This is a genomic window from Flagellimonas olearia, from assembly GCF_009184425.1.
Taxonomy (GTDB): Bacteria; Bacteroidota; Bacteroidia; order Flavobacteriales; family Flavobacteriaceae; genus Flagellimonas; species Flagellimonas olearia.
Window position 1 is genome coordinate 748115 of sequence record NZ_WELG01000002.1, and the last position, 57071, is coordinate 805185.

The window sequence follows — 57071 nt, forward strand, 5'->3', positions numbered from 1 at the left end:
TATGGAGATAGTTCTGTCCTGGATGGAAGGTGGATTGTTCGCTTCCTTTTTCGGTCCATCGTCTTTGCTGCAGGAATGCAGGGCAAAAGCGATAATACTTACAATAAGTAGTAATTTCAATTTCATAATTTGGGATGTTAAAAGATTAGGCTTCAAGATGTGCATAATCTTCAGATGATATTGGGGCGATCTAACCAATGGCATAACCCGGTTGACGGATGGCACATATAAATTGACGGGGTCGTGCCTTTCAAGAAAACACTGGGGACACACACTTATGTTTCAGGATGGCAACAAATTGTGCTATATTTACATTTGAGTAATTTTTATGAACCCTATTTAGGAGAGCATTCGATGTTTTCTTAAATCAACATACAAAATATGGCGTGTAGCAGTTGTTCAACCGGCAAGGATGGACAGCCGCGTGGTTGCAAGAACAACGGGACTTGCGGCACTGATGGTTGTAACAAGCTAACGGTCTTCGATTGGCTTTCCAATATGTCGTTGCCCAACGGTCAAAAACCTTTTGATTGCGTTGAGGTACGTTTCAAGAACAGTAGAAAAGAATTTTATAGGAATGCGGACAATCTTCCGTTATCCATAGGGGATGTGGTGGCCACCCAGGCCAAATCCGGTCATGATGTGGGTATGGTGACCCTCACCGGAGAATTGGTGCGCATCCAAATGAAGCGCAAAAAGGTCTCGGCAGACGACAAAACCCTTCCCAAAATTTACAGAAAGGCCACCCAACGAGACATTGATATTTGGCAAAAATGCCGTAATCGCGAAGAGGAAATCAAAAAACGATCCCGTGAAATTGCCATTTCCTTACGGCTTGAGATGAAGTTGAGCGATGTAGAGTTCCAAGGCGATGGATCAAAGGCCACCTTCTATTACACGGCGGAAGACCGAGTGGATTTTAGGCAGCTTATTAAAGATATGGCCAAAGCCTTTGGTATTCGTATAGAGATGCGTCAGATAGGGTATAGGCAGGAAGCACAGCGCTTGGGCGGCGTAGGTTCCTGCGGACGGGAATTGTGTTGCTCTACATGGTTAACAGACTTCAGGTCGGTAAGTACGGCATCGGCCAGATACCAGCAATTGGCCTTGAATCCCCAAAAGCTGGCGGGTCAATGTGGTAAGCTGAAATGCTGTCTGAACTATGAGTTGGACATGTATTTGGAGGCATTGAAAAACTTTCCGCCCCAAGACAGCAAATTGCTGACCAAAAAGGGAATTGCCTTTTGCCAGAAAGCGGATATTTTTAAAGAAACCTTATGGTTTTCCTATAAAGATGACCCCGCCACGTGGCATACCTTGAGCAAGGACCAGGTGTTGGAAATCCTGGAACTGAACAAGAAGAACGAGAAAGTGGATAGCTTGGAAGAATACGCCCAAGATAATATCGATGAGGAAAAGGCGACCTTTGAAAATGTGGTGGGACAAGACAGTTTAACGCGATTTGACAGGCCTAAAAAGAGAAGGAATAAGAAGCGTCGAAAAAAACCTAACCCAAAAGCATCCTCCAATGCGTAATCTTTTAGCCCTGTTGGCGTTGGTGCTGATGGCCACATCCTGTAACGATCAATTGGTCTTTTCGGAATATGAGGCCATAAAAAATGGACAATGGGAGATGAGTGGCCCTGTGGCATTTGAATTTTCCGGGTTGGATTCCACCACTACGCATAATGTGTTCATCAACATTAGAAATGATGACTCCTTTCCATTCAGCAACCTTTTTTTGATTGCCGAACTGGAGTCTCCGGGAGGCAATACCATCAAGGATACATTGGAATACAAAATGGCCGAACCCACAGGGGAATGGTTGGGCACCGGTTTGGGAAGTGTCAAGGAAAGTAAACTTTGGTTTCAGGAAAACATCGTTTTTCCCGATTCAGGCGTATATAAAGTGAACATTTTCCATGCCATGCGCAGAAATGGGGATGTAGAGGGCCTCCATGTGTTGGAGGGCATTACGGATGTTGGTTTGGAAATAGAAAAAAGCACCCAATAACAATGGCAAAAGCAAAACAAAAGGAGCAAAAGGGCTTCTTTACCTACATTAAATGGTTTTGGATTCTTTTTGGGTCCGGCGTTCTCTTCGCTATATTGATTTTTCTCTTGGCCTCTTGGGGTGTATTTGGGGAGATGCCCACCTTCGAGCGATTGGAAAACCCAGAAACCAATTTGGCTACAGAGTTTATTTCTTCCGATGGTGAAACTTTGGGAAAATTGTATTTGGATGATAACCGTACGCCGGTTTCATTTGACAAACTACCTCAAAACTTGGTCAATGCCTTAGTGGCCACAGAAGATGCTAGATACTATGATCATTCTGGTATCGATGCAAGAGGGTTTATCAGAGCTTTGGCCTATTTAGGTAAAAAAGGGGGAGCGAGTACTATTTCACAACAGTTGGCCAGACAATTGTTTATTGGGGTTAGGGACAAGGAAAGTACTACGAATGCCATTTTGCAAAAAATTCAGGAATGGGTAATCGCTACCCGTCTGGAGCGAAATTATACCAAGGAAGAAATCATAGCAATGTACTTGAACATTTATGATTTTGGTTATGCAGCTGATGGTATCCGTTCCGCTTCAAGAATATATTTTGGAAAAGAACCGCATGAACTTCGTACCGAAGAATCCGCTGTATTAGTGGGGATGTTGAAAAATTCATCTTTATATAATCCTATCCGGAGGGAAGAATTAGTGTTCAACCGAAGAAATACAGTGCTTGGTCAAATGGCCAAATATGATTACATCACTGAAGAGGAAAAAGATTCCTTGCAGGCTTTGAAGATGAAAATCAACTTTAATCCAGAATCGCATAGAGAAGGCTTGGCAACCTATTTTAGGATGTACATGCAACGCTGGTTGGGTAATTGGGTGGAGAGCCACCCAAAACCAGATGGGGAGAAATACAATATTTACCTAGATGGACTCAAGGTATATACCACTATTGATTCCCGGATGCAAAAAAATGCAGAGGAAGCGGTCGAGGCCCATATGAAAAACCTACAGGCCGAATTCTTCCATCAAAACACACCGGATAGAAATCCAACGGCACCGTTCTTGGACATTAGCAAAGGTGCTATTGATACCATTATGCGTAGCGCCATGAAAACCTCCCCGAGATGGCGACATTTAAAGCGGGAAGGACTGTCCGAAAAGGAGATTGAAGCTACTTTCCATGAAAAAGCGGAAATGACCGTGTTTGATTGGAACAGTGACTCCTATGAAAAGGACACCATCATGACCCCCATGGATTCCATTCGCTACTACAAGACCTTCCTGAGAACGGCCATGATGTCCATGGAGCCCCAAACGGGCCATGTAAAAGCATGGGTTGGGGGTGTGGACTACAAACACTTTCAGTATGACAACGTGTATCAGGGAGCAAGACAAGCGGGATCTACCTTTAAACCTTTCGTGTATGCAGCGGCCATAGATCAGTTGCGGTATTCGCCTTGCGACTCGTTGCCCGATAACCAATACTGTATTGAGCCATTGAAACATGGCAATATGGAGGCATGGTGCCCCAAAAACTCAGACGGAAAATATTCCGGGAAGAACCTAACCTTAAAAAGTGCTTTGGCCAACTCTGTAAACACCATTACCGCCCAGTTGATTGATAAGGTAGGACCGGGATCGGTTGTGGCCATTGCCAAGAACATGGGCATTACCCGTGATATTCCTGAAGTCCCTTCCATCGCTTTGGGAACCCAGGACATCAATGTCTATGAAATGGTGGGGGCCTATGGCACTTTTGCCAACCAAGGCGTATATGTAAAACCGGTCATGGTGACCCGGATAGAGGATAAGAATGGTACGGTCCTTTATGAGTACACTCCGGAGACCAAGGATGTGCTGAGCAAAGATGTGGCCTATGCCATGGTAAACCTTATGGAGGGGGTTACCCTATACGGTTCAGGAGGAAGGTTACGGCATACTTATGGGAAGAATCAGACCGTGTATAAAGAAATTATCACGGGATACCCTTATGAACTTACTAATCCCATTGCGGGTAAAACAGGAACTACCCAAAACCAAAGTGATGGTTGGTTCATGGGCATGGTACCCAATTTAGTGACCGGCGTATGGGTAGGTGGAGACAACAGGAGCATCCACTTTTCCAGATTGCTTTATGGTCAAGGAGCCGCCATGGCACTCCCTATTTGGGCAATCTATATGAAAAAGAATTACGAAAATGAGGAATTGGGGGTCTCTAAAGAAGCCTTTGAGAAACCCGAAAATCTGTCAATCAATGTGGATTGTACCAAAGTTTTGGAAGACCTTCAAGATGAGTTGGATACGGAGGACGACCTGGAGGATATCGATTTCTAACCTTGAAGAACATAAAAAAAGCGTTGGCCCCAAGCAGAATGTCTTGGGGCTTTTTTATTAAAATCGTATTTTCAAGCATCAGAAAATATAATATTCATGATCAATAAAACGGTTTCCAATGTCCATAAGGCCCTTGATGGGGTAGCTGATGGGATGACCTTTATGCTGGGGGGCTTTGGCCTTTGCGGAATTCCCGAAAATGCCATTGCCGAGCTTGTACGATTAGGCATCAAGGACATTACCTGTATCTCCAACAATGCCGGGGTGGACGATTTTGGCCTTGGACTTCTTTTGCAGCAGCGCCAGATCAGGAAAATGATATCCTCTTATGTGGGTGAGAATGATGAATTTGAACGCCAAATGCTGAGTGGGGAATTGGAAGTTGAATTGACTCCTCAGGGTACTTTAGCCGAAAAATGTAGGGCGGCCCAAGCAGGTTTCCCGGCCATTTATACCCCGGCAGGATATGGCACGGAAGTCGCTGAAGGAAAGGAAACCCGTGAATTTGATGGGAAGATGTACGTCCTGGAACCTGCCTTTAAGGCGGATTTTTCGTTTGTAAAAGCATGGAAAGGCGATGAGGCCGGAAATCTCATATTCAAAGGTACGGCCCGAAACTTTAATCCTTGCATGTGCGGGGCGGCCAAGATTACCGTGGCGGAGGTTGAGGAGTTGCTTCCGGGCGGAAGTCTGGACCCCAACGAGATCCATATCCCAGGGATTTTTGTACAACGGATTTTCCAAGGGGAAAAATACGAGAAACGAATTGAGCAAAGAACAGTTCGTAAAATGAAATCAATGTAATAATGAATTAATGGTAAAAAGGGAAAATGTAATCGTTACCAAATCCGTTGATTTTGCCCTTAGGATAATTGATTTTTGTGAAACCCTAGAAAAACAACGGAAATTTGTTGTTGCCAATCAATTGCTAAAATCAGGAACAAGTATTGGTGCCAATATTCATGAAGCACAAAATGCGGAAAGCAGAGCTGATTTTATTCACAAAGTAAAAATAGCCTTAAAAGAACTTGAAGAAGTGAAGTATTGGTTAACCCTTTGTGAAAAGGCAGAAAACTATCCTTTTAAACCAAGTTTAAAGGATAATGCGGACGAGTTGGGAATAATAATGTATAAGATTGTAAGTACAAGCAAACGAAATCTTAAAAATTAATTCATTACTACATTAAAAACATTAGAGCATTATTTATATGTTGGACAAAAACGGAATAGCAAAACGTATTGCAAAGGAAGTCAAGGATGGATACTATGTGAATCTGGGCATAGGCATACCCACCTTGGTGGCCAATTTTGTGCGGGACGATATCAGTGTGGAATTCCAGAGCGAGAACGGGGTATTGGGCATGGGTCCATTTCCGTTTGAGGGAGATGAGGATGCCGATGTCATCAACGCAGGAAAACAAACCATAACCACTTTGCCCGGAGCTTCTTTTTTTGATTCTGCGTTGAGTTTTGGAATGATCAGGGGAAAGCATGTAGACCTGACCATTTTAGGCGCCATGGAAGTGGCCGACAACGGCGATATTGCCAATTGGAAGATTCCCGGTAAAATGGTAAAGGGAATGGGTGGGGCCATGGATTTGGTGGCTTCTGCGGAAAACATCATCGTGGCCATGATGCACACCAACAAGGCGGGTGAATCCAAACTCTTGAAACGCTGTACCCTGCCTTTGACCGGAGTAGGTTGTGTAAAGAAGATCGTGACCAATCTGGCGGTTCTGGAGGTCACCCCGGAAGGCTTTAAACTTCTTGAACGGGCCCCTGGAGTAACCGTTGAGGATATTGTGAAGGCTACGGAAGGAAAATTAATGGTTGGGGAAGAGGTGCCCGAGATGAGCATTTAGCAAATATCATTCGCTTTTTTACAACAAAAAGAAATGGTTACACAACATTAGTTTTATATTGTCATTCATCGATTTTATATTTGGTTATATCGAATTTTTTACCCAAATTGATAACCGAAAAAGCAACACCATGGCAGCCAAATTAAACCACACCACCATGGACGAAAATGTCCAGATTTATCGAAACGATTTTTTTACAGGATTTATGTTACTCATCAAGAAGCTTTTTATGCTTTAGACGTATAATTCCCCCTGAAAAATTTTGGAGCCGACAATTTTGTTAGGCTCTTTTTTTTGCGATAATTTTAAGCAATGACCTCGGCAAATCTATCTTTCAGGCAATGTAGTGTTTCAGATTTGGATACTTTGGTGAAAATCTCAAAGGACACCTTTGTGGCCGCTTTTGAACAGGATAATGACCCCACTGACTTTCGGGAGTACATTAACAAAGCATTTAGCAGGGAAAGATTGGAAAGGGAACTTCAAAATCCCGACTCGCTCTTCCATTTTGTATTTGAAGATAACTCCTTGGTAGGCTACTTTAAAGTGAACTTGGGTACTGCCCAAACCGATGTCCATGATGAAAAGGCCATGGAACTGGAACGGATTTATGTGCTTGGAGTACATCAGGGAAAACAGATAGGAGCCCAAATGCTTCAATACATCATCCAACTGGCTGTGGAACAAAAAATGGAATATCTATGGCTTGGGGTGTGGGAACACAACCCCAAGGCCATACGCTTTTACCAGCGCCATGGTTTCCAAAAGTTTGGGGAGCACCCCTACTATATTGGAACCGATGAACAGACCGATTGGTTACTCCGCTTAGAAGTTTAAAAGCTCCTCCAAGAAAATCACATCGGTTTCAGAGCGAATCTTGTACCCAATTGAGTTTTCAAAAGCAACATAGATCAGTTGTGCAATGGCCGTGGCATTGGCCTTGGTGAGGCTGTTGGTTCTGTAAACTACATCCCTGATGGTAGAAAAGCTCACTTTGCACTTGATGGCAATGTTTGCCAAATCGTCCTTGGAAGCATTTCTGCGCAAAATTTCGGAAAGACGTTCACTGATGGGTTTGCCGTAATCTTCGTCAGTAAAAATGTACTCACTTTTAGGGACATAATTGAAATAATCTGGGGACCCCATAGATAATAGATTAAAGGATTAATAATTATTTTATTGGGGTTAATTCCTATTTTCTATATTTGGCTTGTAACCCAATTACAGAAAAGTAGCGAAATTGCTGCAGCTATAGTGTGTTGCGTAATAATATTACACAATATAGTAAACTTATGGTGATAATCAAGCAATTAAGGCGCAAAAAAAAGATTAGTCAAACGCAATTGGGAGATGAAATTGGGGTTAGCCTTCGTACCATTCAGCTGTACGAGCGGAAAGATGCCAATATTCCCATTAAAAACCTAACCAAGATTGCCCAGTATTTTGAGATGACCATCGCAGAACTGCATCTGCGGGAAATCAATGATTTGGGCGAACCCTATGTCAAGGATAAGCCCTTTACCAAACATGGGAGTGTTTTTTATCCCTTGGAGCATGGAAAATATTTGGTGATGGCTCCGCTGGTCCTATTGGAATGGCACAAAAAGTATATTGAATCTTTGGATATGTTGAATAAAGGGGAGGAGAAAGTGCCTTTTCAATCTGCTTTTATCATAGATTCAGTGGCCAAAGAACCCTACTATATATTTGAGGTTTCGGGTAATTCCATGAACGATTCCAGTATACAGGCCATTCCCAACAAATCCTTTGTCTTGGGGTTGGCCCTTAAAAAGGAAGATCTGGCCAAGAAGGACGAAAGCTTATGGAACAAATCGTACATATTGGTCTGCAAGGACAGGATTATCTGTAAACAACTTACAGGATACAATCCCAAAAAGGGAACGGTCCAATGCCATAATCTGAACACTTCTCCGGAATATCAGGATTTTGAACTTCGGTTGGATGATGTACTTCAGGTTTTTAAGATCGTGAAAAAGCAACTGTAACCTTACGCTACTCAAATTGAATTCAAGATTTTGCATGCTTTGTCCAAAACATCATGGGTCTTGGCGAAGCAAAACCGCAGGAATTTTTGGTCATAATCTGCAGTACAGAATACGGAGACAGGAATACTGGCAAGCTTGTGCTCCTTGATCAAGCGTTCTGCGAAGACCGTATCTTTTTCGTCCGTGATATCGGAATACTCCAATAACTGAAAATACGTGCCGCCGGAAGGAATCATTTTGAATCGAGAGCCTTCAATACCCTTTAGGAAAGCATCCCGCTTTTCCTGATAAAAACTACCAAGGGTTACATAATGTTGAGGATTCTTTACATATTGTGCCAAAGCAACCTGAAGGGCATGGTTGACCGAGAATACATTGAACTGATGCACTTTTTGAAACTCCAGCATTAACGGTTTTGGGGCCACGCAATACCCCATTTTCCAACCCGTGGCATGAAACGTTTTTCCAAAGGAAGAGCAGATGACGGCTCTAGCGGCCAGATCCGGATATTTGGCCACGCTTTCATGGAGTTTACCATCAAAAACGATATGTTCGTAGACCTCATCACTCAACAGGATAATGTTTGTATCCCTTAAAATGTCTTGAAGCTGTACCATGTCGCTTTCAGACCAAATGGTGCCCGTAGGATTGTGCGGGGTATTGATGATGACCATTTTGGTCTTGGGACTTATCGCTGATTTAAAAGCACTCCAATTCATTTTAAAATCATTTCCCTCCAGGGCCACTGGGATACTTTTACCCCCAAAAAGCGTTATGGCCGGTTCGTAACAATCAAAAGCGGGTTCTATGACAATGACCTCATCGTTTTGGCGCACAAAGGCGGCAATCGTCGTAAAAATGGCCTGCGTGGCCCCGGCCGTAATGGTGATTTCAGATTCAGGATGGTAATAATGCCCATAGAGATGTTCAATTTTCTCTGAAATGGCCTCCCGAAGGGAAAGCACGCCCTGCATGGGGGCATATTGATTATGACCTTTTTTGAAAGCCCCGCCCACAAGCTCCAACAGTTCAGGGTCCGGGTTAAAATTGGGAAATCCCTGGGATAGATTAATGGCATTATGCTCTTGGGCCAATTGGCCAATGGTGGTAAAAATGGTGGTGCCTACCTGCGGTAATTTGGAGGATGGTTCAATCATTGGCGTGATGTTCTTTTAATCGGTCAAGCACTTTTTGCAAGCAACTTTCCAAGTCTTTTTTTACTTCGGTCTCCCAAAACCGAAACACGGTATAGCCCATTTTTTCCAAGGCTTCGTTGACCTCCTCGTCCCGTTGGATGTTGCGTTCAATTTTTGCGATCCAAAATTCGCGGTTGGTCTTGATTTTATGCTTGCGCTCCTCCCAGTTATAGCCATGCCAGAACTCTCCATCAATAAAGATGACCGTCCTGTACTTTTTTAAGGCGATATCCGGCTTTCCGATGAGCTTTTTGTAATCGATGCGGTATCGGTATCCTGCTGTCCACAAAGCTTTCCTAAACGCCAGCTCTGGCTTGGTGTTCTTGCCGCGGATTTTGCCCATGATCTTGGAGCGCTTCGGGGTGGTATAAAATCCACTCTCCTCATTGAACCGAGGCACTTTGATACGCTCTGTGGGATACTTTTTGGACATGTTGGAATATACGAAGGTTTCAATCAAAAATAAACTGTTGAAATATCATTCTGAGCAAATGGAAGAATCGATTAGTGGACAACAAAATGGTTTGACACGAATATGTCATGTCGAGCGCAGTCGAGACACAATGCAAATGAGATGCTGAAACGAGTCCAGCATGACACGGGTGCGTCATTTCGAACTGTCAGGTTGAGCGCGGTCCAAATCGAATTGAGAAATCCCAAAAAGCATTAAAGATTTCTCAATCGTCATTTCATTCCTCATTTCGAAATGACATAAGTGGTGTGCTATTTAAACCTTGTCAATAAGGTCTCGACTACGCTCGACCTGACAATATCCAAAGCAACAAAAAGCCCCCACTCTTATGAGTGGGGGCTTTTCTATATACGATTTCTATGACTTACCCCTTTAGGGTGGCCGATAAGTATTCTCGGTTCATTCTGGCAATGTTGGTCAAGGAAATCCCTTTAGGACATTCCACTTCACAAGCTCCGGTGTTGGTACAGTTTCCAAATCCTTCCAAATCCATTTGGCGGACCATGTTCTGAACACGTTCCACAGCCTCCACCCTTCCTTGGGGCAGGAGTGCAAATTGTGAAACCTTGGCAGAGGTGAACAACATGGCACTTGCATTTTTACAAGCTGCCACACAGGCACCACAACCAATACAGGTGGCGGCATCCATGGCCTCGTCCGCATCATGTTTGTTGATGGGAATGCAGTTGGCATCCACGGTGTTTCCAGACGTATTTACAGAAATATATCCTCCAGCTTGTTGGATACGGTCAAAAGCACTACGATCCACGATCAAATCCTTGATCACGGGGAACGCTTTTGCGCGGAATGGTTCAATCACAATGGTATCCCCATCATTGAACTTTCGCATATGCAATTGGCAAGTGGTCACCAAGCGGTCCGGACCGTGGGGTTCCCCGTTGATTTGCAAGGAACAGGTTCCGCAGATACCTTCCCTACAATCATGATCGAACTCTACGGGTTCCTCACCTTTGGAAATCAATTCCTCGTTCAAGATGTCCAGCATTTCCAAGAAAGACATGTCCCCTTCTACACCGTCAAGCGTATAATCCACTATTTTTCCTGCTGAGGACGCGTCTTTTTGACGCCATATTTTTAAATATAATTTCATAGTTTCTTATTTGTAGGATCGTGTCTTCAGTTCAATGTTCTCATACACCAAATCCTCTTTGTGCAATTTGGCATCTTTGGGCTCACCGGCAAATTCCCAAGCGGCCACATATTTAAAGTTCTTGTCGTCACGCAACGCCTCACCTTCCTCGGTTTGGTATTCCTCACGGAAATGTCCACCACAGGATTCGTTTCTGTGCAGGGCATCCTTGGCAAACAGTTCACCCAATTCCAAGAAATCGGCCACTCGTCCGGCTTTTTCCAATTCTTGGTTTTTGGAGTCGATGGTTCCGGGAACCTTTACGTTCTCCCAGAAATCCTTGCGCAAGTCGGAAATCTCCTTGACGGCCTCTTCCAGCTCTTTGGCGTTTCGGGCCATACCACATTTGTTCCACATGATCTTGCCCAACTTTTTGTGATAGTAATCCACGGAATGGATTCCAGAACCGCCCATCAGTTTTTCCATACGGTCACGGACTTGCTTCTCGGCCTCATCGAACGCTGCGGAGTCGGTTGGGATTTTTCCGGTCCTGATATCATGGGACAGATAATCGCCAATGGTATAAGGCAGCACAAAATAGCCATCGGCCAGACCTTGCATCAAGGCCGAAGCCCCCAATCGGTTGGCACCGTGGTCGCTAAAATTGGCCTCCCCTGCTGCGTAGCAACCGGGAATGGTGGTCTGTAGGTTGTAATCTACCCAAAGTCCACCCATGGTATAGTGCACCGCAGGATAGATCATCATTGGGGTCTTGTATGGATTCTCATCCACAATTTTTTCATACATCTGGAAGAGGTTACCATATTTGGCTTCAATGACTTCTTCTCCCAATTTTATGATGGTGGCCTCATCTGGATTTTTAAGTCCAGAGGTCAACGCTTTTTCTTTTCCGTATCGTTTAATGGCTGAAGCAAAATCCAAATACACGGCCTCCCCGGTCTTGTTCACACCAAATCCGGCATCGCAACGCTCCTTGGCAGCTCTTGAAGCCACATCACGGGGCACAAGGTTACCGAATGCGGGATAACGTCGCTCCAAATAGTAATCACGATCTTCTTCCGCAAGTTGCGTAGGCTTCAATTTCCCTTCACGGATGGCCACGGCATCTTCCATTTTCTTGGGCACCCAAATACGACCATCGTTTCGTAGGGATTCGGACATCAAGGTCAATTTGGATTGATGTTCCCCTGAAACCGGGATACAGGTTGGGTGGATCTGCGTAAAACACGGATTGGCAAAGAAAGCTCCTTTGCGGTGCGCTCTCCATGCCGCCATTACGTTACTTCCCATGGCGTTGGTGGATAGGAAAAATACGTTTCCGTACCCTCCAGTGGCCAAAACCACGGCATGGGCACTGTGTCGTTCAATCTCCCCACTTACCAAATCACGGGCGATGATACCACGCGCTTTACCATCCACTAGGACCAAGTCCATCATCTCATGGCGGTTGTATGCTTGAATCTTACCCCGATTGATTTGTCGGTTCATGGCCGAATAGGCTCCTAAAAGCAACTGTTGCCCTGTTTGCCCTTTGGCATAAAAGGTTCTGGACACGAGTACTCCACCGAAGGAACGGTTGTCCAACATACCACCATACTCGCGGGCAAAAGGAACCCCTTGGGCCACACATTGGTCAATAATGTTTCCGGATACCTCGGCCAATCGGTATACGTTGGCTTCACGGGAACGATAATCCCCTCCTTTTATGGTGTCGTAAAAGAGACGGTAGTTACTATCCCCATCTCCTTGATAGTTTTTGGCTGCGTTGATCCCTCCCTGGGCAGCAATGGAGTGTGCCCTACGTGGGGAATCTTGATAGCAGAAGGTCTTAACGTTGTAACCCAACTCGGCCAAGGTAGCGGCAGCCGCACCTCCAGCCAATCCTGTTCCTACCACAATAACATCGATGTTCCTTTTGTTGGCGGGATTGACAAGATTGATGTCGTTCTTATGTTTGGTCCATTTGTCGGCCAAAGGCCCGGATGGAATTTTAGAATCCATTATGCCCATACTTAATGTGTTACTGGGTTAAGGTGGTGATACAGGGCGATGAAAGCAAAGCCCAATGGAATGACCACCGAAAATATTTTTGCAAATGTCTTGATACCTGGAGAGTACTTGTTGTTCAATCCCATACTCTGGAAAGAAGAGGCAAAGCCATGCCACAGGTGAAGACCCAGAAGGAAAAATGAAACAATGTAGATGATGGTCCTCCAGAATGGAGCGAACTTCTCTACGGTTTCATGGTAATAACGCGTTGGGTCCTCTGGGGAAACCTCTATGTATTTGTAGGCCATTTCATGAACCCAAAAATCATAAAAGTGGAGTGCCAAAAAAGCTAAGATCACCAATCCGGAATAGATCATGTTTCTGGACACCCATGGTGCGTTGGCGCTTCCCTTGTACTTCACATAACTGCCACCCCTTGCTTTCTTGTTCTGGATTTCCAAAGCAAAACCCATGACAAAATGGATGATCACCCCCGCAATAAGAACGGGCTGAAGAACAAATTGTACCAATGGATTGTATCCCATGAAATGGGACCAAGCATTAAAGGTTTCAGGGTCTAGGACCGAGGCAATGTTAATGGTAAAATGTTGTGTAAGAAAAACAACCAAAAAAAGACCCGAAAGTGCCATCACAACTTTTCGGGCAATTGAAGATTTTATCAATCCACTCATTAGTGCTGGTTTTGAGACAAATTTACAGCACGGACGAGTTTTTAACAAGCTTTCAATATTGGAAAACAGCTTATTTAGATTGATTTTAAGCTGTTGGGCGCCCCTTGGAAGAAATAGGTTTGGCCAATACATAAAGCTTGATCCTATTTTCAAAACCTTCTTGAGATGTTAAGTTTGGGATTTTTGACCGATATTACCGATAATTACCAACCGAAACCTTATCATGGACATTGCCATTTTATCCGTTAGCCTCAACGTACATTCCACCAGAAGAATAGCACAGGAGGCCCAAAATGCCGGACATTATGTGGAAATGATCGATCATACCCGATGTTCGGTACAGTTGGGCACGGACAAACCCAAGATTTATTTGGATGCGGAGGATATCACCGATGAGTTCGATGCCATTATTCCCCGTATTGGCACCACAGTGACTCGTCACGGTGCCGCCATTGTGAAGCAATTTGAGATGAACGACATCTTTAGCACGGCAAGGTCCTTGGGCATAACCCGGGCCCGCAACAAGGTGCGGACCCTTCAGATCATGTCCAGAAAGGGAATTCCCATTCCTGAAACCGTATTTTCCATCAATCCCTACAACGTTGAGGAGCAAATCAAGTTTTTGGGTGGTGGTCCGGTAATCATAAAATTGCAGGAAGGTACCCAAGGTAAGGGGGTAATGCTGGCCGAGAGCAAAAAATCCGCCAAGTCCATTATAGATACCCTTTACAATATGAATACCAGTATCTTATTGCAGGAATATATTGAGGAGGCCCATGGCGAAGATCTTCGGATCATTGTGGTGGGAAACAAAGTGGTGGCCAGCATGAAGCGAATCAGCAATATCGATGATTTTAGGTCCAATGTACACCGTGGTGCGGAAACCGAAGCGGTCCAGTTGACCCCAAAAGAAAAATATATTGCCCTGAACGCAACAAAATATCTGGGTCTTGGAGTTGCCGGAGTAGACCTTATCCGCTCAAAAAAGGGACCTTTGTTGATAGAGGTAAATGCCTCTCCGGGATTGAAAGGGATAGAGGCTGCCACAAATGTGAACGTGGCCAAGCACATCATTCAATATGTGGAAAAAAATGGACGTAGAAAAAGATAACAAGACCATCACCATAAATGGGGAGAGCGTAGCTCCCGGGGAACAAAAATCCGTTGAGTTGGGCATAGCCCGTTTGCCTACGGGAACACTGATCGATATCCCGGTGCATGTGTTCAATGGAAAGAATGCCGGTCCAACCGTGTTGGTGCAAGCTGGATTGCATGGAGATGAAATCAACGGGGTAGAAACCTTGCGTAGAATGCTTCAGGAAAAAAAGTTCAATGTCAAAAAAGGGGCGGTAATGGTAGTCCCGATTCTCAATATTTTTGGATTTATCCATTTTTCAAGGGATGTACCGGATGGGAAGGATGTAAACCGCAGTTTTCCCGGGCGCAAAACAGGGTCACTGGCCAGCAGGATTGCCCACACCTATGCCTCCCAGCTATTGCCGCAAGTGGATTTTGGAATTGATCTGCATACTGGGGGAAGCCAACGCCATAACCATCCCCAAGCACGCTATACCCAGGAAGACCCTAAAAGTAAGATGCTGGCGGAATCCTTCGGGGCACCATTTCATTTTGCCTCCAAGTTGATAACCGGGTCTTTTCGGAAGACGACTTTTAAAATGGGCATACCTACCATGGTGTATGAAGCGGGTGAAAGTATGCGGTTTGATGAAAATGCCATTGCATTTGCCATGCAGGGGATACAAAACGTAATGAATGGCCTGAACATGTTTGCCAAAAGTGAACTAAAAGAGGAAAGCGCATCGGTCCACTTGGAGTTTACCCGTTGGGTAAGGGCACCAAGGGCCGGGATGTTCATACCACAGATTGCGAATGGACAGTACATTCAGAAAGGGGAGATTTTAGGCTTGGTAACAGATACCTACGCGAAAAAAAACAAAAAAATCAAGGCACCATTTGATGGCTACGTCATCTGTATCAACCATCAAGCTGTGGTCAACCAAGGCGATGCCTTATTTCATCTGGGGCGTTAGGCCTTCCTTCTCCTCTTCAATTTTGGAAAGGCTCCAGGCAATGGCACTTTCCAAATCTTCAAACTGGCGAATTTTTTCCTTGAAGAACAGTCGCTCCAAAACAATACTGGACAGCCCACCCTTGTCATAGCTTACAATGGAATAGTACTTCAACTGGTGTCTGTTTCTATAAAACTTCAACCAATCCGTAGGGACTACCGAATACGGGTTAATGCGATTGGAAATGTAAGCAATGGGTTTATCCCTGCCGATGATTTCGTAGGCAATGTCTATAATTTTTTTGGCCATGGACCAGTTAAAGACCACACCTTCCTTGATTTCGGAAATGACCAACCCATCAAAGAAATAGAAAACCCCAAACTCGCATTCCCGAATCTCACGGATATTCTTAAAAAAGTCAATGTCCTTAACGGTCTTCTGCATGCCAAAAAATACTGGGACCGTAAAATTAATCAATCCCAAGACGTATTCCGACACCGTTTTGTGAACATCTATACTTTTTTAATCCAAAAAAGCTTTCATAGATAGGTCAACCACCATTTTTCCCTATGGGTTGTCTTATAATCATTATACCAACTACAAATGGGATACAAGGCCAAGGTCAGCAAGATCCAAATGAGGTATACTACCCACAGGCTAAACCCATATCCCCTTAGCTGGGGTTGTAAAGTGACCCATAGATCGATAACCATATCGGAAAAACTGAATCCCGTTAAGATGGCAGCAAACACCGCCAAAACATGAATTGCATAAATGTGGAGGATGTAAAAAAACATGGGTACCCGACCAATGACCACCAATTTTTCGGTCCAGTAGTTTTGCCAGTTTTCCACCAAGCCCAAAAAAATGATTGAGGGCCCAAGCGTGATCAATAAATAAAGCAAGGACGGTGGATATTTGGTCACATTGAAAAAAGAAGCTATGGTTAACCCAATACTATCTTGATCTGCCCAAAGGTTAGGGTCACCATAGGTGTTGAAGGCCCTCAGCGCCAAAAATACCAAGACCATCCCAGCACCCATTTGAAACAGTCTTTTAATGCGAAGCTTCGCATCAAAGGAAGGCAAGTAGAGCCCGCCAAAATAATATCCAAGGGGCATTACAAAGATCCAAGGAATCATAGGATATCCCACAAAGAGTTGAAAACTGCCCAAATCCAGTAAATTGAAAACATGCAATAAGGTCCATATCCCTGAAGTCACCGGGTCGGTCGGAGCAACGGAGTCCAATAGGTTATGACCAAAAATGGCAATAAGAGAGAGTGCTATCATAAGCTTTTTGGGAAGATGGATGAATCCGGCCAAACAGACCATGCTTATACCCAACACCCAAATTACTTGAAGAAGGATGGTGGAATAGTCCAGTTTGAACATCCACGCCAGTTTTATAATGGTGAACTCAGCAATCAACAACCAAAGTCCACGCTTCAACAACCATGTGGAGAGGGCTTTTTTAGTGATGCGTTGTCCTACAAAAAAAGCTGAGGTCCCGGCCAAGAAAACAAAGACCGGCGCACAAAAATGGGTAACAAACCGGGTCCAGAACAAAGGGACATTGGTTTGGGACATGTCCGTTGGGTCAAAGAAATAGGCATCGAAATGAAAATAATCGCGCACATGGTCCAATGCCATGATGACCATGACAAGCCCGCGCAGCATGTCAATGGATTTGATTCGGTTTTTTCGGTTGGTCTGCATGATGATGTGTGTTGATGGTTGTTTTTTATCAAAAGGAATAACCTTCTGTACAAGTGCATATTAGCATTACCAAATTACACAAAAGCCATGGATGAAAAGACCCGAAAATTGCTTTATTTCAAGAAAGAAAGGATTTCCTCATCAACTAGGCATCATTTTTCCATGCTCTTTAGCTGAATCCCCAACGCTTTGGTGGAAAGCTGAACTTCCAGCAGGGACAAGAGCAAGGAAATAACCAAAAAGACCAGACTTACCCCAAAGATGACATTGGCCCAAACGTTCAGTTCCACATAGATGAGGAACATGGTCACCGCTGCCAATAGGAAACTGATGATGGCCGTGGCCTGCATGTTTTTGATGATACCCAAACGTTTTCTGAGTTGGTTTATCTGTTGTTTCAAGGGTTGGGCCGAGGTTTCCTCAAATTGTTTGTGCAACTGTCGGATCAGTGCCGCAATGGCCAAATATCGGGCATTGTAGGCCAACATGGTCAGGGAAATGGCCGGAAACAATAGGGCCGGGATGCTTAGGTTGAGCTGCATGGATTTTATTTTAACGGGAAGGTATGAATTTGTCTTCGGGAACACAATTACCTACATTTGGACAAATCATTTTTTGACATGAAATACTTCCCGATAGATCGAAACCTATTCATAAAGAACCGCAAGAAATTTATGGCGCAGATGAAGCCCAAAAGTATTGCGGTGTTCAACTCCAACGACATTTACCCCATTGGGGCGGACAGCACCATGCCCTTTGAGCAAGCCAGGGATATTTTTTACCTAAGCGGAGCGGATCAAGAGGAAACCATTTTGGTACTTTTCCCGGATGCTTTGGACAAAAAAAATAGGGAAATCCTCTTTGTGAGGGAGACCAATGAGCATATTGCGGTTTGGGAAGGGGCCAAGCTGACCAAAGAGCAAGCCACAGCCGTATCTGGAATTGAGACTGTATACTGGCTCACGGATTTTGACAAGGTCTTTTTTGATTTGATGACCGAGGCGGATACCATTTATTTCAACACCAATGAACATTACCGTCAGGCGGTGGAGACCCAGACCCGGGAAGACCGTTTCATCCAAAAATGTAAGCAAGATTTTCCTGCCCATCAATGGGCGAAGAGCAATACTATTTTACAACAGATTCGCGGGGTGAAGGAGCCTGAGGAAATTGCATTGATGCAGACCGCTTGCGACATCACCGAAAAGGGTTTCCGAAGAATCTTGGGATTTGTGAAACCTGGCGTTTGGGAGTATGAAATGGAAGCGGAGTTCCTTCATGAGTTTGTACGGAACCGTTCCAAAGGCTTTGCCTATACACCTATCATTGCATCAGGCGCCAACGCCAATGTGCTCCACTATGTGGAAAACAACCAACAGGTGAAGGATGGGGATATGATCTTGATGGATTTGGCCGCGGAATATGCCAACTACTCCAGTGACCTTACCCGGACCATACCCGCCAACGGAAGATTCACCGACCGTCAAAAAGCAGTGTACAGTGCGGTACTTAGGGTCAAGGACCAAGCCACAAAAATGTTGGTGCCCGGAACTCTTTGGGCCGAATACCATAAAGAGGTGGGTAAGATCATGACCTCGGAATTGTTGGGTCTTGGTCTATTGGACAAGGCCGATGTACAGAACGAAGATCCCAAATGGCCTGCCTACAAGAAATACTTTATGCACGGCACCAGTCACCATATAGGATTGGATACCCATGATTATGGAGCATTGAAAACCCCCATGAAGGCCAATATGGTCTTTACGGTAGAACCTGGGATCTATATTCCAAAAGAGGGCATGGGCATCCGTTTGGAGGACGATGTGGTCATCCAGGAAAAGGGGGAGCCATTCAATTTGATGCGCAACATCCCCATTGAGATTGAAGAGATAGAGGAGTTGATGAACACATAATCTTGTCACATCGAGCGCAGTCGAGATGATTGGATTCTTCACTTTGCCCAGAAAGACAATAACAACTATGAAACTGATTCTGTTTTTACAACAAGCCGATATTGAAAAGAAAATTCAGGAAGCACCGGACAGCGCTTATGAAATAGGCGTGGTCATTGGCAGTTATTTGCCGTTTGTGATCCTTGCCGGGATTGCCTATGCCCTATATTATTACAACAAGAAAAAGAGGGGCTCTGAATAATGTATCCATAGAATACTTTCCGACCTGAGATGAGTTTAAGATAAACATGATACCTTAGAGGTATGAAAGTTTTTATCATCGGAGCAGGGTCTGTGGGCAAGACGTTGGCCGTTTGTCTCCATCATCAGGGAAAGGAAGTAGAGTTGATCCGCGGCCGCGAAGGTCAGGGCAAACCCCATCAACAAAAGATTACCTTGCAGTTGAAGGATGGGTCACAGCTCGAGGCCGACATCCAAAACAGTACCTTGGACCATCACAAAACCTTGGATGGGTTGGTGGTCCTCACGAACAAATCGTTCGGAAACGAGGCACTTGCCGAAAAACTACAATTCAAAGCTAAAAACTCACCTTTGGTGCTTTTACAAAATGGACTGGGCGTGGAACAACTCTTTTTGGAGAAAGGATTTGGCGAACTGTATCGATGCGTTCTTTTCATGACCAGCCAGCACAGTGATACCAATACTGTTAGTTACAAACCCGTTGCGGAATCGCCCATTGGGGTTATCCAGCAAAAGACTTCGAGCTTAGAAACGGTGATCGGCCTATTGGATACGCCCAATTTCAGATTTGTGGCGGAAAAGAACATCCAACGTACCATCTGGAAAAAAGCCATTGCCAACAGTGTTTTTAATTCCATTTGTCCCTTGTTGGAAGTGGACAATGGTATCTTCCACAGGAACAAGGAAGTGCTGGCCATTGCGCAACGGGTGATTACGGAATGCGTGACCATTGCCAACAAAAAAGGGGTGGATTTGGGCACTTCGGAATTGGAAGACCAAGTATTGACCATAAGCCGAATGTCCGACGGCCAGTTTATCTCCACCTTGCAGGACATCAACAACAAAAGGGAAACGGAAATTGACACCCTGAACTTTGAAATTTACCGAATGGCCCAGGCCATGAACCTATCCGATCGGGTAAAGGAAACCCGATTGTTGGGGGAATTGGTAAAACTAAAATCCGAACTGCACCGATAGAGCCTTCGCAGCTTTTATTCTTCTTTTTTGCGGGGTTTTGGAAAACCCGGTCGATCACTCGGCGGGCTTGGGGAACTCCTGTTTAGTTTTACGGGGATTTTTGATAAGATACCAAGTTACAATTCCTGGCACGACCAATGTCTGCCAAAGAAAAAACGATAATTGTTCCCATCCACCTAAATCCACACCTTCGCCATCCGGAACGAATAAGGAATTGCCCAATGGGCCAGCGGAAAAAACAACTATACTGATCACGATCCATCCAAAATGCAATCCCAATGGCGTATACAAGGATTTCGTTTTGGCAAAGGCAAAGGCAAACATCCAACCTCCTGCTCCGGTCAATAGAAAAACATAGGCCATTGGAATGAGACCGCTACCAAACATTTGATAACTGAACCAATGGTATATTCCAAATGCCGATGCACTGATGATGCATGCCCAATTGACTCCTAATCTTTTGATGAGAAGGTATAACAATGCACCTCTAAAAATAAGTTCTTCAAGCAAAGCGGCCTTAAACGCCCACCATATCCCATTGATGCTCTCCCAAATTCCATAATCCGTATTTCTTATATAGCCAATGTCCTTAAAATAGGACTGGCCCAGTAAATTGATAGTACAAAACAACGCCATGAAAATCAAACCAACGGAAAACCCTTTCAAGCGCCTCTTGGTGGGCAATATCCCTAGAACAGTGATGTGTTCTTTTGAAATTAACCAAAGAATCAGCCATGAGAGAAGAGAAACAACTACAATACCTAACAAACCACGCTAATAAAGTATAAGATCTTTCAATATACTCTTATTATTTTAAAATAAGCTAGCGCTATAATGTGTACTAAAGAGAGTTTGAGTTTCTAATCGCATCTGATTTGAGGGAGATTCCACATGAATCATATATTGGATGCTGAACACAAGTGGAAATATGACGCCATTTGATCTTCACCTTTAATTTTCTGCTTGCTTCACAAAACCAATTCTTCTTCTTTTTTGTGGTTTTTTGGAAGTCCCCGTCAATTACTTTATGGGATTGGTGAACCCATACCAGTCATTCGTCAATTGGGCACACAAACTTATCTAGGGAACCCTGAACTTCGAGGCTCTAACGCTCGAGCCGTCCCGCTCTGGGCATAGATAAGTTTAACCTACTTCATGCCTTGGAGGCGTGCACAATTAAAAAAGAATGGCAGATTTTATAAAACTGGCAGTACTGTTCTGTTTGTTTTGTCCGAATCTGTTTGCACAACGCATACAGCCAGATTCCCTAGAACAAAACATCAATTCCGAGTTCAATTACAAAAAACTGATCATCCCCACCGCTCTGATAAGTTATGGGTTCATAGGTCTTGAAAGTGACGGCATCAAACGCTTTAATCTACAAATGAGGAGCGAGATGGATGCACTCCGGGACAGAGGCACCTATATAGATGACTATAGCCAATACGTTCCCATGGTGTCCGTATATGCCTTGAATGCAATGGGAGTCAAGGGGAAGCATAATTTTAAGGATAGGACCATCGCCTTGGGCACCGCATATGTGATCATGGGGGCTACGGTGCAAGGCCTCAAGAGACTAACCGCCATCCAAAGACCGGATGGAACCGCGTATAACGCATTTCCTTCGGGCCATACGGCAACCGCTTTTATGGCCGCGGAATTTTTGAATCAGGAATTCGGTGAAGTGTCCGTTTGGTATGGAATATCGGGATATTTGGTGGCGGCATGTACCGGCTTTCTTCGGATGTACAACAACCGACATTGGTTTACCGATGTGGTCACTGGAGCTGGCATTGGGATTTTGAGCACAAAACTGGCTTATCAAATCACTCCTTTTGTAAAAAAAATGGTGTTTGGGGATAACGATTTTTTTAAAGGCATCAAGATAGATTTCCATGGAGGGGAAACGTTTGGGGTGGTATTATCCGCATCGTTTTAAGAAACGGAATTTTGACCATTCAATTTTTTCTGAAACAGATTGGATATCACAAAAACCACTATAGCGGGAAGTACCCAACCCAATTGATAGTTGATCAAGGGCAACCATTCAGTGTATGGTCCTATTGTAGAACTTAATCCCACACTTCCCAAAAAATCCGGAACACTAAAAATCACGGTGGTGACCACCACCCAACGAAACACCCAAGGTGTGGCAAGTTTTTCCGGGACAACATTCAGTAGAATCAATATAATCGTAATGGGATAAATCAGCATAAGGGCCGGAAGTGCCACGGCGATGATATAATCCACGTTGAGCTGTCCCATGAGAATCCCTAAAAGACACCCGATGACGGCCGTAATCCGATAGGCCAAAACGGAATCGTTGAATTGACCCTTAATAAAATCCGAAGTCCCCGTAACAATGCCAACAGCGGTGGTGAAACAGGCAAGACTCACCAAAAGACTGAGGAACCAATGGGCGGTGCCACCCAAAGTCTGTAGACTGATACCGCTTAAAAGCGCGGTCCTTGAAATGGATGGGTCAAAGGAGTCGCTAAACACGGCCCCGGTAAAAATGAGTCCGGCATAAACCAGGAACAGCCCCAGACCAGCTAAAAATCCGGATTTTCGGATCAGACTTTTTTTGGATTCGAAAGAAGCATCCGTATTCTTTAGATTGATGGAAATGATAATGACGGCTCCGACCACAACGGCCCCTATGGCATCAAAAGTTTGGTAACCTTCCAAAATTCCATGACTGAATGGATGTGTTATCTGGGAGGCACTAAAATTAAAATCGAATGAAAAAGTGGCCACCATAAAAATAAATAGAAGGATGGCCAAGATGCCCGGGGTGAGCAGTTTGCCCACCAAATCCAAAATTTTGGACCGGTTTACCACAAAAACATAAACCAACGCAAAGTAGATAACACTGGTAATCCAACTGGGGGTATCCCACATAGGTTGAACGGCCATTTCATGGGTAACTGCGGCCGTCCTGGGAGAAGGAAGGGCAATGGCAATGGCATAGACCAAATAGCAGTAGACCCAACTGAATACGGGAGATACTTTTTTGGCAAAATCGAACATGGTGCCCTGCAAGCGGGCATGGGCCAAAATACCCAATAGGGGAATGATGACTGCGGAAAGACAAAACCCCAAGGTGACCAACCACCATAGATTCCCTGAACGGAATCCCAATTGAGGGGGTAGGATAAGGTTGCCCGCACCAAAAAAGAGGGAGAAAAGGGCAAAGGTGGTAATCGTTAACGATTTTTTGTTCATAAAGTGTTGATAATATTTTCTTAATGTATTATATTTCGAAAACGCAATTCAACGGAATAAACTGACTTTTTGCCGATTAACGTGTATTTCATCGAAAAAAACGATTTGGCGTAATATCCGTAAAATAAAAAGTTATCAACATTCGTTCAAAAAGAAAACCGTTCAACTAAAAACCAACGTATAACAAAAAATTACAGTTAACTAATTACGGCATTTTTTCGATTCCCCAAATCGCATGTGCTTTCCAAACAACACCGACTATGAAGACTCCCTCCTCACAACATGGCAACAAATTCTCCTCATTCTTCTGCAACCTTTTTGGACACCACTACACGGTTTCCAAAAAAGTGACCCAACACATTAAGGAATACAAATGTATCCATTGCCAAAAACAGGTCACTACCGATGTAAGCGGCAAACTTTCGGCCCTTACGCCCCAAATGCAGGAAATCAACAGCACATTGGAAGATATGTATAGAAAAAGAAGAAGTAGGGTGGTGCACCAAGTGGCATAACCCTTTTTTCTTTTAAGGAAAACATTGCTTATCCCGGAAACTTAAGTAAGTACCTACGGCTATCGGTTGCGTGCCCCAAGACCATGAAGTGGATACCCTTGATTTTCGGGATTTTTTGTACTATCCATTGAAGGAGTTCCAGCCTTGGGCCGTCAATGGAATTTTAGTTTTGGCACGGGTCACCAAATGGGCCCCTTCGCTCTTTTGGGTCATATGCCCGATCACGGTCAGGTTGGGATTGGCCTTGATCTTTGGATAATCCCCTTGGTCCACGGTGAACAATAGCTCATAATCTTCACCACCTCCCAAAGCAATCATGGTGCTGTCCATTTTAAATTCTTCAGCAGTTGAAATAACGGTAGGGTCCAATGGAATTTGGTCTTCAAAAAGGTTACAGCCCACCTCGCCCCTTTTGCATAAATGCAGAATCTCCGATGAAAGTCCATCACTGATGTCGATCATGGAAGTTGGTTTCACCTCCAATTTTTTAAGCAGCTCCACCACGTCTTTTCTGGCTTCAGGTTTTAGTTGTCGCTCCACGATGTAGGAGTAGGGCTCCAGATCGGGTTGACTGTTGGGATTCACTTTGAACACTTCTTTTTCACGTTCCAACACTTGCAGTCCCAAATAGGCTCCTCCCAAATCGCCACTCACCACTAATAAATCATTGGCCTTGCTTCCCTTTCGGTAAACAATATCCTTTTCATCGGCTACACCCAAGGCAGTGACACTAATGATCATACCCTTGTTGGAAGAGGTGGTATCCCCACCCACAAGGTCCACATCGTATATTTTACAGGCTGTGGCGACACCTTCATAGAATTCCTCAAGTGCTTCCAAAGGAAACCGATTGGAAACCGCAATGGAAACAGTCACCTGGGTGGCCATGGCATTCATAGCATAGATATCGGACAGGTTTACTATCACCGATTTGTACCCCAAATGTTTCAAGGGCATATAGCTTAAATCAAAATGGACGCCCTCTACCAACATATCGGTGGAAACCACAGTTTTTTTATCTGCAAAATCCAGAACAGCGGCATCATCACCAATACCCATTAATGATGAAGGCTGGTTCAGTTTAAAATTTTGGGTAAGGTGGTCAATGAGGCCAAACTCTCCCATTTCCTCCAAGGATGTGCGCTGCGGATTCTTATCTTCTATCATGGGGCAAAAGTAAACAGGATAATTATAAATTGTATCTTTAGTAGAGACTTAAAATTGCTATGTTATGGCCAGTAAAGCTATTTTACCGCTTTTGGCGATTTTATTTTTTATGGGGTGCTCCAGCGACAATGGAACCGGAATTCCCAACAATGATCAAAATGGAGGAAACGGGGGCGATGGTCCAAATGTTGGAACCGGAGTAGTGACCCGCGGTTTTTCGGCTTGTGAAGGAGGTATGGCCGATGTGTACCCTTGCCAAGGATACGACCTACTTTTTCAGATGGATTTAGATGCTTTTGCCGCCGCCAAGGGCAACGATATTTGGGGTTGGACCGATACGACCACGGGAAATGAATATGCCTTGGTGGGTCTGGACAATGGTACGGCATTTGTGGACATCACCGATTCGGAAAATCCAATGTATTTGGGAAAACTGTTGACCGCTACCGTGGCAAGTTCTTGGCGGGACTTAAAGGTATATGGCGATTTTGTTTTTACCGTTTCCGAAGCAAGTAATCACGGCATGCAGGTTTTTGATTTGAAAAGATTGCGAGACGTGACTGAACCTCCGGTTGAATTTACCGCTGATGCCCGATACACAGGAATTGGAAATGCCCACAATGTGGTAATCAATGAAACCATGGGATTTGCCTACCCCGTGGGAACCGCCCGAAATGATGCCTTTAACGGTGGCGTACATTTCATTGACATACAGAATCCCTTAAACCCTAATGGTGTGGGAGGCTACGGAGCCAATGGGTACACTCATGACGCCCAGGTGGTTACCTATAATGGGCCGGATATGGATTATGCGGGACGCGAAATCTTTATCGGGGCCAATGAAAGTCAAATTGCCCTAGTGGACATTACGGATAAATCCAACCCTGTTGAAATAGGGACCTTGACCTACCCCAACATCGGATATACCCATCAAGGTTGGTTTACTGAGGACCAGCGCTACTTTATTTTGGGAGACGAGTTGGATGAGGTGGATTTTGGTTTTGATTCCAGAACCCTTGTTTTTGATTTTTCCGATTTGGACAATCCTGTCTTGCATACCACCTATTTGGGCCCGACCGGCGCTATTGATCATAATGGATATGTGTTGGGCGATGAGTTTTTCTTGGCCAATTATACAGCAGGAATGCGGGTGTTGGATATTACTTCCATTGCTTCCGGAACCATTACCGAAAAAGCATTCTTTGACACCTATCCTTCCAATAACACTGCTGGGTTCAATGGGGTATGGAGTGTTTATCCCTTTTTTGAAAGCGGTAAGATTCTTATCAACGACATCAATTCTGGATTGTTTGTAGTTCAAAAATCAAATTAGGCCATGAAGAAAGCCATCCCAATTTTTCTTGTACTGTGTTTTTGGTCTTGCTTGGAGGATGATTACACCATGGACCAAAACATGGAACCTCCTTTCTTGGGAGAAGTGCAATGGATAAAAAGTTTTGGAGGCTCTGGGGAAGATACCGGGCGTTCCATCATCCAGACCATGGATGGAGGATATGCCATTTTGGGATACAGCAATAGCACGGATGGGGATTTGGAAGGCAAGAGCTTGGCGGTAAATGATTATTGGCTGTTGAAATTGGACGCTGAAGGCAACCTTCAATGGAGTAAGACCTATGGAGGTAGCAAGGATGACCTTGGCCAGGCGGTGATCCAGACCACCGATGGAGGATATGCCATTGTGGGCTATGCCATGAGTGATGATGGCGATGGGAGCAATAACGAAGGCTTTCATGACAACTGGATCTTGCGATTGGATGCCAATGGCTCTATTTTATGGGAACAAAGTTTTGGTTTTTCAGGGCATGATCATTGCTATGATGTGGTCCAGACCGATGACGGCGGTTTCTTTTTTGCTGGATTTTTGGATGTGACCCAATCCAATGGCGAGGGCAACTTCGGAAAAGGGAGCAACTACCTTACCCGTCATGGAGTGGGTGAGTTTTGGGGAACAAAAATAGATGCGGATGGCAATCTACAATGGCGACGCTATTTCGGGGGAACCAATAACGATAGGGCCCACGGGGTGGTGCAGGCCAATGATGGTGGATTTGTCATGGCCGGTTTTTCGGAAAGTGATGATTTTGATATCTCAAACACCAAGGGCAGCTATGATTTTTGGGTGATAAAAGTGGATGCGAATGGAACCTTGCTCTGGGAAAAATCCTTTGGGGGGACAGGGATAGAGGTGTCCAACGATATTGTCAAAACTCCAGATGGGGCATATGCCATAGTGGGACATACCTTTAGCACGGATACCGATGTTTCCCGCAACAATGGAGGTTCCGATGTCTGGCTCATCAAAATAGATGATAATGGGAATTTGCTTTGGGAAAAGACCTTTGGGGGAACCGAATTTGATGACGCCAATGGTTTGGCAGTCACAAAAGAGGGCGGTTTTGTGATTGCTGGAAATTCAAAAAGCACCGATGGCGATGCTACCGAAAACCAAGGGGAAAATGATGTTTGGATCATTAAGAGCGATGCGCAAGGAAATCTCATCTATCAAAAAACCTTTGGCGGGTCCAATTTGGACTTTGGTTTTAGCGTAGTGGAAAGCACTGATGGAGGGTTGGTCTTGGTCGGCGATGCGGCTAGTACCGACTTTTCTGGAATTGATTCCAAAGGCATGACCGATCTTGTGGTCATCAAAATAAAATAAGCCTTTTGGTTCCATAGAAAACCCCTATGGGCATATTCGTTATTATAATGTTAGGATGTATGGTAAAACCCTACAGATACAGTATATTTGTAGGCTATTTAGAACAAATCCAGTTAAGATGATCAAAGTTTCGGAAACAGCCAAGCAGAAAGTCGTGACGCTCATGACCGAGGAAGGTTTTGATGCCAATACCGACTTTGTGCGCGTAGGCGTAAAAAGTGGAGGGTGCAGCGGTTTGTCCTATGAATTGAAGTTTGACAAAACCGCTTCGGACACCGATAAAGTTTTTGAGGATAATGCCGTGCGCATCATTGTGGACAAAAAGAGTTTTTTGTACCTGGTGGGCACCACCTTGGAATATTCAGGAGGACTGAACGGGAAAGGCTTTGTCTTTAACAATCCCAATGCCCAGCGCACTTGCGGTTGTGGGGAAAGTTTTTCTTTATAATTGAATTGATAATTGGCCATTGCCAATTGACTTATTGACAGAACATGGCGTATACAGAGGAAGAATTAAAAAAAGAGCTGGAAACCAAGGAATATGAGTATGGTTTCTACACAGATATAGAATCGGACACCCTGCCCAAGGGCCTGAACGAGGAAATCGTCATTGCCATTTCCAAAAAGAAGGAAGAGCCGGATTGGATGACGGAATGGCGCTTGGAAGCTTTCAAGGCCTGGAAGGAAATGGAAGAGCCGGAATGGGCCAACGTGACCTATAAAAAACCCGATTTTCAGGATATTTCCTATTATTCGGCACCCAATAAAAAACCCAAGTACAACAGCTTGGATGAGGTTGATCCAGAGTTGTTGGACACCTTCAAGAAGTTGGGAATCTCGGTGGACGAGCAAAAAAAATTGGCTGGTGTTGCTGTGGATATCGTTATGGACTCCGTTTCTGTGGCCACAACCTTCAAGAAAACCTTGGCCGAAAAGGGAATTATCTTTTGTTCCATTTCCGAAGCCATCCAGGAACACCCTGAGTTGGTAAAGAAATACATCGGAACAGTCGTTCCCAAGAAGGACAACTTTTATGCGGCCTTGAACTCAGCGGTATTTTCCGATGGGTCTTTCTGCTACATTCCGAAAGGGGTGAGATGCCCCATGGAACTCTCTACCTATTTCCGAATCAACCAGGCCGGTACAGGTCAGTTTGAGCGTACCTTGGTCATTGCCGATGAGGGGAGTTATGTGAGTTATTTGGAAGGTTGTACCGCACCTTCACGGGATGAGAATCAATTGCACGCAGCCGTGGTAGAGCTGATAGCAATGGATGATGCCGAAATAAAATATTCAACCGTTCAAAACTGGTTTCCCGGGGACAAGGAAGGCAAAGGTGGGGTTTTCAACTTTGTGACCAAGCGTGGACTTTGCGAAAAGAACGCCAAAATTTCTTGGACGCAGGTGGAGACAGGATCTGCTGTTACCTGGAAGTATCCTTCCTGTGTGTTGAAGGGAGATAACTCCATCGGGGAATTCTATTCCATTGCCGTGACCAATAACTTTCAACAAGCGGATACCGGTACCAAGATGATCCACTTGGGCAAGAATACCAAGAGTACCATTATTTCCAAAGGAATTTCTGCAGGACAGTCCCAAAACAGCTACCGCGGATTGGTGCAGGTGAACAGCCGGGCAGAAAATGCCAGAAACTTTTCGCAGTGTGATTCCCTTTTGATGGGCAATCGATGTGGGGCACATACCTTCCCGTACATTGAGGCCAAGAACAAGACAGCTCAAATAGAACACGAGGCCACGACCAGTAAAATTGGCGAGGACCAGATTTTCTATTGCAACCAACGGGGTATCGACACCGAAAAAGCCATTGCTCTGATCGTGAACGGATTCAGCAAAGAGGTGTTGAACAAACTGCCCATGGAATTTGCCGTGGAAGCCCAGAAATTGTTGGAAATCAGTCTGGAAGGATCGGTAGGATAATCAAACAACACAATGAATATGAAAAAGCTACTTGTACTACTATTGGTTGTTGGCGTATTTTCATGCAAGCAGGCCAAAAAGGAAGCTGCAGAATCGGAACCAGCGGTGACCGAGGCAGCAAAGCCCGAAGTGAAGCTCTATGCTTTTAGCGGGGGTACTGTAAATGCCAATATGTTGGAGCTCTTTTCACAGGATACCACCTACACGGGGCAGTCCAAGGAATTTGCCGATGCTTTTTACGTCATCGTTCACCCCAAAGGCACTTTGATGTGGGATGCAGGCCTTCCCGAAAGCTTGGTGGGTCTTCCAGAGCCCTTTACATCACCTGATGGGGCATTTACCGTTTCCCGAAAAGATTCTGTGGCCAACCAATTGGCCAGGATCGACATGACCGTTGCTGATATTGATTTTATTGCATTGTCCCATACCCACTTTGATCATATTGGCCATGCCAACGTATTTGCAGGGTCCACGTGGTTGGTGCAGGAAAAGGAATACGACTTTGTGACAAGCGAGGACAATCAAAAGAATAATCCAGACATCTATAATTCTATTAAAGAGCTTACCAAAGTGAAGAAGATCAATGGGGATTACGATGTGTTCGGGGATGGAAGTGTGGTAATGAAATTTATGCCGGGCCATACCCCTGGCCATCAAGTGTTGTACTTGGATATGGTGGAGCACGGACCGTTGATGCTTTCTGGGGACATGTACCATTTTTACGAGAACCGGGAGTTCCGTAGAGTACCCATTTTCAATTATGATGTGGCCCTCACCAAGAAAAGTATGGGAGAGTTTGAAGCTTTTGCCGAAGAAAAAGGGGCAAAAGTATATTTACAACACTCCAAGGAAGATTTTGAAAAACTGCCCAAGGCACCCAACTATTTACAATAATATTTGAAGAAGAACAGAATGCTAGAGATCAAGAATTTACACGCAAGCATAGAGGATAAAAAAATCCTGAAGGGGATCAACCTTGAGGTGAATGCAGGAGAGGTACATGCCATTATGGGACCCAACGGTTCCGGGAAGAGTACCTTGGCCTCCGTAATTGCCGGAAAGGAAGAATTTGACATCAAGAAAGGGACCATTTCCCTGGACGGTGAGGATTTGGAAGAACTGGCCCCCGAAGAAAGGGCGCACAAAGGCATATTCCTGTCATTTCAATACCCTGTTGAGATTCCCGGGGTAACGGTGACCAACTTTATAAAAACGGCCATCAATGAGTCCAGAAAGGCTAGGGGGTTGGAAGACATGCCAGCCAACCAGATGCTTAAATTGATCCGGGAAAAATCGGAACTACTGGAAATTGACCGAAAGTTTTTGTCCCGTTCCTTGAACGAAGGATTTTCCGGTGGTGAAAAGAAAAGAAACGAGATTTTCCAAATGGCCATGATGGAACCCAAGTTGGCCATTTTGGATGAGACCGATTCCGGATTGGATATCGATGCCCTTCGAATTGTGGCCAATGGGGTCAATAAATTGAAGAACAAAGACAACGCCATCATTGTGATCACACACTATCAGCGTTTGTTGGACTACATTGTTCCCGACTTCGTCCATGTACTTCACGATGGTAAAATCGTAAAATCCGGTACCAAGGAATTGGCCTTGGAGTTGGAAGAAAAAGGGTACGACTGGATCAAACAGGAAGCTACGGTATAGGAACTTATGTCATTCCCATGAAAATGGGAATCCATTCTGAGAAAAGACCTTAATTAATGAGATTCCTGCCTGCTCAGGAATGACAATGAAAAGATAAAATGGATTTAAAAGATAAATTACTTTCCTCTTTCTTGGCTTTTGAGAACAGTGTGGACTTGGAGAATCCGGTTCATGACTTACGTTCCGAAGCGATCAAGAACTTTGAGGAAAAAGGATTTCCCTCCAAAAAGGAAGAAGCTTGGAAATATACCTCCCTGAATAGTTTGCAGAAGGTGGACTTCAGTATTTTTCCAAAGGAGGAAAGCACCTTGGAATATAAGGACATCAAAAAGTATTTCCTTCACGAGATAGACACCTATAAGATTGTCTTCGTGGACGGGGTCTATAGCTCCTATCTTTCGGAGACGACCCATGATGGGGTGGACGTCTGTTTGATGAGCTCTGCATTCACCAAGCCCATGTTCAGACAGGTAATAGATGTGTATTTTAACAAAGTGGCCTCCAAGGACGAGTCCCTGACCACCTTGAACACAGCCTTTTGTAAAGAAGGGGCCTATATCTACATCCCAAAGAACAAAATGCCCAAGAAGCCCATCCAAATATTGCATTTGGCCACGGGGAACGAAGCGGCTTTGATGTTACAGCCCAGAAACTTGGTCGTTGTTGAGGAAAATGCGGAGGTACAGATCATTGAACGGCACCAAAGTTTAACGGAGAATGAGGTCTTTACCAATTCCGTTACCGAGATTTTTGCGGCCAAAGATGCCAATGTGGACTATTACAAAGTGCAGAACGATGCCAATACGGCCTCGTTGGTGGACAATACCTATATTTCCCAAAAGGACAATAGCGTGGTGCGGGTGCACACTTTTTCCTTTGGCGGGAAGTTGATCAGGAACAACCTGAACTTCTATCAAAATGGGGAACGAATCGATTCCACATTGAAAGGAGTTACCATTTTGGGCGAAAAGCAGCATGTGGACCATCACACCTTGGTGCACCATGCCCAGCCCAACTGCGAGAGCCATCAGGATTACAAAGGAATCTTTGGGGAGAAATCCACAGGAGTCTTCAACGGGAAGATCATTGTAGACAAGATTGCCCAGAAAACGAATGCCTTTCAGCAGAACAACAATATTTTGATCAGCGACAAGGCCACCATCAACACCAAGCCCCAGTTGGAGATTTTTGCGGACGATGTAAAATGCTCCCACGGGTGTACCATTGGTCAGTTGGATGAGGAAGCACTGTTCTATCTGCGTTCCAGGGGGATTCCCAAGAAAGAGGCCACGGCCTTGCTGATGTACGCTTTTGCCAACAACGTTTTGGAAAGTGTGCGTATTCCAGAGGTGAAGACCAGAATCAACAAGATCATCGCCAATAAATTGGGGGTTCGTGTTGGATTTGAGCTGTAACCCATAACAATCTTTAGGCAATTTTCATGATAGAGACCTCTTTGGACATAGCGGCCATCCGAAAAGATTTTCCCATTTTAAACCGGGAAGTCAATGGACAACCTTTGGTGTATCTGGACAATGCGGCCACATCGCAGACCCCTCAACAGGTGATTGATGTGATTGTGGACTATTACCATAACTACAATGCCAATATCCATCGTGGAGTACACAGTCTTTCGCAAGAGGCCACGGATGCTTATGAGATTGCCCGGAACAAGATTCAGAAACATTTTAACATAGCCCACTCTTATGAGGTGATTTTCACTTCAGGGACCACCCACGCCATTAACTTGGTGGCTACCGGGTTCACCTCCTTTTTGAAGAAAGGGGATGAGGTATTGGTATCGGCCATGGAACACCATTCCAATATTGTGCCATGGCAAATGCTCTGTGAGCGTACCGGAGCCCAATTGAAGGTGATACCCATGAACTTGGACGGGGAATTGGTCATGGAAGAATACCATGCACTTCTCTCGGGGAAAACCAAATTGGTGTTCTGCAACCATGTATCCAATGCGTTGGGGACCATCAACCCCATTAAAGAGATTATTGATGCAGCCCACAAGGTAGGTGCAGCAGTCTTGATCGATGGGGCACAGGCTGCAGCGCACATCAAACCCGACCTGCAGGCCTTGGATGTTGATTTTTACACCGTTTCCGCCCATAAAATGTGTGGACCTACCGGTGTAGGGATGCTCTATGGTAAGGAGGAATGGCTCAAGAAACTACCGCCCTATCAAGGAGGTGGGGAGATGATCGCGGAAGTCACTTTTGAAAAGACTACTTATGCTGATTTGCCCCATAAGTTTGAAGCGGGAACACCCAATATTTGTGGAGGAATTGCCTTTGGGGCAGCGCTGGATTATATGAACCACCTTGGTTTTGATGCGATTGCCCAGTATGAGGACGATCTCATCCAATATGCCACGGAACAGTTGCTTTCCATTGAAGGGCTTAAAATTTACGGGACGGCAGCCCACAAGACCTCGGTGATTTCCTTCAACATTGAAGGGATACACCCTTATGACATCGGCACCATTTTGGACAAGTTGGGCATTGCCGTTAGAACAGGGCACCATTGCGCACAGCCCATCATGGATTTTTACAAAATACCGGGAACGGTACGGGCCAGTTTCAGCTTCTACAATACCCAAGATGAGGTGGATAAGTTGGTTGCAGGAGTGAAGAGGGCCAAGGGGATGCTGCAATAGTCCGGTAGTTATCTTTATCTTAAATCCTTGATAAGCCACGGACCGAGTTGTATTTTTGAATAAAACCAAAGCATGACCATACAAGAAATACAGGAAGAGATCATAGACGAGTTCTCCATGTTCGATGACTGGATGCAGCGCTATGAATACATGATCGAATTGGGAAAATCCCTTCCTCTTATCGATGAACAATATAAAGTGGATGATAACCTTATCAAAGGGTGTCAGAGTAAGGTTTGGGTACATGCCGAACTGGATGGTGACAAATTGGTCTTCACTGCAGACAGTGATGCCATCATCACCAAGGGAATCATTGCCATCTTGATCAGGGCGTTCAGCAACCAAAAACCCCAAGATATCATCGATGCCGATACGGGCTTTATTGATGAAATTGGATTGAAGGAACATTTATCGCCAACGCGAGCCAATGGTTTGGTGAGCATGGTAAAGCAACTGAAACTGTATGCCGTTGCGTATCAAACACAATTAAAATAGCAGAAAATGAGCGAAGAAACCACCATAGATACACAAGATTTGGGAGATAAGATCGTAAGGGTACTCAAGACCATTTATGACCCCGAAATTCCTGTGGACATATACGAACTCGGTCTGATTTACGACGTGTTCGTGAACGAGGACTACGATGTGAAGATACTCATGACCTTAACGTCGCCCAATTGCCCGGTAGCGGAAAGTTTGCCGATGGAAGTGGAGGAAAAGGTAAAGTCTTTGGATGAATTGAAGGATGTTGAGGTGGAGATTACCTTTGATCCTCCATGGACCCAGGAACTGATGAGCGAGGAGGCTAAATTGGAACTGGGGCTCCTTTAAGAATGTCATTCCGCACTTGATGCGGAATCCAAACGTAAAATTAATAGATTCCTGCTTCCGCAGGGATGACAGCATGGAAGAGGAAATTGTAAATAGGGTTGCCCAAAGCCAATTGGTCACTTTTGATCTGGAGGATTTGTATCCATCCGGAGAAAGAAGGGTATTGGATATCAAAGACTGGTTGCACGAAGGCTTTATTTTGCGTGAGAAGGAATTCAGAATGCATGTGGAGGAGCATGATTGGTCTGTCTACCAAGACACCTATGTGGCCCTGAACTGTTCCACGGATGCCATAGTACCAGGCTGGGCCTATATGTTGGTGGCCTCACGATTGAATCCCTATACAAAAAAAGTGGTGGTGGGCTCCTTGGAAGACTTGGAAACCGCACTCTACCAAACCCTATTGGACCAGCTGGATGTTTCCCCATTTGCGGACAAGCCCGTGATCATTAAAGGGTGCTCCCATAAACCTGTCCCTGAAAATGCCTATATCATGGCCATGGCCAAAATACAACAAGTGGCCAAAAGTGTCATGTATGGAGAGGCCTGTTCCTCGGTGCCAATCTTCAAGAAGAAGTAATACAGTATCGTTTTTAGTAATGTCAAGAAGTCCGTTTGCCTAATGGCCTTTTTTGTTTTCTTAAAGCCATCTATTGGTGAGAAACAAAGAATCCCCGCGGATACGGGGACTCTTTAATCAAAAAAATAAGAAAATGAAAACTAAAAAAACCTTTACTGTATGAAATTGGTATAATGTAAGTCATTGAACAGCTCTTACATTAAAGCGCAAGAAAGCCAATCCAAATCAAAAAAGGAGAGGTGAATTGACGCATGGTATATTTGACTTGATGGATGCGGGTTTTGAATGAACGGGATGGTTTTAAGTCTACGGATTTATAGGTGACATTTCTTACTTTTGCGGTTCTAAACAGTAAACTCCATACACTATGAAAAAACTACTTTTTACCCTATCGGCATTTTTTGTGCTGGCCACGTCTCTGGCCCAGACCGAAGAGGAACTAAAAGCCCAGATTGCCCCTAAAAAAGATTCCATTGCCGCGATCCAAGGACGCGTAAATGCCTTGCAGGCCCAGTTGGATGCCCTTCCCGGTTGGAAAATAGGCGCTTTTGGCACCATTGGGGGAAACTTTTCCAACTTTGACAATTGGTATGCCCAAGGCATTCCCAATAACTCGTCCGGGAATATTGGCTTTACGGTGAATGCATATGCCAATCTTCAAGAAGAGAAATTCTTTTGGAGAAATGCGGCCACGGTGAATCTTGCTTGGGTAAAGTTGGATGATAAGGACGACCCCACTGATGATGATAGTTTCAGACAGGCAACTGACGTGTTCAATATTTCGTCATTGTACGGAAGAAAGCTGAGCGAGAAGTTTGCCATATCTACCTTGGCGGAATATAGGACCACCCTTTTGAGCAATTTTAACGACCCTGGGTATCTCGATTTGGGTATCGGGGCCACATGGACACCCATTACCGATTTGGTGGTAGTGATCCATCCGCTCAACTACAACTTTGTGTTCAGTAGTGAGGATACCATTTTTGAATCCTCCTTGGGAGCCAAGATTGTGGCCGATTATACCAAGAAAATCGGAGCGGTGAACTTTAAGAGTAACCTGTCCCTTTTTCAGAGTTATGAGAGCAGCGATTTGAGCAACTGGACCTGGACCAACTCTTTTGGCTATACCTTATGGAAGATGATCGGAGTTGGGTTTGATTTTGGTTTGAGGAACAACAAACAGGAAACCTTGAACTATGTGGTCAACAATGCACCAACGCCAGACCCCAATGCCACGTTTGATACTATTGACAACAAATTACAGACCTACTGGACCTTGGGATTGAGCTATAAGTTCTAGAGGAAATCAGATAGATACAAAACATAAAAAAAGCCCTCATTATGAGGGCTTTTTTGTGGGGTCTAATATGATTTTTTCAGTTTTTAAGACCATGGTCTAAGTAGGTTAAGATCATGTGAAGATCAAGGGTCGACACTAAATGGCTTAAAAACAGGATGAAAGTAGTTCTTATGTGGTTATCCTTTAAACTTTTGTTGTGAACTGCCCAAAATCTGTGGTGGAACGCTATTTGGGAAGTAGTTTGTCGGGGAAATTCAACACATTGTCTTGATGGATTTAGTACTCATCCAAGTGCTCTGGATATAAAAAGTTGTTGTACGGAAAACGGGTCACATGAATGTCCCGTACCTCGTCGTACACCCGCTTTCTGAATTCATCCAGATTTTCCTTGTTCAAAGCAGAGATGAACAAGGCTCTATCCCCAATCTTGTTGAACCAGGTATTCTTCCATTCCTCCAAGGTGAAATGGGCCGAGGTGCGCTCTGTGACCAGATCGTCCTCATCAATGGTCTCTGGATGGTGCTGGTCGATTTTATTGAAGACCATAATGGTCTTTTTGTCTGAACTTTTGATTTCATCCAAGATTTGGTTCACGGATGCGATATGCTCCTCAAAGTTGGGATGCGATATATCCACCACATGCAACAATAGATCAGCCTCACGGACCTCATCCAAGGTGCTTTTGAAACTTTCCACCAATTGGGTGGGGAGTTTTCGGATAAACCCTACCGTATCGCTCAACAGGAATGGGAGGTTGCCAATGACCACTTTTCGTACCGTGGTGTCCAGCGTGGCAAAGAGCTTGTTTTCCGCAAAGACATCGCTTTTACTGATCACGTTCATCAAGGTGGATTTGCCCACGTTGGTGTATCCTACCAAAGCTACCCGTACCAAAGCCCCACGGTTTCCTCGTTGGGTCTCCATTTGACGGTCTATTTTGGTAAGCTTCTTCTTTAGGAGCGCAATGCGGTCCCGAACGATACGTCTATCCGTTTCAATCTCAGTTTCACCAGGTCCACGCATACCAATACCCCCGCGTTGTCGTTCCAAGTGCGTCCAAAGCCCCGTAAGTCGTGGGAGTAGATATTCGTATTGGGCCAGTTCCACTTGGGTACGGGCATAGCTGGTCTTGGCGCGTTGCGCAAAAATGTCCAAGATCAAACCTGTTCGGTCCAGTATTTTACATTTCAGTATTTTCTCAATATTGTTCTGTTGGGCCGGGGTAAGCTCGTCATCAAAGATGACTGAACCTATTTCATGTTCCTTGACATAGTGCTCCACCTCTTCCATTTTCCCACTTCCAATATAGGTCTTGGGGTTGGGCACCTCAACCCGTTGGATGAATCGTTTTTCCACCTCGCCTCCAGCGGTATAGGTCAAAAATTCCAATTCGTCCAGATATTCGTTCACTTTGGTCTCATCCTGACTTTGGTTGATGACCCCAACGAGTATCGCTTTTTCGTAGTCTATGGCTTTCTTTTCTAGCATGCAATCAATTAAAGTGCAAATCTAATCAATGTTTTGGAAGCGGTTTTGTACTTTGGGTTTTGTTATAACTATCCTTCACTAGAAAATAAGATTCATTGTATCACCATAAGAACCGATATAGCATAGCCTTTTACAATCTGGAAAACTTCTTTGACACCAAGAACGATCCCCATTCGCTGGATGATGACTTTACTCCGGACGGGGATAGGGAATGGGACGAATCCAAGTACAGCAACAAAGCGCATAAAATAGCCCGGGCCATATCAGAAATAGGTATGGAGGATAGCGATGTTCCTCCGGTGCTGTTGGGTATTGCCGAAGTGGAGAACAAACAAGTCATCCAAACGCTGCTCAACACCAAGGAACTGAAAGGAGTGGACTATGATTTTGTGCATTTTGATTCCCCGGATGAACGGGGCATAGATACGGCACTGATCTATAACAGCAAACACTTTACGGTGCTGGATGCCGAGACCATTCCTTTGCTAGTGGACAATACCAACGGGGAACGCGACTATACCCGAGACATTTTATATGTTCACGGGAGGCTCCATGCCGAAGTAGTCCATGTTTTTGTAAACCATTGGCCTTCCCGAAGGACAGGTGATGTTGATACCAGCTACAAACGGATAAAGGCGGCCGAGACCATTCTGCATAAATTGGAAACTCTTGAAGAAGATAATCCGAATTGTATGATCATGGGGGATTTTAATGACGATCCCAATTCCGAAAGTATACAGACCTTGATGGAAACAGGCCGATTTATCAATCCAATGAAAAAGCTATTATCTCCCTTTTCCGGAAGTGCGAACTACAGGGGGGAATGGAGCCTCTTTGACCAGGTGATACTTTCGCACACTTTTTTGGACTATGGAGTAGGTACCCATAGCTTCATAAAGGCTGAAGTGTTTGCTCCAAAATTCCTCCAGGAATGGAAAGGGAAGTACAAGGGCAACCCATTTAGGACCTATGCCGGGGAAAAATATTTAGGAGGGTACAGCGATCATTTTCCAGTATACGTGGTGCTGGAGGAAAACCTATAATTGTACTAGGAAAAATACTACACAACGCAAAAGTGAATTTTCACAACACCTTTGCGAAAAGGAGTGTGCATTTCATCGAAAAAACCACGGTTTTTATCGAGGATGTTGAGGTTCGCTAATATATTCGTAGTCCAAATCTTACCATAAAATCAACATGGACTACAAAAGACCTATTCGGGCTACAGGAATTCTTCTCCCCCTTATCTTTTCCCTTCTAGGCGTTTCTATTGTAATGGGGCAATCCAAAAAAGCAAAGGAACAGATAAAAGCTACATACAACCAAGGAAAAATGGCAACGCTGATTTCCGAAATGGAACAGGAGCATCAATCCAAGACCTTGAAAATAAACCAGCTTCTTCAATCCAATAAAGGATGGAAGAAATCTGAAAAATCGGTTAACGGAGGCCATATAGCCCTTAAGGATATCGGTTCCGATGGCACTCCACTTTACTATACGACTTTGAGCGATCCATCGACCAAGACAGCAAGGGCCTATACGTTGTATGCAGATGGCCTTATGAACCTTGGCTTGAACGGCACTGGAATGCAAGTAGGGGTTTGGGATGCCGGGGTGGCATTGACCAGCCATCAGGAGTTTGATTCTAGGGCCATGAATTCGGATAACACGGACGAAGTAAGCCTACATGCCACTTTGGTGACCGGAAATCTTATCGCATCCGGGGTGGAGCCTAGTGCAAAGGGAGTGGCGTATGGCGCACAGGCCATGACCCACGATTGGACCCGTGACAAAATCGAAGTGGCCGAAGCGGCTGCCAATGGACTTTTGTTGAGCAACCATTCCTACGGAATACTTTCAGACCGGGTGCCAGACTGGTACTTTGGGTCTTACATAAAAGTTTCCCAGGATTGGGACCGAATCATGTACAACGCACCTTACTATTTAATGGTGACAGCTGCGGGGAACAATCAGAAATCGTATGACAACGCCACTCCAAATTTTGGTAGCACAGCGGACGGCTTTGACCTTTTGCTTGGGTTTACGGTAGCCAAGAATGGACTCACCATAGCAGGTGCCAATACTGAAATTGGTAGCAAAGGCGAATTGAAGGAGGCTACGGTTGCTGGGTACAGCAGCTTTGGTCCTGTGGATGACGGCCGTATAAAACCAGATTTGGCCGGGGATGGATCCAATATTCTTTCGGCTAGTTCCGAAACCAATTCCAGCTACCAACTTTCTGCCGGGACTTCCATGGCGGCGCCAGGGGTTACCGGATCTCTTTTGTTGTTGCAGCAATATCATGAAGAGCTGTATGGTTCTTATATGAAAGCGGCTACCTTGAAAGGTCTTGCCCTGCATACTGCGGATGATGTAAATGACCAAGGTCCCGATTACAAAATGGGCTGGGGGGTAATGAACGCCAAGACGGCTGCCGAGGTATTACAGAATAAAGAGTTTACTGCCTTGATCAATGAAGAAAGCTTGACCAATGGAGAAACCTTTTCCATTACGGTTACGGCCAATGGTACGGAGCCTCTAATGGCTTCCATTTCCTGGACCGACCCTGAGGGAAATTACATCAATAGGGGAGAGTTGAACAATGCCACCGCTGCTCTTACCAACGATTTGGACATCAGGATCACCAAGTCTGGAGAAACCTACTATCCATGGAAATTGAATCCTGCCAAGGCCAACAACGCGGCCACAAAAGGAGATAATACAGTGGATCCCTATGAGCGAATTGAAATAGGAAACTCCAACGGACAATATACCATCACGGTTACCCATAAGGGTAATCTGACCAATGGGTTCCAAGATTTCTCATTGATTGTTTCCGGGGCGCAGGTTTCGCAGTGTTCCATTGAAACGCCATCCAATGTGGAATTGATTTCATCCACGGATACAAGTTCGACCATTTCATGGTCCAATGCGAATGAAACTCTTTTTGAGGTTCAGTATAAGGCCATTGACAAGGATGAATGGACTACTGAACTTCTTTGGGACAATCAATTTGAACTCTCCCATTTGGAAGTCGGGACGGTGTATGAATCCCGAATCCGTTCTATTTGTACCGAAAATGCGGTTTCTGAATTTTCAGAACTCTTCCAGTTCGAATTCAATGGAGAAGATACAGAAGCAATGGTGTATGAGCCTTTGACCTATGCCCAAGATTTTCAAATACAGGTGTATCCCAATCCTGCAGTAAATTATTTGGCCCTACAATCGGAATTGTCCCCGGATGCCGAATATTCCATAGTGACCACATCTGGGAACATCATTGAAAGGGGAAAAGTGGCAGGAACCATCAATGTCTCTGCACTGGCTTCCGGTCTATATGTTTTGGTGGTACAGGATTATGCCGGTATCAGAAGCACCAAATTTTACAAAAACTAATGTCTATGGACATTTAATCAAAATTTAATAGAGTCCAAGACAAGAAGGGCAAAGTGGATCATAAAGCTCTTTCTATTGCCCATCATACTTTTTTGATTTCATCCTGGGAAAGCAACTCCTCGTTCCGTAACCTCAGAAATACCTGGGCCGTGGTCACCACATCCAATTCGCAATAGGAGATGATCCTATCAATATCCTTGTCCTTGTAGTAGACATCTTTTACCATACTGCCATCCATGTCCTCTTTAGGAGACGGAATCCCGAGAATGTGGGCCAGTAGTTTTAAAGAGGTGTAGTGTTTATAGTCTCCGAATTTCCAGAGTTCCATAGTGTCCAGATGGGGTACTTCCCATGGTTTTTTGCCGAACAAGTCCAATTTATAAGGAAGGTTTATGCTGTTGATGACCATACGACGGGCAATGTAGGGAAAGTCGAACTCCTTGCCGTTGTGTGCGCACAGCAGATGTTTGGTTTGACTGAAATGGTCTTTCAGCAATTGTTTGAACTGTTTTAAGATGTGGGTCTCCTCCCCATGAAAGGAAGTTACCCTAAAGCTTCTGGTCTCTCCCTTGATGACAAAATACCCAACCGAAATGCAAACGATTTTTCCGAATTCGGCCCAAATTCCGGCCCGTTCATAAAAGTCCTCGGCACTGATTTCGTCCTTTCGTTGGTATTGTGTTTTTTGCTCCCAGAGCAATTGTGTTTTTTCATCCAAATTGGGGAAACTCGGATTTTGGGGTACGGTCTCGATATCCAAAAAGAGGATATTCTCTAGGTTAAGTTTATAAAGCATGGTAGCGTATTAAAAAAGAGTGGTCTGCTTTGCAGGACTCTCATGTTCCAATAACCATTTTTTTCTATGCAGTCCACCTGCATATCCAGTGAGGTCTCCGTTGGTCCCAATGACGCGATGACAGGGAACCACAATCCAAAGAGGATTTTTGCCATTGGCCGAGGCTACTGCACGAATGGCTTTTACATCGCCTAGTCTTTTGGAAAGTTCCAAATAAGAAATGGTTTTTCCAAATGGGATTTCAAGAAGGGCATCCCAAACCTTTTTTTGAAAATCGGTTCCGGAAGGATTCAGTTTTAGGTCAAATCCCTTTCGGGAACCCTCAAAATATTCCTTGAATTGGTAGACGGCATCTTCCAACACTTCAGGAATTATACCAATAGGTTTTATTTCATCAAACACAGACACGGAAGCAAGCCCATTCTCATCACCTTGAAATTCCGCATAACCTATAGGTGTTTGTAAATAAGTAGTTTCCATTATTCTACCTCATCTTCATCTTCAATAATGCCCAAACGTTGAGCGCGTTTGTGCCAATTCTTTCTGGCCAGGGATTGAAGGTCTTCCACGTTGTCACTTTCATCCATGATCTCCAATCCAAGAAGCGTTTCAATCACATCCTCCATGGTCACTAACCCACTTACCGAACCATATTCGTCCACCACTAAGGAAACATGCTCCCGTTGCTTCACCAACCTGTCAAATAATTCAGGAATGGGCTTGGTTCTATTGGTAACCAAGATTTCGCGCTTTAATTCTGAAAGCGTCTGACTACCTTTTTTATTGATGATAGCTTCCATAAGCTCATCTTTAAGGAAAAAGCCCGTGATGTTGTCCATGCGATCTTTGTAGAGCGGAATCCTTGAAAAACGCAAAGGACGGTTCGCATCAAAAAATTCCTTGATGGTCATGTCCTCCGAAGCTATTTTCATTACTGTTCTTGGCGTCATCACATCCTTGGCCAATATCTCATCAAACTTGAGGAGGTTCTTGATAACCTTGGATTCCGATTCATGAAAAACGCCTTCTTCATGGGCAATTTCGGTCATGGCGGTAAAATCTTCGCGGCTCAGTACACTGCCATGCTCTCCCTTGGCTCCAATTAACTTGGTGAATAGTTGTAATATCCATAGTAATCCGGTCCATTTAAGGGCAAATACCATCGTGCTAAGGGCTTTGCTGGTAAAGTTGGCCAATTGTTTCCAATAGGTGGCCCCAATGGTCTTGGGAATGATTTCCGAAGCCACCAAGATCAAGATGGTCATTAGGGTGGACACAATTCCTACCATGAGGTCTTCCGTAAACTCAAACCCTAGTATGCTTTGCTTTGTGGTCCCGTAAAGATCGGCATAGGCCACCTTGGCCTGTACCCCCACCAATATGGCGCCAACGGTATGGGCAATGGTGTTGAGGGTAAGAATGGCGATCAACGGTTTGTCCACATCTTTCTTTAGAGCCTCCAAGGTGCCGGCATATTCCTTGCCTTCCTGCTTTTTCAAGTTGATGAAGGTTGGTGTGATGCTCAGGAGTACCGCCTCCAAAATGGAGCATAAAAAGGAAAAGAAGATGGAAATAACGGCATAGAATACTAGTAGTCCCATAGTTTTATCTTAAGCTCCAAGTTACGGAATACGGTTTAATTTTTAGATGAAATGGATTGCGCCTTGTAGAATACATCCTGCAGGGCTGTACGGATATTCAGTCGGTATAATTGGCTATGTTCCCTTGAAGGATACACCCTGTTGGACAGAAATATGTATACCAGTTTGTTATCTGGGTCGGCCCAAACAAAGGTCCCTGTAAATCCTGAATGCCCAAAACTGTTGGGACTGGACAAGGGAGAGGGATAGGCTTTTTCCAAAGTACGTTCAGAGTTGTCTAGCAATGGCTTGTCGAAACCGAGTCCCCTTCGGTTATCGTTATCGGGATATTGGACCCTACCAAACTCTTTAACCACTTCCTTGGAGATAATTTGCTTGTCTCCTATGGCACCATAATTTTCATAAAACATCATGATTTTGGCCAAGTCATCCGCGCTGCCAAACAAACCGGCATTTCCGGATACCCCACCTTTAAGGGAGGCGTTTTCATCATGGACCCAACCTTTGACGAAGGTTTTTCTGAACACACTGTCGTTTTCTGTAGGGACAATGTCATTGACATAGTTCTTTTTGCTAGGGTTGTAACCCAAAGTGTAACAGCCCAAAGGTTTATAGAAATTCTGATCCAGATAAGTTTCGTAGTCTACACCTGTAAGTTGTTCTATCAATCTCGGATAGATAAGGAAGGTAAGCCCTGAGTACACGTATTTTTTTTCATCGGAAACCTTAGACCTATCGATCATGCGGTTCATTTTTGCTTCAAAGCGATCGCTGATGAATAGGTTCTCATACACTTGTTGCTGAAATTTTTCACTTGGGGTGTCCCTGACAAATCGCCGCTTTATCTTCCCGTTCTTCCGCATGACTTTCTCCAAGAAGACAATGTAGGGCACCAAACCGGCCTGGTGACTCAAAATTTCACGAAGGGTCAAATCTTTTTTATCCTTATGTTTTTTCCATGAGGGCCAGTAGTTGCTAAATGGGACATCCAAATCAAGTTTGCCTTCGTCCACCAATTTCATCAAAGCAGGCAATGGCCCCAAGATTTTAGTAACGGATGCCAAATCGTAGAGGTCGTTCAGGGCAACGGGTTGCACACTATCATAGGTGTGGTATCCGTATGCCTTGTGGAAGACAACGGTATCGTTTTTGGCGACCAACACTTGGGCGCCTGGGAAGGCTTGGTCTTTTATGCCAAGTTCCATGATGGAATCCACTTTTTGGTTGATGTAGGCTTCATCCAATCCCAATTTTGAGGGAAGGGCATGAATTAGATTTTGTTGGGCAAGAAGGCTGGTTGAAACAAAAAGAAAACAAAAACAGAATGCAAAGAGGTTTTTCATGAGTTAGTTAGTATGGTTGGTTGTACGTATTTTTTGAATCATCCCAAGGTACGGATAAAGTCTTTAGCAAAATAACTGGCAATGATGCTTGCTCCCGCCCGTTTAATGGCAGTCAATTGTTCCAGCATTACGGCATCATGGTCTAGCCAGCCTTTTTCCGCGGCCGCTTTGATCATGGCGTATTCCCCGGATACTTGATAAACGGCAATGGGCACATCCACTTCATTTTTTATATCCCGAACAATGTCCAGATAGGGTAGACCCGGCTTTACCATCACAATATCGGCACCTTCATCTATGTCCATTTGGGTTTCGCGGATGGCCTCCAGCCTATTGGCAAAATCCATTTGATAGGTCTTTTTGTCCTTGGGCACGTTGGCAATATCCACAGGAGCTGAATCCAGGGCATCCCGGAACGGACCGTAATAGGCACTGGCATATTTGGCGGAATAGCTCATGATCCCTGTATTTTGGAACCCCTCATCTTCCAATGCTTCCCGAATGGTGAGGATACGCCCATCCATCATATCGCTGGGGGCCACAAAGTCGGCTCCAGCCTGCGCATGGGATACGCTCATTTCGGCCAAAACCTCTGCAGTTTCGTCATTGAGGATCTGCCCTTCGGCCACAATCCCATCATGGCCATAGGATGAGAACGGGTCCAACGCCACATCGGTCATCACCAACATCTGTGGGCAGGCATTTTTGACGGTCTTTATCGCCCTTTGCATCAATCCATTTGGGTTGATGGCCTCTGTACCTTTGTTGTCTTTAAGTTTTTCATCGACCTTAACAAAAAGCAACACGGAGCAAAGTCCCATTTTCCAAAGTTCTTTGACTTCTTTTTCCAGATTGTCCAAACTCAACCTAAAATAATTGGGCATGGAAGCAATTTCTTCTTTGACACCTTTGCCTTCCACCACAAAAAGGGGCACTAGAAAGTCGTCTGGGGTCACCAAAGTTTCCCGAACCAATCTTCGGATGGACTCGGAGGCACGTAGTCTTCTATTTCTGATCAATGGATACATACTGATATTTAAATTTCAATTTCACCGGATAGGTAGGGAGCCACTTTGCCGGAAATTTTCACCCGGCCCCCTAAATATTCACAGATTAAGTCCCCTCCTCGTTTGGAGAGCTGTTTGGCGGTCATTTTGCTTTTGCCCAACACTTCGTACCAATACGGGGTAAGTGACGTGTGTGCCGACCCTGTAACGGGATCTTCAGGAATGCCACATTGTGGGGCGAAGAATCGGGAGATGAAATCCACTTCTTGGCCCGGTGCCGTAACAATTACCCCTCTACAATCCAACTGGTTCAACAAATGCAGGTTGGGAGTAATGGCCTCCACTTCTTGTTGGGAGCTGTAGACCATCATAAAATCCGTTTTTCCCTTAAAGGTTTTTATTGGAGTCAGCCCAATGGCATTGTCCAATTCCCTATTGTTCCGAATGGCCACTATTGGGTCGGTGGGAAAATCCAAGGTCATCCAGCCATTGGTAGTTTTTTCCACGTTCAATTCCCCACTTCTGGGAGAATAAAACCGAATGGTTTTTTCGTTGTGATTGTAATAGTTGAACAGAACATATGCCGTGGCCAAAGTGGCATGGCCGCATAAATCAACCTCGGTTTCTGGAGTGAACCAACGTAACTCATACCCCTTATCTTTACGAACAGCAAATGCAGTTTCGGCCAGATTGTTTTCTTCTGCGATACTTTGCATAAGAGACGTGTCGAGCCACGCTTCCAAAATGCAAACTGCTGCAGGATTACCACCGAAAGGATGATCGGTAAAAGCATCGACCTGATATATTTTCTGTTTCATGGGTTTGGTTTCAAACAAAGCTACACATTAAACCCAATTTTTTGGATGTTGCAGCACCTCAATTAATTGTTCTTCTTGACTCCCTTTTTCCGGATGATGGTCATACCTCCATTGCACATGGGGAGGGAGACTCATCAAAATACTCTCGATGCGGCCATTGGTGCGCAGACCAAAGAGCGTTCCTTTATCATGAACCAGATTAAATTCTACATATCTTCCCCGTCTAATTTCCTGCCAATCCCGCTGTTCTTGGGAATAGGGCAGCTCTTTTCTTTTTGTAACGATTGGTACATAGGCATCCAAAAAACTATCCCCAACCTCGGTGACATAGTTATACCAATCTTCCATGGTCATGGTTTCCGTTGCTTTGCAATAGTCAAAAAAGAGACCGCCAATCCCCCTTGCCTCATTACGATGGGTATTCCAGAAATAGTCATCGCATCTCTTTTTATAAGTGGGATAAAATTCTGGATTATGGGCGTCACAGGCATTTTTACAGGTTCGGTGAAAATGTTGGGCATCTTCCTCAAACAGATAATAGGGGGTCAGGTCCTGACCGCCACCAAACCATTGGTTCACGATATCCCCATTTTTATTGTACATCTCAAAATAGCGCCAGTTGGCATGTACGGTAGGTACCATGGGACTCTTGGGATGGATGACCAAACTGAGTCCACAGGCAAAAAAATCCGCATCTTCCACACCAAAATACTGCTGCATGCTTTTGGGAAGTTCACCGTATACTTTGGAAATGTTCACCCCACCCTTTTCAAATACATTTCCATTTTCAATGACACGGGTCCTTCCACCACCGCCTTCGGGGCGTTTCCAAATGTCCTGTTGAAATTTGGCTTTTCCATCCACCTCTTCAAGTTTTGTGGTGATGGTATCTTGTAGTTTCTGGATATAATCGTAGAATTTGTCCTTCATTGATCGAGTATATGTATGAATTGTGTTTTTAAGCTTGCAAGCTTGGTATTAGAATCGATTTTGACCGAAACCAGGGTCATGGATTTCAACAGTTCAATGATTTCACTTTCCGTTTTTTCGGGATTTTCCCGAAATACCAACCTTCCCACGGCATTGTTATGAAAATCCATAGTTTTGGCCAATTCTGTATTTGGAAAAGCGTGTTCATGCCAATCCGTAATTTTTTCTGCCCACTGCAAAACGGAATCCTTGTCGTGCCGTATTCGAAAACATCTTTTGGCAATCAAATAGTTCCAAAGGGCATGTCTGAATGCATTGGCTGGACCATTTTCATGATGTAATCGGCCATAGTTGTCCGCTGATATGCGGATGCAATCCTTGGTGGCTCGAATCGTAGGTACAATGAAAAGCGGGTGACTCATCCCAATGAATATAACTTTAAGTATATTTTTAAAGTCTACCCGTTTCAGTACCGCTATTGGGTTCACGCCTTATATTCTTTTACGGCATCTATGAATGCTTTGGCATTTTCCAATGGTATATTGGGAAGGATGCCATGTCCTAAGTTGACAATATATTTGTCTTTCCCAAATTCATTGATCATTTGGGTAACCCTCTTTTTGATTTCAGCTGGAGGGGAAAGCAAACGAGCAGGGTCAAAATTTCCTTGTAGGGTAATGTTCCCTCCGGTGAGGTAACGTGCATTTTGGGCCGAGCAGGTCCAATCCACACCAACGGCAGAAGCACCGGATTTCGCCATTTCTTTTAATGCGAACCAACACCCTTTGCCAAAAACGATGACTGGGGCCAAATCTTTCAATGCATCAACGATCTGTTGAATGTACGGCCAGGAGAATTCTTGGTAATCGGTAGGGGAGAGCATGCCGCCCCACGAATCGAAAACTTGGACAGCGTTCACACCTGCTTCTACTTTGGCCTTAAGGTAGGCAATCGTGGTGTCTGTTATCTTTTGAAGCAGTTGATGGGCCACTTCCGGTTGGGAAAAGCAGAGTCCCCGGGCCTTATCGAAACTTTTGCTTCCTTGACCTTCCACACAATAGCAGAGAATGGTCCAAGGAGAGCCGGCAAAACCGATAAGAGGGATTTCATCATTCAACTTTTCCTTGGTCAGGGTAATGGCCTCCATCACATAACCCAAGGTGTCCTGAATATCCGGGACGATAACCTTTTCCAAATCTTCTTTGGAGCGTATGGGGTTTGGGAGGTAGGGGCCAAAGTTCGGTTTCATCTCCACTTCAATGTCCATGGCTTGTGGAATCACCAAGATATCACTGAAAAGGATGGCCGCATCCATTCCATATCGCCGAATGGGCTGCACGGTAATTTCGGAAGCCAACTCGGGAGTCTGGCATCGGGTAAAGAAATCGTATTTATGTTTGAGTTCCATAAATTCAGGAAGGTAACGCCCAGCTTGGCGCATCATCCATACGGGTGGACGCTCAACAGTTTCACCCTTCAAAGCTCTTAGGAACAAATCGTTTTTAATCATGTCTTGTAAAATGGTTTATGGCCTGGACCAACACGTTTTCCACGGTCGGTTTATTGGCTATTACAATATGGTCTGAATGTTTTTTGGCCTCATCGGCCGTAGTAGTACCAATACAGAAAAGGGTACTACTACCAATGGAATTCTTCAAAAGATAGCTTCTGATGCCACTTGGGCTAAAGAACAGGATGCCGTCAAAATCCCTTTGAAAAGCCCTTGGTACTAAATGGGTTTTGTACACCACCACCTCTTTATACCGAATGTTATTTTCAGTTAGTGCTTTTGGCAGGGTATCCCTTCTTTGATTTCCGGATAAAAACAAAAAGGCATCATTGTGATGCTCCTTTATGATATATTGGGCCAATTCCGAGGCGTATTCGGCCATTTTTACTACCCTCAGCCCATTCTCTTCCAAAAGGGCTTTGGTTTTTTCACCAACACAAAAGACCTGAAAATTGGAGGTGTCCCGGTTTTCAATTCTTTTAATGAAAGCCTTGACCGAATTTTTACTGGTAAGGATATAGTGGGTGTATTCCAAAGGAATATCTACATCCAAAAATTCAATTTGAAGTGCATCGTACTCCACCAACCCCAAACCTGAATTGAGGAACAATTCCTTTTGCGGGGAGCTTAGTTTTTTAGTGGAGAGCACTGTTTTCATTTCTAATTTCCTGCATCAATTTATCACCACCTCGCTGTAAGACCTCTTTGGCACATTGCTCTCCCAGTCCATTGGCTTGGTTCAAGGGAACACTTTTGTTGATGGTGATTTTTTGTTTTCCATCCAATGAAAAAAGAACCCCTTCAAAATATACTGTTTGTTCTTTTATTTGTGTCAAAGCACCAATAGGAGCGGTGCAGCCTCCTTCCAAAGTCCGTAAAAACTCCCGTTCAATCGTTGTGGCCGCTTCAGATTCCATATGATTTAGTTTGGTGAGTGCTTCTCTTGAAAAGGTGTCCTCTTCTTTGGCCACGACCACCATGGCACCTTGTGCGGGGGCAGGAATCATCCAATCCAATTGCAGGGCATCTTTGGGCAGCAATTTAATGCGTTCCAATCCGGCTTGGGCAAAAATGGCACCGTTCCAGTCGTTCTCAATCAGTTTCAACAATCGGGTATTTACGTTTCCCCGTAAATCCACCACAGTATGATGAGGGTATTTGTTCAGCCATTGGGCTTTTCTGCGCAAACTACCGGTAGCAATGGTAGCAGGGGCATCGGATTCCAAAAAGTTCAATCCCTTGTGCACCAAAATATCGTGGGTAATGGCACGCTCCAATACGGCAACCTGGACGATACCTTTTGGCAATTGGGTGGGAACATCCTTCATGGAGTGTACGGCAATATCTATTTGCCCTTTCAATAGGGCAATATCCAAAGTTTTGGTAAAAATGCCGGTGATTCCCAATTCGTACAAGGGTTTGTCCAATATTTCATCCCCCGTGGACTTTATCGGAACCAATGAGGTATCGTACCCCAATTCCTCGAGTTTTTGCTGTACGGTGGTGGCTTGCCACAGTGCCAATTCACTATCGCGGGTCCCAATTCGTATGATCTTGCTCATTTTGAATCGATTTCTAGCTGAAAGACTTTCTGGATAAGTTCCAGACTGTCCTCGGTATCCACTTCGGAACTTTTCAGGTGGTTGGCAAACTGTTTGGTGATTTTTTGGATGATCCTGTCCGATATGATTTCGGCCTGATCTTGGTTGAAGTCATCCATTTTTTTGGAATGAAAGTCGATTTCCTCGGCTTTCATGGTTTTTAGCTTTTCCTTGAGCGCGTTGATGACAGGAGCAAACTTTCGGGTTTCCAACCACTTTAAAAAGTCTTTTTTTACCTGTTCAATAATCGCTTCGGCTTTGGGGACATATTCCTTCCTTTTCGCCAAGGCTTCATCGGTGATTTGGGAAAGTTGGTCCAAATGCACTAAGGAAACATTGTTCAGCTCCAAAACATCGTCCGCAACATTTTTGGGTACGGAAAGGTCCAAGATCAGAAGGGGTTTCTTGGGATAGATCAAGGCCTTGGACACGGTGGGCAACTGCGCCCCAGTGGCTACCACAAGGATGTCCGCTTTGCGTATTTCGGTCTGTAAATCACCATAGTCCTTTACCGTCAAATGGAACTTTCCAGCAATATCCTCTGCTTTTGCCCGGGTCCGATTGATCAAGGTAATATGGTGGTTGTTGGAATGTTTAATGAGGTTCTCGCAGGTATTTCTCCCGATTTTTCCCGTTCCAAAAAGTAAAATGTTCTTTTCTGAAATGTCGGGGACGTTGTCCAAAATATACTTTACTGAGGCAAAGGCCACCGACGTGGCTCCAGAAGAGAGTTCGGTTTCGGTTTTGATGCGTTTACTGGCCTGGATCACGGCATTGCAAAGCCGTTCCAAAAAGGGATTGGCCATGTCTTGTTTTTTGGCGCGATAAAAACCTTGTTTGATTTGGCTTATGATTTCAAAATCACCCAAAATTTGGCTATCCAATCCTGTGCCTACCTTGAACATATGGGAAATGGCCTCATGGTTTTTGTAGACATAGGCTACCTCTTGAAACTCTTCCACGGTGCCCTGTGTTTGGTCACAAAGCAATTTTATAAGTTGGTAGGGATGTTGGGCAAAACCATATAGTTCGGTCCGGTTGCAGGTGGAAATGGCCAATAGGCCATCAATACCAAGCTCCTTGGCCTTTGCCAGAATATGGTCTATGGCCGGAACATCAAGGCTAAACTTCCCACGTACCTCAGCATCTGCCTTCTTATAGCTCAGCCCAATGGCGTAGAAGGAATTATGTTTGGAAATGTTGTAATTCCTCATAAAGGATAAAAATCGCAGCACAAAAATAGCAGTGCTGTGTTTTAAAAAATAACGCTGGAGGTACTATAAATAACCCGTGAGAAATTTTTACGGTGAAAATTCAATAAAAACCGCCCAATGCACTAATTTTATTGATAAATTTGATTGTACTGAACGTAATTTAGAGTCATTCTAAATTGAAGGAAAACGTTTATCAAAGCAAAACTGTTCATGAAAAATATCGCTAAAGGTTCCTATGAGGAAATTCTGGTTGAAGATGGGTTTTATATCCTTAAGATTCAGAACGATACAAAAGAATTGCAGACGGTGGAACGGGAGATTGACAGCTCGTTTATCCAGTTCCATTTTTGCCTAAAAGGCAAAACGCGTTTCAATTTTAATGAAGGGAGCTATCATCTGGAAGTAACGGAAGAAAACTCCCTATTGCTCTACAATACGCAAAAAGACTTGCCATTGAATCTTATTGTGTCTCCCAACTCATGGTTGCTATCTGTGGTAATGACCATACGGAAGTTCCACTCCCTTTTTTCCAATGAGGCAGAGTACATCCCTTTTTTGAGCGGTGAGAACAAGGAGAAAAAGTACTATTCCCAAGAAATGGTATCACCTGCCATTGCTGTTGTACTCAGTCAGTTGATGAATTACAATCTGCACCCTTCCATCAAACAGTTGTACATCAAAGGAAAAGTATATGAGTTGATATCCCTTTATTTTAATAAAACCGAGGATGCCAATCTGGAGCAATGTCCCTTTTTGGCCGATGAGGACAACGTTAGACGGATAAGAATGGCCAAGGAAATCATGATTTCACGGATGGCGGAGCCGCCTACCTTGGCCGAGCTTTCCCAAGAAATTGGTTTGAGTTTGAAAAAGCTGAAAGAAGGGTTCAAACAGATTTATGGGGATTCGGTCTACGGATTTTTGTTCGACTACAAAATGGAGTATGCCCGAAAAATGTTGGAAACCGGAAAGCACAACGTCAATGAAGTAGGTTTGAAAGTGGGGTATAGCACCGCCAGTCACTTTATCGCTTCTTTTAAAAAGAAGTATGGCACCACCCCCAAAAAATACTTAACTTCAAACGCATAAAAATCAAAAAATGAAAACTCTTGTACTGTCCTTTTTAGCGATAGGCTTTGCGTTGCAGATTTCTGCGCAGGACGCCCCGAACCCAGAAGAAGCCCAAAATGTGAAAATGCCCGAACTGGTCTTGGTGTTCACCAAAACAACGGGATATAGGCATGCTTCCATTGAAAAAGGGATGAAAACCTTGCGCGAATTGGGGAGAAAGAATGGCTTTGTTGCCCTGCAAACCGATTCAGGAACGGACTTTAATCCTCAAAATCTGGGGAACTACAGATTGGTGGTCTTTCTGAGCACCACCGAAGAGGTATTGGATGATGCCCAACAGAAAGCCTTTGAAGGGTACATTAAAAATGGAGGCAGTTATTTGGGAATCCATGCCGCTGCGGATACCGAGTACGACTGGCCTTGGTATGGAAAGTTGGTAGGGGGTTATTTTGAGAGCCATCCAGAACAACAGGAAGCCAAAATTGATGTGGTCGATACATCCCATCCCTCCACCACCCACCTGAAGGATGTTTGGATGCATTTTGATGAGTGGTACAATTTTAAGCAATTGAACCCTGACGTTTCTGTCTTGATGAGACTGGATGAAACCAGCTATAAAGGCGGAAAAAATGGAACCAACCATCCCATTGCCTGGTACCACGAATATGATGGGGGCCGTGCATTTTATACTGGGTTGGGGCATACCGATGCCGCTTATGACGACCCCGATTTCAGACAACACCTTCTGGGGGCCATTGAATGGTGCCTAAAAAGAAAGTAAAACGGGCCTAGCCACAATAATCCCAATATTGCTTTTGATGTTCTTTAGGTAATCCACCAAAGGCTCTTGGGTGATTTCCACTTTTCCATTTTTGCTCGATGCATGAAGTAAATGCAATCGCCCATCAGGTTGATGGATGGCTATGCCGGTATGGGTAACATCCAACCCTTTTATGGAAGTGGCCAATGCAATGATGTCCCCGGATTGTATTTGTTGTTCCTTGCTTTCAATCCGATCTTGGGGCAAGTAGCACAGATTTTCCTTGGCCAATTCTTTTTCAGCTTGTTGTATGATGGCAAAGTTGGTGTCATCGCTCAAAAACGGATACAACGAACGGTGGGTTCCCATGAAATTGATGGGTTTATTGAGCTCAACTCCTCCCAAGTCCGAAGTAATGTCCTTGACCAACCCCTTCTTTTCATTATTCCGAATCCACTCTGTAAAGTAATGTAAACGAGAAGGATAACCTTTTAAATCACCATCCCTATACCGAATGGTCTCCAATGTTTTGGTAAAATCTTCAAAAGAGCTTTGTTTGGACTTGAGCATGGTTCCAAAGGCAAATACATTTTCCACAAAAGTGGTACAGTCCAACCCTTGTAAGTTCACTACCAAGGTTTCGGTCTCACCCACTTCAAGGGTTTTTTCCACATAAGGGGTGTCCAAGAAGGATTTCCCAACCGCTACAATGGTATCGCCCAAAAAGGAGGCTTGGGTCTTCTGTAAAGCTGCGATCTTGTCTTCAAAAAGGGATTTGTCTTTTGGGGAACAAGTAATTTGTTGGGCAGAGGCCATCAACCCTAAAAATAGAAGAGGTAAGAAGGTTTTATATTTCATCATTCTTTTTGTCATTGGTTTGTTGGAGCATTATCCGTGTTCGGGCTATGCTCTCAGGGTAATTTTTCTGCAAATAGTCTATCAATTTCTCACGCACATGAACCCGAAGGTCCCAGGCTGTGGAGGAATCCTTAGCGCTCATCAAGGCCCTTACCTCTACATGGGTGGGCTTGGAATCGGTAACCTGAAGGATATTCAATTCACCATCCCAAAGTTCTGTATTTTGGAGAATACGGGTCAATTCTTCCCGGAGATCATCAAAGGAAACCATATAATCCACATACAAAAATACCGTTCCCAAAATATCCGCGGAGCTTTTGGTCCAGTTTTGGAAGGGTTGATCAATAAAATAGGGGGTAGGCACAATCAACCGGCGTTTGTCCCAAATACGGACCACCACATAGGTAAGGGTAATTTCCTCAATTCGGCCCCACTCGCCCTCCACAATGACCACATCATCCAATTTTATGGGCTGTGCAATGGCAATTTGAATACCCGCCAATAGGGTTCCGATGAATTTTTGGGCGGAAAAACCAATAATAATCCCCGCAACGCCTGCAGATGCAAAAATACTGATCCCAATTTCACGGATTTCCTTGAAACTCATCAAGGCAAGTCCAAGAGCCAGTATGATGACGATAAAGATCACAATGCGTTCCAAAATGGTGAACTGGGTGTAGATCTTACGGGCCTTTAGGTTGTCGGCCTCCCCAACATCGTAGTTTTTGATGATGATCTGTTTCACAATTTTCAACACGGCAATGATCAACCAGGTCATCGCCAAGATAAAGAGCAAGGTACTGGCCTTTCGGAACCAAAACCCCAACTCTTCCAAGTTCAAAAGATCCCGCAGCGATTTCATTCGCAATACAATGGAAAGAAAAATCAACAGTAAGGGCTTTGTCAATCGCCTAAACGAACCACTGGGCAAAAGGTATTTTGGATTTTTCCCCAACCGTTTTAAGACGATGGAAACCACCCAATACGCCAGAGCCAAAACAAAGAGGGCAATCCCCAAATAAATGAGCGATTCCTTGGAAACTGTTTCAATAAAAAGGTCCATAGTAACAAAAATAGGGAGAAAAGAACACGGGCTAAAATCCGGAATGCTAAATGAAGATTGAATTTAGTTATGGACCATAGAAAAGTAATTGGATTCTAAAAACAACAAGTCCGTACCAAGTTGTATTTTTGGGGCCTAAAACAAAAAGCTGTGTCAAAAGGAGTTTTATTGGTCAATTTGGGTTCGCCGGACAGCCCTACCGCCAAGGATGTTAAACCATATTTGGATGAGTTTCTCATGGATGAGCGCGTCATAGACGTGAACCCCGTTCTGCGAAACATCATTGTACGGGGAATTATCCTCAACACGCGTCCAAAACGTTCGGCGGAAGCTTATTCCAAGATTTGGTGGGAGGAAGGTTCCCCCTTGGTTATCATCTCGGAACGTTTCATGGAGAAAGTGGACCAACAGACCAGCTTGCCCATTGCCTTGGGCATGCGGTATGGTTCCATGACCATCAAGAACGCTTTACAGGAGTTGAAGGATAAAGGA

At 44.5% G+C, this 57071-nt stretch carries 60 protein-coding genes (2 of these 60 running past the window's edge); 32 read left to right on the top strand and 28 right to left on the bottom strand.

Going from position 1 to position 57071, the window contains the following annotated elements; all coding sequences use genetic code 11:
* Positions 1–126: the 5' end (the start) of a cadherin domain-containing protein gene (locus F8C76_RS12750; RefSeq protein ID WP_170284026.1), read on the bottom strand. It extends 1203 nt beyond the left edge of the window; the window shows 126 of its 1329 coding nt (coding positions 1–126); its start codon is at positions 124–126; the stop codon falls past the left edge of the window.
* 255 nt (positions 127–381) lie between these two features.
* On the opposite strand from F8C76_RS12750, the gene F8C76_RS12755 reads away from it, so the two are divergent.
* The 7 genes from F8C76_RS12755 (at position 382) to F8C76_RS12785 (ending at position 7046) form a co-directional block, all read left to right on the top strand.
* Entirely contained in the window at positions 382–1536 is a 1155-nt protein-coding gene (locus F8C76_RS12755; protein ID WP_152132083.1) for a PSP1 domain-containing protein, read from the top strand.
* Complete coding sequence (locus F8C76_RS12760; protein ID WP_152132085.1) at positions 1529–2014, top strand: gliding motility lipoprotein GldH; 486 nt, start codon at positions 1529–1531, stop codon at positions 2012–2014. The genes F8C76_RS12755 and F8C76_RS12760 overlap by 8 nt, the downstream gene beginning before the upstream one ends.
* A 2-nt stretch (positions 2015–2016) precedes the next feature.
* Positions 2017–4347 carry a penicillin-binding protein 1A gene (locus tag F8C76_RS12765; RefSeq protein WP_152132087.1) on the top strand — a complete coding sequence of 777 codons (2331 nt, stop codon included), beginning with the start codon at positions 2017–2019 and terminating at the stop codon, positions 4345–4347.
* A gap of 96 nt (positions 4348–4443) precedes the next feature.
* Positions 4444–5151 (top strand): CoA transferase subunit A, encoded by a 708-nt coding sequence (locus tag F8C76_RS12770; RefSeq protein ID WP_152132089.1) that lies wholly within the window; start codon positions 4444–4446, stop codon positions 5149–5151.
* A gap of 10 nt (positions 5152–5161) precedes the next feature.
* Positions 5162–5518 carry a four helix bundle protein gene (locus F8C76_RS12775; RefSeq protein WP_152132091.1) on the top strand — a complete coding sequence of 119 codons (357 nt, stop codon included), beginning with the start codon at positions 5162–5164 and terminating at the stop codon, positions 5516–5518.
* A gap of 37 nt (positions 5519–5555) precedes the next feature.
* Positions 5556–6209, top strand: coding sequence for a 3-oxoacid CoA-transferase subunit B (locus tag F8C76_RS12780; RefSeq protein WP_152132093.1), 654 nt, complete (start codon positions 5556–5558; stop codon positions 6207–6209).
* Positions 6210–6521: 312 nt separating this feature from the next.
* Complete coding sequence (locus F8C76_RS12785; RefSeq protein ID WP_152132095.1) at positions 6522–7046, top strand: GNAT family N-acetyltransferase; 525 nt, start codon at positions 6522–6524, stop codon at positions 7044–7046.
* Here F8C76_RS12785 and F8C76_RS12790 read toward each other — a convergent pair.
* Positions 7035–7355 carry a hypothetical protein gene (locus F8C76_RS12790; protein WP_129653970.1) on the bottom strand — a complete coding sequence of 107 codons (321 nt, stop codon included), beginning with the start codon at positions 7353–7355 and terminating at the stop codon, positions 7035–7037. The two genes, F8C76_RS12785 and F8C76_RS12790, sit on opposite strands and share 12 nt — an antisense overlap.
* Positions 7356–7501: 146 nt before the next feature.
* On the opposite strand from F8C76_RS12790, the gene F8C76_RS12795 reads away from it, so the two are divergent.
* Positions 7502–8215 (top strand): helix-turn-helix domain-containing protein, encoded by a 714-nt coding sequence (locus tag F8C76_RS12795; protein ID WP_152132097.1) that lies wholly within the window; start codon positions 7502–7504, stop codon positions 8213–8215.
* Positions 8216–8226: 11 nt separating this feature from the next.
* On the opposite strand, the gene F8C76_RS12800 is transcribed toward F8C76_RS12795, so the two are convergent.
* From F8C76_RS12800 to F8C76_RS12820, 5 genes are all read right to left on the bottom strand, one after another.
* Complete coding sequence (locus F8C76_RS12800; protein ID WP_152132099.1) at positions 8227–9372, bottom strand: methionine aminotransferase; 1146 nt, start codon at positions 9370–9372, stop codon at positions 8227–8229.
* A complete protein-coding gene (locus F8C76_RS12805; RefSeq protein WP_313847402.1) occupies positions 9365–9871 on the bottom strand; it encodes a very short patch repair endonuclease in 507 nt (168 codons plus the stop codon). Before F8C76_RS12805 ends, F8C76_RS12800 begins: the two co-directional genes overlap by 8 nt.
* 376 nt (positions 9872–10247) lie before the next feature.
* Positions 10248–10994, bottom strand: a complete 747-nt coding sequence (locus tag F8C76_RS12810) for a succinate dehydrogenase/fumarate reductase iron-sulfur subunit (protein WP_129653973.1) — start codon at positions 10992–10994, stop codon at positions 10248–10250.
* A gap of 6 nt (positions 10995–11000) precedes the next feature.
* On the bottom strand, positions 11001–13004 hold the full coding sequence (locus F8C76_RS12815; protein ID WP_152132101.1) for a fumarate reductase/succinate dehydrogenase flavoprotein subunit: 2004 nt from the start codon (positions 13002–13004) through the stop codon (positions 11001–11003).
* A 2-nt stretch (positions 13005–13006) separates the two neighbouring features.
* Positions 13007–13675 carry a succinate dehydrogenase cytochrome b subunit gene (locus tag F8C76_RS12820; RefSeq protein WP_129653975.1) on the bottom strand — a complete coding sequence of 223 codons (669 nt, stop codon included), beginning with the start codon at positions 13673–13675 and terminating at the stop codon, positions 13007–13009.
* A gap of 223 nt (positions 13676–13898) precedes the next feature.
* Between F8C76_RS12820 and F8C76_RS12825 the strand changes: the two genes are divergently transcribed.
* Complete coding sequence (locus tag F8C76_RS12825) at positions 13899–14786, top strand: RimK family alpha-L-glutamate ligase (RefSeq protein ID WP_152132103.1); 888 nt, start codon at positions 13899–13901, stop codon at positions 14784–14786.
* A complete protein-coding gene (locus F8C76_RS12830) occupies positions 14767–15726 on the top strand; it encodes a succinylglutamate desuccinylase/aspartoacylase family protein (protein WP_152132105.1) in 960 nt (319 codons plus the stop codon). Before F8C76_RS12825 ends, F8C76_RS12830 begins: the two co-directional genes overlap by 20 nt.
* Here the strand turns inward: F8C76_RS12830 and F8C76_RS12835 are convergent.
* The 3 genes from F8C76_RS12835 to F8C76_RS12845 all read right to left on the bottom strand — a co-directional run bounded on the left by F8C76_RS12835 (position 15706) and on the right by F8C76_RS12845 (position 17965).
* The gene (locus tag F8C76_RS12835; protein WP_152132107.1) at positions 15706–16149 is read right to left on the bottom strand and encodes a hypothetical protein; all 444 of its coding nucleotides are present in this window, start codon (positions 16147–16149) and stop codon (positions 15706–15708) included. The two genes, F8C76_RS12830 and F8C76_RS12835, sit on opposite strands and share 21 nt — an antisense overlap.
* Positions 16150–16244: 95 nt before the next feature.
* On the bottom strand, positions 16245–17423 hold the full coding sequence (locus F8C76_RS12840) for an acetyltransferase domain-containing protein (RefSeq protein ID WP_152132108.1): 1179 nt from the start codon (positions 17421–17423) through the stop codon (positions 16245–16247).
* Between the two features lie 152 nt (positions 17424–17575).
* Positions 17576–17965 carry a DUF2721 domain-containing protein gene (locus tag F8C76_RS12845; RefSeq protein ID WP_116217617.1) on the bottom strand — a complete coding sequence of 130 codons (390 nt, stop codon included), beginning with the start codon at positions 17963–17965 and terminating at the stop codon, positions 17576–17578.
* Between the two features lie 78 nt (positions 17966–18043).
* On the opposite strand from F8C76_RS12845, the gene F8C76_RS12850 reads away from it, so the two are divergent.
* The 3 genes from F8C76_RS12850 (at position 18044) to F8C76_RS12855 (ending at position 20554) form a co-directional block, all read left to right on the top strand.
* Positions 18044–19336, top strand: a complete 1293-nt coding sequence (locus F8C76_RS12850; protein WP_152132109.1) for an aminopeptidase P family protein — start codon at positions 18044–18046, stop codon at positions 19334–19336.
* 67 nt (positions 19337–19403) lie between these two features.
* Positions 19404–19577 carry a hypothetical protein gene (locus F8C76_RS18740; protein WP_170284027.1) on the top strand — a complete coding sequence of 58 codons (174 nt, stop codon included), beginning with the start codon at positions 19404–19406 and terminating at the stop codon, positions 19575–19577.
* A gap of 62 nt (positions 19578–19639) precedes the next feature.
* Positions 19640–20554, top strand: coding sequence for a ketopantoate reductase family protein (locus F8C76_RS12855; RefSeq protein WP_152132111.1), 915 nt, complete (start codon positions 19640–19642; stop codon positions 20552–20554).
* A gap of 54 nt (positions 20555–20608) precedes the next feature.
* Here F8C76_RS12855 and F8C76_RS12860 read toward each other — a convergent pair whose 3' ends face one another.
* Positions 20609–21190 (bottom strand): CPBP family intramembrane glutamic endopeptidase, encoded by a 582-nt coding sequence (locus tag F8C76_RS12860; RefSeq protein WP_152132113.1) that lies wholly within the window; start codon positions 21188–21190, stop codon positions 20609–20611.
* Positions 21191–21740: 550 nt separating this feature from the next.
* Here F8C76_RS12860 and F8C76_RS12865 point away from each other — a divergent pair.
* Positions 21741–22493 (top strand): phosphatase PAP2 family protein, encoded by a 753-nt coding sequence (locus tag F8C76_RS12865; RefSeq protein WP_152132115.1) that lies wholly within the window; start codon positions 21741–21743, stop codon positions 22491–22493.
* On the opposite strand, the gene brnQ is transcribed toward F8C76_RS12865, so the two are convergent.
* Positions 22490–23779, bottom strand: coding sequence for a branched-chain amino acid transport system II carrier protein (brnQ, locus tag F8C76_RS12870; protein WP_152132116.1), 1290 nt, complete (start codon positions 23777–23779; stop codon positions 22490–22492). The two genes, F8C76_RS12865 and brnQ, sit on opposite strands and share 4 nt — an antisense overlap.
* A 260-nt stretch (positions 23780–24039) precedes the next feature.
* Here brnQ and F8C76_RS12875 point away from each other — a divergent pair, with 260 nt between their 5' ends.
* The gene (locus F8C76_RS12875; RefSeq protein ID WP_129653985.1) at positions 24040–24294 is read left to right on the top strand and encodes a DUF1660 family phage protein; all 255 of its coding nucleotides are present in this window, start codon (positions 24040–24042) and stop codon (positions 24292–24294) included.
* A gap of 120 nt (positions 24295–24414) precedes the next feature.
* Here F8C76_RS12875 and thiL read toward each other — a convergent pair whose 3' ends face one another.
* Entirely contained in the window at positions 24415–25461 is a 1047-nt protein-coding gene (thiL, locus tag F8C76_RS12880; protein WP_152132117.1) for a thiamine-phosphate kinase, read from the bottom strand.
* A gap of 64 nt (positions 25462–25525) precedes the next feature.
* Here thiL and F8C76_RS12885 point away from each other — a divergent pair, with 64 nt between their 5' ends.
* The 12 genes from F8C76_RS12885 to F8C76_RS12940 all read left to right on the top strand — a co-directional run bounded on the left by F8C76_RS12885 (position 25526) and on the right by F8C76_RS12940 (position 37123).
* Positions 25526–26794 carry a choice-of-anchor B family protein gene (locus tag F8C76_RS12885; RefSeq protein ID WP_152132119.1) on the top strand — a complete coding sequence of 423 codons (1269 nt, stop codon included), beginning with the start codon at positions 25526–25528 and terminating at the stop codon, positions 26792–26794.
* 3 nt (positions 26795–26797) lie between these two features.
* Positions 26798–28141 carry a hypothetical protein gene (locus tag F8C76_RS12890; RefSeq protein WP_152132121.1) on the top strand — a complete coding sequence of 448 codons (1344 nt, stop codon included), beginning with the start codon at positions 26798–26800 and terminating at the stop codon, positions 28139–28141.
* A 118-nt stretch (positions 28142–28259) separates the two neighbouring features.
* Complete coding sequence (locus F8C76_RS12895) at positions 28260–28589, top strand: HesB/IscA family protein (protein ID WP_129653988.1); 330 nt, start codon at positions 28260–28262, stop codon at positions 28587–28589.
* 44 nt (positions 28590–28633) lie between these two features.
* Complete coding sequence (gene sufB, locus F8C76_RS12900; RefSeq protein ID WP_129653989.1) at positions 28634–30079, top strand: Fe-S cluster assembly protein SufB; 1446 nt, start codon at positions 28634–28636, stop codon at positions 30077–30079.
* Between the two features lie 18 nt (positions 30080–30097).
* Positions 30098–30973 (top strand): N-acyl homoserine lactonase family protein, encoded by an 876-nt coding sequence (locus F8C76_RS12905; protein ID WP_152132123.1) that lies wholly within the window; start codon positions 30098–30100, stop codon positions 30971–30973.
* Positions 30974–30991: 18 nt separating this feature from the next.
* Complete coding sequence (sufC, locus tag F8C76_RS12910; RefSeq protein ID WP_152132881.1) at positions 30992–31744, top strand: Fe-S cluster assembly ATPase SufC; 753 nt, start codon at positions 30992–30994, stop codon at positions 31742–31744.
* 98 nt (positions 31745–31842) lie between these two features.
* Positions 31843–33159 carry a Fe-S cluster assembly protein SufD gene (gene sufD / locus F8C76_RS12915; RefSeq protein WP_152132125.1) on the top strand — a complete coding sequence of 439 codons (1317 nt, stop codon included), beginning with the start codon at positions 31843–31845 and terminating at the stop codon, positions 33157–33159.
* A 26-nt stretch (positions 33160–33185) separates the two neighbouring features.
* Positions 33186–34412 carry an aminotransferase class V-fold PLP-dependent enzyme gene (locus F8C76_RS12920; protein WP_152132126.1) on the top strand — a complete coding sequence of 409 codons (1227 nt, stop codon included), beginning with the start codon at positions 33186–33188 and terminating at the stop codon, positions 34410–34412.
* Between the two features lie 72 nt (positions 34413–34484).
* Positions 34485–34907: a SufE family protein gene (locus tag F8C76_RS12925; protein ID WP_152132128.1), complete on the top strand. Its 423-nt coding sequence runs from the start codon at positions 34485–34487 to the stop codon at positions 34905–34907.
* Positions 34908–34913: 6 nt separating this feature from the next.
* A complete protein-coding gene (locus tag F8C76_RS12930) occupies positions 34914–35243 on the top strand; it encodes a DUF59 domain-containing protein (protein WP_129653995.1) in 330 nt (109 codons plus the stop codon).
* A 73-nt stretch (positions 35244–35316) separates the two neighbouring features.
* Positions 35317–35823, top strand: coding sequence for a DUF2480 family protein (locus tag F8C76_RS12935; protein ID WP_152132882.1), 507 nt, complete (start codon positions 35317–35319; stop codon positions 35821–35823).
* 367 nt (positions 35824–36190) lie between these two features.
* Positions 36191–37123, top strand: a complete 933-nt coding sequence (locus F8C76_RS12940; protein ID WP_152132129.1) for a DUF3078 domain-containing protein — start codon at positions 36191–36193, stop codon at positions 37121–37123.
* 276 nt (positions 37124–37399) lie between these two features.
* On the opposite strand, the gene hflX is transcribed toward F8C76_RS12940, so the two are convergent.
* Positions 37400–38611, bottom strand: a complete 1212-nt coding sequence (hflX, locus tag F8C76_RS12945; RefSeq protein ID WP_152132131.1) for a GTPase HflX — start codon at positions 38609–38611, stop codon at positions 37400–37402.
* A 95-nt stretch (positions 38612–38706) separates the two neighbouring features.
* Between hflX and F8C76_RS12950 the strand changes: the two genes are divergently transcribed.
* Together F8C76_RS12950 and F8C76_RS12955 are read left to right on the top strand one after the other, a co-directional pair.
* Positions 38707–39654 carry an endonuclease/exonuclease/phosphatase family protein gene (locus tag F8C76_RS12950; RefSeq protein WP_152132133.1) on the top strand — a complete coding sequence of 316 codons (948 nt, stop codon included), beginning with the start codon at positions 38707–38709 and terminating at the stop codon, positions 39652–39654.
* A gap of 154 nt (positions 39655–39808) precedes the next feature.
* Positions 39809–42007, top strand: coding sequence for a S8 family serine peptidase (locus tag F8C76_RS12955; protein ID WP_152132135.1), 2199 nt, complete (start codon positions 39809–39811; stop codon positions 42005–42007).
* Positions 42008–42089: 82 nt separating this feature from the next.
* On the opposite strand, the gene F8C76_RS12960 is transcribed toward F8C76_RS12955, so the two are convergent.
* From F8C76_RS12960 to hemA, 12 genes are all read right to left on the bottom strand, one after another.
* Positions 42090–42803 (bottom strand): 3'-5' exonuclease, encoded by a 714-nt coding sequence (locus tag F8C76_RS12960; RefSeq protein WP_152132137.1) that lies wholly within the window; start codon positions 42801–42803, stop codon positions 42090–42092.
* A gap of 9 nt (positions 42804–42812) precedes the next feature.
* Positions 42813–43283 carry a methylated-DNA--[protein]-cysteine S-methyltransferase gene (locus tag F8C76_RS12965; protein ID WP_152132139.1) on the bottom strand — a complete coding sequence of 157 codons (471 nt, stop codon included), beginning with the start codon at positions 43281–43283 and terminating at the stop codon, positions 42813–42815.
* A complete protein-coding gene (locus tag F8C76_RS12970; protein ID WP_152132141.1) occupies positions 43283–44404 on the bottom strand; it encodes a CNNM domain-containing protein in 1122 nt (373 codons plus the stop codon). Before F8C76_RS12970 ends, F8C76_RS12965 begins: the two co-directional genes overlap by 1 nt.
* Positions 44405–44439: 35 nt before the next feature.
* Positions 44440–45747: a serine hydrolase domain-containing protein gene (locus F8C76_RS12975; RefSeq protein ID WP_152132143.1), complete on the bottom strand. Its 1308-nt coding sequence runs from the start codon at positions 45745–45747 to the stop codon at positions 44440–44442.
* A gap of 38 nt (positions 45748–45785) precedes the next feature.
* Positions 45786–46775, bottom strand: a complete 990-nt coding sequence (gene hemB, locus F8C76_RS12980) for a porphobilinogen synthase (protein WP_152132144.1) — start codon at positions 46773–46775, stop codon at positions 45786–45788.
* A gap of 8 nt (positions 46776–46783) precedes the next feature.
* Positions 46784–47572 (bottom strand): PhzF family phenazine biosynthesis protein, encoded by a 789-nt coding sequence (locus F8C76_RS12985; RefSeq protein WP_152132146.1) that lies wholly within the window; start codon positions 47570–47572, stop codon positions 46784–46786.
* A gap of 27 nt (positions 47573–47599) precedes the next feature.
* The gene (gene hemF, locus F8C76_RS12990; RefSeq protein ID WP_152132148.1) at positions 47600–48502 is read right to left on the bottom strand and encodes an oxygen-dependent coproporphyrinogen oxidase; all 903 of its coding nucleotides are present in this window, start codon (positions 48500–48502) and stop codon (positions 47600–47602) included.
* On the bottom strand, positions 48499–48924 hold the full coding sequence (locus F8C76_RS12995; protein ID WP_152132150.1) for a DUF6973 domain-containing protein: 426 nt from the start codon (positions 48922–48924) through the stop codon (positions 48499–48501). Before F8C76_RS12995 ends, hemF begins: the two co-directional genes overlap by 4 nt.
* Before the next feature lie 62 nt (positions 48925–48986).
* A complete protein-coding gene (gene hemE, locus F8C76_RS13000; protein WP_129654011.1) occupies positions 48987–50012 on the bottom strand; it encodes a uroporphyrinogen decarboxylase in 1026 nt (341 codons plus the stop codon).
* Positions 50005–50670 carry a uroporphyrinogen-III synthase gene (locus F8C76_RS13005; RefSeq protein WP_152132152.1) on the bottom strand — a complete coding sequence of 222 codons (666 nt, stop codon included), beginning with the start codon at positions 50668–50670 and terminating at the stop codon, positions 50005–50007. Before F8C76_RS13005 ends, hemE begins: the two co-directional genes overlap by 8 nt.
* Entirely contained in the window at positions 50648–51574 is a 927-nt protein-coding gene (hemC, locus tag F8C76_RS13010) for a hydroxymethylbilane synthase (protein WP_152132154.1), read from the bottom strand. The genes F8C76_RS13005 and hemC overlap by 23 nt, the downstream gene beginning before the upstream one ends.
* Positions 51571–52827 carry a glutamyl-tRNA reductase gene (gene hemA / locus F8C76_RS13015; RefSeq protein ID WP_152132156.1) on the bottom strand — a complete coding sequence of 419 codons (1257 nt, stop codon included), beginning with the start codon at positions 52825–52827 and terminating at the stop codon, positions 51571–51573. Before hemA ends, hemC begins: the two co-directional genes overlap by 4 nt.
* A gap of 210 nt (positions 52828–53037) precedes the next feature.
* On the opposite strand from hemA, the gene F8C76_RS13020 reads away from it, so the two are divergent.
* Together F8C76_RS13020 and F8C76_RS13025 are read left to right on the top strand one after the other, a co-directional pair.
* A complete protein-coding gene (locus F8C76_RS13020; protein WP_152132158.1) occupies positions 53038–53916 on the top strand; it encodes a helix-turn-helix domain-containing protein in 879 nt (292 codons plus the stop codon).
* A gap of 10 nt (positions 53917–53926) precedes the next feature.
* Positions 53927–54679 (top strand): ThuA domain-containing protein, encoded by a 753-nt coding sequence (locus F8C76_RS13025; RefSeq protein WP_152132160.1) that lies wholly within the window; start codon positions 53927–53929, stop codon positions 54677–54679.
* Here the strand turns inward: F8C76_RS13025 and F8C76_RS13030 are convergent.
* Positions 54665–55519: an N-acetylmuramoyl-L-alanine amidase-like domain-containing protein gene (locus tag F8C76_RS13030; protein ID WP_249042413.1), complete on the bottom strand. Its 855-nt coding sequence runs from the start codon at positions 55517–55519 to the stop codon at positions 54665–54667. The two genes, F8C76_RS13025 and F8C76_RS13030, sit on opposite strands and share 15 nt — an antisense overlap.
* Positions 55506–56579, bottom strand: a complete 1074-nt coding sequence (locus F8C76_RS13035) for a mechanosensitive ion channel family protein (protein ID WP_152132162.1) — start codon at positions 56577–56579, stop codon at positions 55506–55508. Before F8C76_RS13035 ends, F8C76_RS13030 begins: the two co-directional genes overlap by 14 nt.
* 150 nt (positions 56580–56729) lie before the next feature.
* Here F8C76_RS13035 and hemH point away from each other — a divergent pair, with 150 nt between their 5' ends.
* A protein-coding gene (gene hemH, locus F8C76_RS13040) for a ferrochelatase (protein ID WP_152132164.1) crosses the window boundary here: on the top strand, positions 56730–57071 show its 5' end (the start). It continues 705 nt past the right edge of the window; only the first 342 of its 1047 coding nucleotides appear in the window; its start codon is at positions 56730–56732; the stop codon falls past the right edge of the window.

Excerpts from the sequence above, each read along its gene's own strand:
- sufB (WP_129653989.1), top strand. The coding sequence starts at position 28,634 with ATGGCGTATACAGAGGAAGAATTAAAAAAAGAGCTGGAAACCAAGGAA.
- F8C76_RS12765 (WP_152132087.1), top strand. The coding sequence starts at position 2,017 with ATGGCAAAAGCAAAACAAAAGGAGCAAAAGGGCTTCTTTACCTACATT.
- F8C76_RS12960 (WP_152132137.1), bottom strand. The coding sequence starts at position 42,803 with ATGCTTTATAAACTTAACCTAGAGAATATCCTCTTTTTGGATATCGAG.
- F8C76_RS13025 (WP_152132160.1), top strand. The coding sequence starts at position 53,927 with ATGAAAACTCTTGTACTGTCCTTTTTAGCGATAGGCTTTGCGTTGCAG.
- F8C76_RS12780 (WP_152132093.1), top strand. The coding sequence starts at position 5,556 with ATGTTGGACAAAAACGGAATAGCAAAACGTATTGCAAAGGAAGTCAAG.
- F8C76_RS12755 (WP_152132083.1), top strand. The coding sequence starts at position 382 with ATGGCGTGTAGCAGTTGTTCAACCGGCAAGGATGGACAGCCGCGTGGT.
- F8C76_RS12830 (WP_152132105.1), top strand. The coding sequence starts at position 14,767 with ATGGACGTAGAAAAAGATAACAAGACCATCACCATAAATGGGGAGAGC.
- F8C76_RS12995 (WP_152132150.1), bottom strand. The coding sequence starts at position 48,924 with ATGAGTCACCCGCTTTTCATTGTACCTACGATTCGAGCCACCAAGGAT.
- F8C76_RS12920 (WP_152132126.1), top strand. The coding sequence starts at position 33,186 with ATGATAGAGACCTCTTTGGACATAGCGGCCATCCGAAAAGATTTTCCC.
- F8C76_RS12940 (WP_152132129.1), top strand. The coding sequence starts at position 36,191 with ATGAAAAAACTACTTTTTACCCTATCGGCATTTTTTGTGCTGGCCACG.
- F8C76_RS12800 (WP_152132099.1), bottom strand. The coding sequence starts at position 9,372 with ATGATTGAACCATCCTCCAAATTACCGCAGGTAGGCACCACCATTTTT.
- F8C76_RS12845 (WP_116217617.1), bottom strand. The coding sequence starts at position 17,965 with ATGCAGCTCAACCTAAGCATCCCGGCCCTATTGTTTCCGGCCATTTCC.
- F8C76_RS12825 (WP_152132103.1), top strand. The coding sequence starts at position 13,899 with ATGGACATTGCCATTTTATCCGTTAGCCTCAACGTACATTCCACCAGA.
- F8C76_RS13030 (WP_249042413.1), bottom strand. The coding sequence starts at position 55,519 with ATGATGAAATATAAAACCTTCTTACCTCTTCTATTTTTAGGGTTGATG.
- F8C76_RS12865 (WP_152132115.1), top strand. The coding sequence starts at position 21,741 with ATGGCAGATTTTATAAAACTGGCAGTACTGTTCTGTTTGTTTTGTCCG.
- F8C76_RS12815 (WP_152132101.1), bottom strand. The coding sequence starts at position 13,004 with ATGGGCATAATGGATTCTAAAATTCCATCCGGGCCTTTGGCCGACAAA.
- F8C76_RS12770 (WP_152132089.1), top strand. The coding sequence starts at position 4,444 with ATGATCAATAAAACGGTTTCCAATGTCCATAAGGCCCTTGATGGGGTA.
- F8C76_RS12820 (WP_129653975.1), bottom strand. The coding sequence starts at position 13,675 with ATGAGTGGATTGATAAAATCTTCAATTGCCCGAAAAGTTGTGATGGCA.
- F8C76_RS12965 (WP_152132139.1), bottom strand. The coding sequence starts at position 43,283 with ATGGAAACTACTTATTTACAAACACCTATAGGTTATGCGGAATTTCAA.
- F8C76_RS12935 (WP_152132882.1), top strand. The coding sequence starts at position 35,317 with ATGGAAGAGGAAATTGTAAATAGGGTTGCCCAAAGCCAATTGGTCACT.
- hemE (WP_129654011.1), bottom strand. The coding sequence starts at position 50,012 with ATGATTAAAAACGATTTGTTCCTAAGAGCTTTGAAGGGTGAAACTGTT.
- F8C76_RS12840 (WP_152132108.1), bottom strand. The coding sequence starts at position 17,423 with ATGCAGACCAACCGAAAAAACCGAATCAAATCCATTGACATGCTGCGC.
- F8C76_RS12810 (WP_129653973.1), bottom strand. The coding sequence starts at position 10,994 with ATGAAATTATATTTAAAAATATGGCGTCAAAAAGACGCGTCCTCAGCA.
- F8C76_RS12975 (WP_152132143.1), bottom strand. The coding sequence starts at position 45,747 with ATGAAAAACCTCTTTGCATTCTGTTTTTGTTTTCTTTTTGTTTCAACC.
- F8C76_RS12785 (WP_152132095.1), top strand. The coding sequence starts at position 6,522 with ATGACCTCGGCAAATCTATCTTTCAGGCAATGTAGTGTTTCAGATTTG.
- F8C76_RS12795 (WP_152132097.1), top strand. The coding sequence starts at position 7,502 with ATGGTGATAATCAAGCAATTAAGGCGCAAAAAAAAGATTAGTCAAACG.
- hemC (WP_152132154.1), bottom strand. The coding sequence starts at position 51,574 with ATGAGCAAGATCATACGAATTGGGACCCGCGATAGTGAATTGGCACTG.
- F8C76_RS12760 (WP_152132085.1), top strand. The coding sequence starts at position 1,529 with ATGCGTAATCTTTTAGCCCTGTTGGCGTTGGTGCTGATGGCCACATCC.
- F8C76_RS12860 (WP_152132113.1), bottom strand. The coding sequence starts at position 21,190 with ATGGCGTTGTTTTGTACTATCAATTTACTGGGCCAGTCCTATTTTAAG.
- F8C76_RS12885 (WP_152132119.1), top strand. The coding sequence starts at position 25,526 with ATGGCCAGTAAAGCTATTTTACCGCTTTTGGCGATTTTATTTTTTATG.
- F8C76_RS12775 (WP_152132091.1), top strand. The coding sequence starts at position 5,162 with ATGGTAAAAAGGGAAAATGTAATCGTTACCAAATCCGTTGATTTTGCC.
- hflX (WP_152132131.1), bottom strand. The coding sequence starts at position 38,611 with ATGCTAGAAAAGAAAGCCATAGACTACGAAAAAGCGATACTCGTTGGG.
- F8C76_RS12890 (WP_152132121.1), top strand. The coding sequence starts at position 26,798 with ATGAAGAAAGCCATCCCAATTTTTCTTGTACTGTGTTTTTGGTCTTGC.
- F8C76_RS12790 (WP_129653970.1), bottom strand. The coding sequence starts at position 7,355 with ATGGGGTCCCCAGATTATTTCAATTATGTCCCTAAAAGTGAGTACATT.
- sufD (WP_152132125.1), top strand. The coding sequence starts at position 31,843 with ATGGATTTAAAAGATAAATTACTTTCCTCTTTCTTGGCTTTTGAGAAC.
- F8C76_RS12905 (WP_152132123.1), top strand. The coding sequence starts at position 30,098 with ATGAAAAAGCTACTTGTACTACTATTGGTTGTTGGCGTATTTTCATGC.
- F8C76_RS12925 (WP_152132128.1), top strand. The coding sequence starts at position 34,485 with ATGACCATACAAGAAATACAGGAAGAGATCATAGACGAGTTCTCCATG.
- thiL (WP_152132117.1), bottom strand. The coding sequence starts at position 25,461 with ATGATAGAAGATAAGAATCCGCAGCGCACATCCTTGGAGGAAATGGGA.
- F8C76_RS12955 (WP_152132135.1), top strand. The coding sequence starts at position 39,809 with ATGGACTACAAAAGACCTATTCGGGCTACAGGAATTCTTCTCCCCCTT.
- F8C76_RS12895 (WP_129653988.1), top strand. The coding sequence starts at position 28,260 with ATGATCAAAGTTTCGGAAACAGCCAAGCAGAAAGTCGTGACGCTCATG.
- brnQ (WP_152132116.1), bottom strand. The coding sequence starts at position 23,779 with ATGAACAAAAAATCGTTAACGATTACCACCTTTGCCCTTTTCTCCCTC.
- sufC (WP_152132881.1), top strand. The coding sequence starts at position 30,992 with ATGCTAGAGATCAAGAATTTACACGCAAGCATAGAGGATAAAAAAATC.
- F8C76_RS18740 (WP_170284027.1), top strand. The coding sequence starts at position 19,404 with ATGAAACTGATTCTGTTTTTACAACAAGCCGATATTGAAAAGAAAATT.
- F8C76_RS12850 (WP_152132109.1), top strand. The coding sequence starts at position 18,044 with ATGAAATACTTCCCGATAGATCGAAACCTATTCATAAAGAACCGCAAG.
- F8C76_RS13035 (WP_152132162.1), bottom strand. The coding sequence starts at position 56,579 with ATGGACCTTTTTATTGAAACAGTTTCCAAGGAATCGCTCATTTATTTG.
- F8C76_RS13020 (WP_152132158.1), top strand. The coding sequence starts at position 53,038 with ATGAAAAATATCGCTAAAGGTTCCTATGAGGAAATTCTGGTTGAAGAT.
- F8C76_RS13005 (WP_152132152.1), bottom strand. The coding sequence starts at position 50,670 with ATGAAAACAGTGCTCTCCACTAAAAAACTAAGCTCCCCGCAAAAGGAA.
- hemF (WP_152132148.1), bottom strand. The coding sequence starts at position 48,502 with ATGAAGGACAAATTCTACGATTATATCCAGAAACTACAAGATACCATC.
- F8C76_RS12930 (WP_129653995.1), top strand. The coding sequence starts at position 34,914 with ATGAGCGAAGAAACCACCATAGATACACAAGATTTGGGAGATAAGATC.
- F8C76_RS12855 (WP_152132111.1), top strand. The coding sequence starts at position 19,640 with ATGAAAGTTTTTATCATCGGAGCAGGGTCTGTGGGCAAGACGTTGGCC.
- F8C76_RS12985 (WP_152132146.1), bottom strand. The coding sequence starts at position 47,572 with ATGAAACAGAAAATATATCAGGTCGATGCTTTTACCGATCATCCTTTC.
- hemA (WP_152132156.1), bottom strand. The coding sequence starts at position 52,827 with ATGAGGAATTACAACATTTCCAAACATAATTCCTTCTACGCCATTGGG.
- hemB (WP_152132144.1), bottom strand. The coding sequence starts at position 46,775 with ATGTATCCATTGATCAGAAATAGAAGACTACGTGCCTCCGAGTCCATC.
- F8C76_RS12875 (WP_129653985.1), top strand. The coding sequence starts at position 24,040 with ATGAAGACTCCCTCCTCACAACATGGCAACAAATTCTCCTCATTCTTC.
- F8C76_RS12835 (WP_152132107.1), bottom strand. The coding sequence starts at position 16,149 with ATGCAGAAGACCGTTAAGGACATTGACTTTTTTAAGAATATCCGTGAG.
- F8C76_RS12970 (WP_152132141.1), bottom strand. The coding sequence starts at position 44,404 with ATGGGACTACTAGTATTCTATGCCGTTATTTCCATCTTCTTTTCCTTT.